51 protein-coding genes (1 of these 51 cut by a window edge) are annotated in these 57,445 nt (G+C 71.6%); 27 read left to right on the top strand and 24 right to left on the bottom strand.

What is annotated here, in order from left to right:
• On the bottom strand, positions 1-356 hold the 5' end (the start) of the coding sequence (sufB, locus tag ACWDAK_RS23200) for a Fe-S cluster assembly protein SufB (RefSeq protein ID WP_344635229.1). 1,060 nt of this gene lie to the left of the window's left edge; 356 of the gene's 1,416 nt are visible here — the first part of the coding sequence; the start codon lies at positions 354-356; its stop codon lies beyond the left edge, outside the window.
• A complete protein-coding gene (locus ACWDAK_RS23195; RefSeq protein ID WP_344635228.1) occupies positions 353-1,201 on the bottom strand; it encodes a helix-turn-helix transcriptional regulator in 849 nt (282 codons plus the stop codon). Before ACWDAK_RS23195 ends, sufB begins: the two co-directional genes overlap by 4 nt.
• Positions 1,202-1,365: 164 nt before the next feature.
• On the opposite strand from ACWDAK_RS23195, the gene ACWDAK_RS23190 reads away from it, so the two are divergent.
• The 4 genes from ACWDAK_RS23190 to ACWDAK_RS23175 all read left to right on the top strand — a co-directional run bounded on the left by ACWDAK_RS23190 (position 1,366) and on the right by ACWDAK_RS23175 (position 5,581).
• On the top strand, positions 1,366-2,292 hold the full coding sequence (locus ACWDAK_RS23190; RefSeq protein ID WP_344635227.1) for an ABC transporter ATP-binding protein: 927 nt from the start codon (positions 1,366-1,368) through the stop codon (positions 2,290-2,292).
• Positions 2,293-2,336: 44 nt separating this feature from the next.
• Entirely contained in the window at positions 2,337-3,071 is a 735-nt protein-coding gene (locus tag ACWDAK_RS23185) for an ABC transporter permease (protein WP_344635421.1), read from the top strand.
• Between the two features lie 61 nt (positions 3,072-3,132).
• Positions 3,133-3,774, top strand: coding sequence for a DUF2461 domain-containing protein (locus tag ACWDAK_RS23180; protein WP_344635226.1), 642 nt, complete (start codon positions 3,133-3,135; stop codon positions 3,772-3,774).
• Between the two features lie 832 nt (positions 3,775-4,606).
• Complete coding sequence (locus ACWDAK_RS23175) at positions 4,607-5,581, top strand: COX15/CtaA family protein (protein ID WP_427394589.1); 975 nt, start codon at positions 4,607-4,609, stop codon at positions 5,579-5,581.
• A gap of 63 nt (positions 5,582-5,644) precedes the next feature.
• Here ACWDAK_RS23175 and ACWDAK_RS23170 read toward each other — a convergent pair whose 3' ends face one another.
• On the bottom strand, positions 5,645-5,983 hold the full coding sequence (locus ACWDAK_RS23170) for a hypothetical protein (RefSeq protein ID WP_344635224.1): 339 nt from the start codon (positions 5,981-5,983) through the stop codon (positions 5,645-5,647).
• A gap of 125 nt (positions 5,984-6,108) precedes the next feature.
• Complete coding sequence (locus ACWDAK_RS23165) at positions 6,109-7,053, bottom strand: heme o synthase (RefSeq protein WP_344635223.1); 945 nt, start codon at positions 7,051-7,053, stop codon at positions 6,109-6,111.
• A 457-nt stretch (positions 7,054-7,510) separates the two neighbouring features.
• Between ACWDAK_RS23165 and tkt the strand changes: the two genes are divergently transcribed.
• The 5 genes from tkt (at position 7,511) to pgl (ending at position 14,407) form a co-directional block, all read left to right on the top strand.
• On the top strand, positions 7,511-9,610 hold the full coding sequence (tkt, locus tag ACWDAK_RS23160) for a transketolase (RefSeq protein WP_344635222.1): 2,100 nt from the start codon (positions 7,511-7,513) through the stop codon (positions 9,608-9,610).
• A 200-nt stretch (positions 9,611-9,810) separates the two neighbouring features.
• Positions 9,811-10,926: a transaldolase gene (gene tal, locus ACWDAK_RS23155; protein WP_344635221.1), complete on the top strand. Its 1,116-nt coding sequence runs from the start codon at positions 9,811-9,813 to the stop codon at positions 10,924-10,926.
• 39 nt (positions 10,927-10,965) lie between these two features.
• Positions 10,966-12,531 (top strand): glucose-6-phosphate dehydrogenase, encoded by a 1,566-nt coding sequence (zwf, locus tag ACWDAK_RS23150; protein ID WP_427394590.1) that lies wholly within the window; start codon positions 10,966-10,968, stop codon positions 12,529-12,531.
• Positions 12,528-13,625 carry a glucose-6-phosphate dehydrogenase assembly protein OpcA gene (gene opcA, locus ACWDAK_RS23145; RefSeq protein WP_427394591.1) on the top strand — a complete coding sequence of 366 codons (1,098 nt, stop codon included), beginning with the start codon at positions 12,528-12,530 and terminating at the stop codon, positions 13,623-13,625. The genes zwf and opcA overlap by 4 nt, the downstream gene beginning before the upstream one ends.
• Positions 13,622-14,407: a 6-phosphogluconolactonase gene (gene pgl, locus ACWDAK_RS23140; protein ID WP_344635218.1), complete on the top strand. Its 786-nt coding sequence runs from the start codon at positions 13,622-13,624 to the stop codon at positions 14,405-14,407. The genes opcA and pgl overlap by 4 nt, the downstream gene beginning before the upstream one ends.
• 232 nt (positions 14,408-14,639) lie before the next feature.
• Here the strand turns inward: pgl and ACWDAK_RS23135 are convergent, their stop codons facing one another.
• The 11 genes from ACWDAK_RS23135 to uvrA all read right to left on the bottom strand — a co-directional run bounded on the left by ACWDAK_RS23135 (position 14,640) and on the right by uvrA (position 27,814).
• Positions 14,640-14,975, bottom strand: coding sequence for an RNA polymerase-binding protein RbpA (locus ACWDAK_RS23135; protein WP_344635217.1), 336 nt, complete (start codon positions 14,973-14,975; stop codon positions 14,640-14,642).
• 171 nt (positions 14,976-15,146) lie between these two features.
• Entirely contained in the window at positions 15,147-15,383 is a 237-nt protein-coding gene (gene secG / locus ACWDAK_RS23130; protein ID WP_344635420.1) for a preprotein translocase subunit SecG, read from the bottom strand.
• Between the two features lie 89 nt (positions 15,384-15,472).
• Positions 15,473-16,258 (bottom strand): triose-phosphate isomerase, encoded by a 786-nt coding sequence (tpiA, locus tag ACWDAK_RS23125; RefSeq protein WP_344635216.1) that lies wholly within the window; start codon positions 16,256-16,258, stop codon positions 15,473-15,475.
• 4 nt (positions 16,259-16,262) lie between these two features.
• A complete protein-coding gene (locus ACWDAK_RS23120) occupies positions 16,263-17,465 on the bottom strand; it encodes a phosphoglycerate kinase (protein ID WP_344635215.1) in 1,203 nt (400 codons plus the stop codon).
• Positions 17,466-17,652: 187 nt separating this feature from the next.
• Entirely contained in the window at positions 17,653-18,657 is a 1,005-nt protein-coding gene (gene gap / locus ACWDAK_RS23115; RefSeq protein WP_344635214.1) for a type I glyceraldehyde-3-phosphate dehydrogenase, read from the bottom strand.
• A 282-nt stretch (positions 18,658-18,939) separates the two neighbouring features.
• Positions 18,940-19,920, bottom strand: a complete 981-nt coding sequence (whiA, locus tag ACWDAK_RS23110; RefSeq protein ID WP_344635213.1) for a DNA-binding protein WhiA — start codon at positions 19,918-19,920, stop codon at positions 18,940-18,942.
• Positions 19,911-20,975, bottom strand: a complete 1,065-nt coding sequence (locus ACWDAK_RS23105; RefSeq protein WP_449806493.1) for a gluconeogenesis factor YvcK family protein — start codon at positions 20,973-20,975, stop codon at positions 19,911-19,913. The genes whiA and ACWDAK_RS23105 overlap by 10 nt, the downstream gene beginning before the upstream one ends.
• A 70-nt stretch (positions 20,976-21,045) precedes the next feature.
• A complete protein-coding gene (gene rapZ / locus ACWDAK_RS23100; RefSeq protein WP_344635211.1) occupies positions 21,046-21,951 on the bottom strand; it encodes an RNase adapter RapZ in 906 nt (301 codons plus the stop codon).
• A gap of 124 nt (positions 21,952-22,075) precedes the next feature.
• Entirely contained in the window at positions 22,076-24,091 is a 2,016-nt protein-coding gene (gene uvrC / locus ACWDAK_RS23095; protein WP_344635210.1) for an excinuclease ABC subunit UvrC, read from the bottom strand.
• 85 nt (positions 24,092-24,176) lie between these two features.
• Complete coding sequence (locus ACWDAK_RS23090) at positions 24,177-24,671, bottom strand: Rieske (2Fe-2S) protein (RefSeq protein WP_344635209.1); 495 nt, start codon at positions 24,669-24,671, stop codon at positions 24,177-24,179.
• A 239-nt stretch (positions 24,672-24,910) separates the two neighbouring features.
• Positions 24,911-27,814 (bottom strand): excinuclease ABC subunit UvrA, encoded by a 2,904-nt coding sequence (gene uvrA, locus ACWDAK_RS23085; RefSeq protein WP_427394592.1) that lies wholly within the window; start codon positions 27,812-27,814, stop codon positions 24,911-24,913.
• A gap of 316 nt (positions 27,815-28,130) precedes the next feature.
• Here uvrA and ACWDAK_RS23080 point away from each other — a divergent pair, with 316 nt between their 5' ends.
• Both ACWDAK_RS23080 and ACWDAK_RS23075 read left to right on the top strand, forming a co-directional pair.
• Complete coding sequence (locus tag ACWDAK_RS23080; protein WP_344635207.1) at positions 28,131-28,883, top strand: maleylpyruvate isomerase family mycothiol-dependent enzyme; 753 nt, start codon at positions 28,131-28,133, stop codon at positions 28,881-28,883.
• Between the two features lie 81 nt (positions 28,884-28,964).
• Entirely contained in the window at positions 28,965-29,618 is a 654-nt protein-coding gene (locus tag ACWDAK_RS23075) for an MBL fold metallo-hydrolase (RefSeq protein WP_427394593.1), read from the top strand.
• 91 nt (positions 29,619-29,709) lie between these two features.
• Here the strand turns inward: ACWDAK_RS23075 and ACWDAK_RS23070 are convergent, their stop codons facing one another.
• From ACWDAK_RS23070 to zapE, 4 genes are all read right to left on the bottom strand, one after another.
• On the bottom strand, positions 29,710-30,705 hold the full coding sequence (locus ACWDAK_RS23070) for a TerC family protein (RefSeq protein WP_344635205.1): 996 nt from the start codon (positions 30,703-30,705) through the stop codon (positions 29,710-29,712).
• A 280-nt stretch (positions 30,706-30,985) separates the two neighbouring features.
• Complete coding sequence (locus ACWDAK_RS23065; RefSeq protein ID WP_344635204.1) at positions 30,986-31,564, bottom strand: TerD family protein; 579 nt, start codon at positions 31,562-31,564, stop codon at positions 30,986-30,988.
• A 243-nt stretch (positions 31,565-31,807) separates the two neighbouring features.
• Complete coding sequence (gene uvrB, locus ACWDAK_RS23060) at positions 31,808-33,901, bottom strand: excinuclease ABC subunit UvrB (RefSeq protein WP_344635203.1); 2,094 nt, start codon at positions 33,899-33,901, stop codon at positions 31,808-31,810.
• A gap of 159 nt (positions 33,902-34,060) precedes the next feature.
• On the bottom strand, positions 34,061-35,191 hold the full coding sequence (gene zapE, locus ACWDAK_RS23055) for a cell division protein ZapE (protein ID WP_425557548.1): 1,131 nt from the start codon (positions 35,189-35,191) through the stop codon (positions 34,061-34,063).
• On the opposite strand from zapE, the gene ACWDAK_RS23050 reads away from it, so the two are divergent.
• The 5 genes from ACWDAK_RS23050 to ACWDAK_RS23030 all read left to right on the top strand — a co-directional run bounded on the left by ACWDAK_RS23050 (position 35,190) and on the right by ACWDAK_RS23030 (position 40,867).
• Entirely contained in the window at positions 35,190-35,999 is an 810-nt protein-coding gene (locus ACWDAK_RS23050) for a pyrimidine reductase family protein (protein WP_344635202.1), read from the top strand. The genes zapE and ACWDAK_RS23050 overlap by 2 nt on opposite strands.
• 112 nt (positions 36,000-36,111) lie before the next feature.
• A complete protein-coding gene (locus ACWDAK_RS23045) occupies positions 36,112-36,570 on the top strand; it encodes an indole-3-glycerol phosphate synthase (RefSeq protein ID WP_344635201.1) in 459 nt (152 codons plus the stop codon).
• 123 nt (positions 36,571-36,693) lie between these two features.
• Positions 36,694-38,118 (top strand): UDP-N-acetylmuramate--L-alanine ligase, encoded by a 1,425-nt coding sequence (gene murC / locus ACWDAK_RS23040; RefSeq protein WP_427394594.1) that lies wholly within the window; start codon positions 36,694-36,696, stop codon positions 38,116-38,118.
• A 21-nt stretch (positions 38,119-38,139) separates the two neighbouring features.
• Positions 38,140-38,544 (top strand): peptide-methionine (R)-S-oxide reductase MsrB, encoded by a 405-nt coding sequence (gene msrB / locus ACWDAK_RS23035; RefSeq protein ID WP_344635200.1) that lies wholly within the window; start codon positions 38,140-38,142, stop codon positions 38,542-38,544.
• 178 nt (positions 38,545-38,722) lie between these two features.
• Entirely contained in the window at positions 38,723-40,867 is a 2,145-nt protein-coding gene (locus tag ACWDAK_RS23030) for a restriction endonuclease (protein WP_344635199.1), read from the top strand.
• A gap of 48 nt (positions 40,868-40,915) precedes the next feature.
• Here ACWDAK_RS23030 and ACWDAK_RS23025 read toward each other — a convergent pair whose 3' ends face one another.
• Complete coding sequence (locus tag ACWDAK_RS23025) at positions 40,916-41,830, bottom strand: GNAT family N-acetyltransferase (protein WP_344635198.1); 915 nt, start codon at positions 41,828-41,830, stop codon at positions 40,916-40,918.
• Positions 41,831-42,088: 258 nt separating this feature from the next.
• On the opposite strand from ACWDAK_RS23025, the gene ACWDAK_RS23020 reads away from it, so the two are divergent.
• From ACWDAK_RS23020 to ACWDAK_RS23005, 4 genes are all read left to right on the top strand, one after another.
• Positions 42,089-42,940 (top strand): DUF692 domain-containing protein, encoded by an 852-nt coding sequence (locus ACWDAK_RS23020; RefSeq protein ID WP_449806492.1) that lies wholly within the window; start codon positions 42,089-42,091, stop codon positions 42,938-42,940.
• Positions 42,933-43,364 carry a hypothetical protein gene (locus tag ACWDAK_RS23015; RefSeq protein ID WP_344635196.1) on the top strand — a complete coding sequence of 144 codons (432 nt, stop codon included), beginning with the start codon at positions 42,933-42,935 and terminating at the stop codon, positions 43,362-43,364. Before ACWDAK_RS23020 ends, ACWDAK_RS23015 begins: the two co-directional genes overlap by 8 nt.
• A 60-nt stretch (positions 43,365-43,424) precedes the next feature.
• On the top strand, positions 43,425-44,522 hold the full coding sequence (locus ACWDAK_RS23010; RefSeq protein ID WP_427394595.1) for a TIGR04222 domain-containing membrane protein: 1,098 nt from the start codon (positions 43,425-43,427) through the stop codon (positions 44,520-44,522).
• Between the two features lie 80 nt (positions 44,523-44,602).
• Positions 44,603-45,358, top strand: a complete 756-nt coding sequence (locus tag ACWDAK_RS23005) for a TIGR04222 domain-containing membrane protein (RefSeq protein ID WP_344635194.1) — start codon at positions 44,603-44,605, stop codon at positions 45,356-45,358.
• Positions 45,359-45,463: 105 nt separating this feature from the next.
• On the opposite strand, the gene hemQ is transcribed toward ACWDAK_RS23005, so the two are convergent.
• From hemQ to ACWDAK_RS22990, 3 genes are read right to left on the bottom strand one after another with little or no spacing between them, the layout of a single operon-like run.
• The gene (gene hemQ / locus ACWDAK_RS23000) at positions 45,464-46,177 is read right to left on the bottom strand and encodes a hydrogen peroxide-dependent heme synthase (RefSeq protein ID WP_344635193.1); all 714 of its coding nucleotides are present in this window, start codon (positions 46,175-46,177) and stop codon (positions 45,464-45,466) included.
• Positions 46,174-47,574, bottom strand: a complete 1,401-nt coding sequence (gene hemG, locus ACWDAK_RS22995) for a protoporphyrinogen oxidase (RefSeq protein WP_344635192.1) — start codon at positions 47,572-47,574, stop codon at positions 46,174-46,176. Before hemG ends, hemQ begins: the two co-directional genes overlap by 4 nt.
• Positions 47,575-47,607: 33 nt before the next feature.
• Positions 47,608-48,195 carry a Uma2 family endonuclease gene (locus ACWDAK_RS22990; protein ID WP_344635191.1) on the bottom strand — a complete coding sequence of 196 codons (588 nt, stop codon included), beginning with the start codon at positions 48,193-48,195 and terminating at the stop codon, positions 47,608-47,610.
• Between the two features lie 150 nt (positions 48,196-48,345).
• Here ACWDAK_RS22990 and ACWDAK_RS22985 point away from each other — a divergent pair, with 150 nt between their 5' ends.
• Positions 48,346-49,119 (top strand): SDR family oxidoreductase, encoded by a 774-nt coding sequence (locus ACWDAK_RS22985; RefSeq protein WP_427394596.1) that lies wholly within the window; start codon positions 48,346-48,348, stop codon positions 49,117-49,119.
• Positions 49,120-49,185: 66 nt separating this feature from the next.
• On the opposite strand, the gene hemE is transcribed toward ACWDAK_RS22985, so the two are convergent.
• Complete coding sequence (hemE, locus tag ACWDAK_RS22980; protein WP_425557546.1) at positions 49,186-50,286, bottom strand: uroporphyrinogen decarboxylase; 1,101 nt, start codon at positions 50,284-50,286, stop codon at positions 49,186-49,188.
• A gap of 145 nt (positions 50,287-50,431) precedes the next feature.
• On the opposite strand from hemE, the gene ACWDAK_RS22975 reads away from it, so the two are divergent.
• The 6 genes from ACWDAK_RS22975 to ACWDAK_RS22950 all read left to right on the top strand — a co-directional run.
• Entirely contained in the window at positions 50,432-51,076 is a 645-nt protein-coding gene (locus ACWDAK_RS22975) for a DUF3000 domain-containing protein (RefSeq protein ID WP_344635189.1), read from the top strand.
• Positions 51,077-51,398: 322 nt separating this feature from the next.
• Positions 51,399-52,115, top strand: a complete 717-nt coding sequence (locus tag ACWDAK_RS22970; protein WP_344635188.1) for a helix-turn-helix transcriptional regulator — start codon at positions 51,399-51,401, stop codon at positions 52,113-52,115.
• A 250-nt stretch (positions 52,116-52,365) separates the two neighbouring features.
• The gene (locus ACWDAK_RS22965) at positions 52,366-53,616 is read left to right on the top strand and encodes a ribonuclease D (protein ID WP_344635187.1); all 1,251 of its coding nucleotides are present in this window, start codon (positions 52,366-52,368) and stop codon (positions 53,614-53,616) included.
• A gap of 354 nt (positions 53,617-53,970) precedes the next feature.
• Positions 53,971-55,188, top strand: a complete 1,218-nt coding sequence (locus ACWDAK_RS22960; protein ID WP_344635186.1) for a thiolase family protein — start codon at positions 53,971-53,973, stop codon at positions 55,186-55,188.
• 2 nt (positions 55,189-55,190) lie between these two features.
• Complete coding sequence (locus ACWDAK_RS22955; RefSeq protein WP_427394597.1) at positions 55,191-57,323, top strand: 3-hydroxyacyl-CoA dehydrogenase NAD-binding domain-containing protein; 2,133 nt, start codon at positions 55,191-55,193, stop codon at positions 57,321-57,323.
• A partial coding sequence (locus tag ACWDAK_RS22950) for an alpha amylase C-terminal domain-containing protein (protein WP_449806491.1) occupies positions 57,250-57,445 on the top strand: 196 nt, incomplete at its 3' end. The genes ACWDAK_RS22955 and ACWDAK_RS22950, both read left to right, overlap by 74 nt.

Below are 57,445 nucleotides of genomic sequence, written 5' to 3'. Positions count from 1 at the left end.
TGCTTCTCCGCCTCCGGGATGCCGAGCTTGTCGTAGGTGGCCTTGATGTCCGCGGGCAGGTCCTCCCAGGACTCGGCCTGCTTCTCGGTGGAGCGGACGAAGTACTTGATGTTGTCGAAGTCGATGCCGGAGAGGTCCGAACCCCAGGTCGGCATCGGCTTCTTCTCGAACAGCTTCAGGCCCTTGAGACGCAGGTTGAGCATCCACTCGGACTCGCTCTTCTTCCCCGAGATGTCGCGGACGACCTCTTCGCTCAGGCCCCGCTTGGCGGCGGCACCGGCGACATCCGGGTCCGCCCAGCCGTACTCGTAGGTGCCCAGGCCCTCGAGCTCCGGGTGCGAAACGGTGTCAGTCATGCGAGGTTCCTCCGCGCGGACGCTGAATTCTGATCGGTAGACGTACCGGCAGTCGGCACGGCATCGGGAGCCCGGCGCGGGCCGGGCGACGATGCGGCACCGGGTGCCGGCACATAGGTGGTGCAGACCCCGTCACCGTGGGCGATGGTGGCCAGCCGTTGCACATGGGTGCCCAGGAGCTGGGAGAAGACCTCGGTCTCCGCCTCGCAGAGCTGCGGGAACTGCTCGGCGATGTGCGCGACCGGGCAGTGGTGCTGGCAGAGCTGGGCGCCCGCCGGGGCCTGCGCGGCGGTCGACGGCACCCGCCGCACCGTGGCAGCGTACCCGTCTGCACTCAGCGCCTGGGCGAGAGCCTCGGTGCGCTGCCCCGGTGCGGCCCGGCCGAGCATGGCGAGGTACTTCTGGCCCTGCTTGCCGAACCGGGCCCGGGCGAAGGCGGCGACCGCCTCCTCGCCCGCCTTGCCGCCGCCCACCGACTCGGAGATCCAGCGCAGGGCGTCGGCGGCGAGCTGGTCGTAGGCCTGGTAGAAGGCGTCCCGGCCGGACTCGGTGAGGGCGAAGACCTTGGCGGGACGGCCCCGGCCCCGGCTGCCGTAGACCCGCTGCTCGCGGGATTCGACCAGACCGGTGGCGAGCAGTCCGTCCAGGTGACGGCGGACGGCCGCGGCGGTCAGCCCGAGGCGGCTGGCCAGGTCGGCGGCGGAGGAAGGGCCGTGGTCGAGGATCGAGCGGGCCACCCGGTCCCGGGTGGCGCGGTGGCCCTCCAGCAGCACCTCGGCCGCCGTCGCGGGCACGGCACAGCCGGGGGCCGACTCGGCCTCCCGCTGGTCCACCTGCTCGCGCATGTTTTTCACAACACGATTGTTGCGTAATTCCTTCCCGTGAAACAAGCCGTGATCCACGCCTCACCCATGTCATCCATCACGCAGGCAAGCCTTACCTGGCCTGCGGAAACGATCACGGCACGCGGTGTCCGGGCCACGTGTCAGGTCCTCTTACACTCGCCGGTATGCAGACTTCACCCGCCGTCGAGGTGACCGGGCTGGTCAAGCGCTACGGCGAGAAGACGGCCGTGGACGGCCTCGACCTCACCGTCGAACGCGGCGCCGTCACCGCCGTACTCGGCCCCAACGGCGCCGGCAAGACCACCACCATCGAGACCTGCGAGGGCTATCGCCGCCCGGACGCCGGCACCGTCCGCGTCCTCGGCCTCGACCCGATCGCCGACGCCCGCGAGCTGCGCCCCAGGGTCGGCGTGATGCTCCAGTCCGGCGGCGTGTACGCGGGCGCCCGCGCGGTGGAGATGCTGCGCCACACCGCCAAGCTGCACGCCGACCCGCTGGACGTGGACGCCCTGGTCGAGCGCCTGGGGCTGGGATCCTGCGGCCGCACCGCCTACCGCCGCCTCTCCGGCGGCCAGCAGCAGCGCCTGGCCCTGGCCATGGCCGTGGTCGGCCGCCCCGAGCTGGTCTTCCTGGACGAGCCCACCGCCGGCCTCGACCCGCAGGCCCGCCGCGCCACCTGGGACCTCGTCCGCGACCTCAAGCGCGACGGCGTCACCGTGATCGTCACCACCCACTACATGGACGAGGCCGAGGAGCTGGCCGACCGGGTCGCCATCATCGACCACGGCAGGGTCATCGCCTCCGGCAGCCCGGCGGAACTCCGCGGCAGCGGCGGCGAGTCCAGCGTGCACTTCGAGGCGCCCGCCGGACTCGACCTCGCCACGCTGCGCAAGCTCCTGCCGGACGGCGTCGCCGCGGTCGAGACCGGCCCCGGCCACTACCGCGTCGAGGCCAGGCTCGAACCCGAGGTGCTCTCGGCGATCAACGAATGGTGCGCGCTGGCCGGCGCCGCCCCCGAGCGGCTCACCGCGAGGCTGCGCAGCCTCGAAGACGTCTTCCTCGATCTGACCGGACGGGACCTGCGATCGTGACCACCTCCTACTCCCCCGCACCCGGCGCGGCACCCGTCGGCCGGATGCTGCTGGCGCAGACCGCCTTCGAGACGAAGATGCTGCTGCGCAACGGCGAGCAGTTGCTGCTCACCGTGGTGATCCCGACCGTGCTGCTGGTGCTGTTCAGCGCCGTGGACGTGGTCTCGGTGGACGGCCCCGGCAAGCGGGTGGACTTCCTGGCCCCCGGCCTGCTGGCGCTCGCCGTGATGTCCACCGCCTTCACCGGCCAGGCCATCGGCACCGGCTTCGAACGCCGCTACGGCGTGCTCAAGCGGCTCGGCGCCTCTCCGCTGCCGCGCTGGGCGCTGCTGACCGCCAAGACCGGCTGCGTCCTGGTCACCGAAGCGCTGCAGGTCCTGCTGCTCTCGGTGATCGCCCTCGCCCTCGGCTGGTCCCCGCACGGGCTGGCGACTTCGTCGGGGGCGCTCGCCGCGGCCGGCCTGCTGGTGCTCGGCACCGCCGCCTTCTCCGGTCTCGGCCTGCTGATGGCCGGCACCCTGCGGGCGGAGGCCACCCTGGCCGCCGCCAACCTGGTGTTCATCCTGCTGCTGCTGGCCGGCGGCGTGGTGGTCCCGCTCGCCAAGTTCCCCGCCGCGATCCGCTCGGCCCTGGAACTGCTGCCGATCAGCGCGCTCTCCGACGGCCTGCGCTCGGTCCTCCAGTACGGCTCCGGCGTCCCCTGGTCCGACCTCGGCGTCCTCGCGGTCTGGGCCGCCCTGGGGCTGGCGGCGGCGGCCCGCTTCTTCCGCTGGGAGTAGACCGCCCGGGGCGCCGGGGGCGGGCGGGCAACTCCCGCACCCCGGCGCCTAGGCTGGTTCCGTGACCTTTCACGGCTGGCCGGCCGAGGCGCTCGAGTTCTACGAGCGCCTGGAGGCCGACAACTCCAAGACGTTCTGGGACGCCCACCGCGCCACCTACGAGGACTCCGTCCGGACCCCGATGGCCGACCTGCTGGACGAGTTGGAGGACGAGTTCGGTCCGGGCAAGATCTTCCGCCCCAACCGCGACGTCCGGTTCAGCGCCGACAAGTCCCCGTACAAGACCCACATCGGCGCCCACCTCAGCACCGGCGGCTACATCCAGCTCTCCGCCGACGGCCTTGCCTGCGGCAACGGCATGTACCGGCTCGCCACCGACCAGCTGGCCCGCTACCGCACCGCCGTCGCCGAGGACATCACCGGCGCCGAACTCGAACGCGTCATCGCCGAGGTCGAGCGGGCCGGCCCCACCGTGCACGGCCGTGACGAGCTCAAGAGCGCCCCGCGCGGCTACCCCAAGGACCACCCCAGGATCGGCCTGCTCCGCTGCAAGGGCCTGGTCGCCTGGCAGGACTGGGAGCCCGCCGCCTGGCTCGGCACCCGGACCGCCGCCAGGCGGATCACCGCCTTCCTGCGCGCCTCCCAGCCCCTGAAGGCCTGGCTCGACCACCACGTCGGCCCGAGCGAACTCCCGGAGCGTTAGCCGCCCGATCAGTGCCGGCGCGCGGAGCGACCGCGGGTGGCGAACAGCAGTCCGCCGCCGATCGCGATCACGGCCGCACCGTGCCGAGCGCGGCTGCTGCCGCCAGTGCGCCGATCCGAGTCCGCCGTTGTCCCGCCATGCCGAAGCCCCTTCCCGAACGACCTTGCCGTGGAAGGGCATTGACAGTTCCGATCGCCCGGAGCCTGGCCTGCGGTGCGGCACTCCACCGGTCCGGACCCGTTGTGCCACCCCGCCGGTTGGCCGGATGCATGTGGCCCAACAGCCCATCACAGCAAGGGACTCCGGCACATGCGATAACGGAAAATTCGCACTGCCTGACCGATTCCGATCGAACGGTGCGCACTTACGCCTGGCGCGACCTCAGGACTCCTGGCCGACCGACGGGCCAGCGGGCTCCTCGGCGCCCTGTGATTGCCCGGCAGCCACCGCGAAGCCGCTCGGCTTCGCGGTGCCACCGGTGAAGGCGGTTCGACTGCCGCCTCCGCTGCCTTCGGCCTTGGCCGTGGCACTGGCGGAGGGGCGGCCGACGCCTGCGCGATCGAGACGGCGCGCGCCCCGGCGGACCAGACCGCCGAGCCGATCGGGGACGGGCCCTGGGGACCGTCCCGGCGCGTCTCAGGACCACCAGAGCCTACCTGCTCCCCGGAGTGCCCTCCGCTGCCGTGCGCCGCCTCGGCGGCACCCGTGCGTACGCACCCGCCGCCGGACCGGAACACCGACCGGTCTGCGGAGATTTGTCCGATGTGCTCCGCCCGTTGCTCCGGGGCGGCCCCGCGCCAAGATCCGGTATAAGCCGACCTAGGATGAACGGGTGCGTACCCCCTCCTCCCTCCTCGCCGACCGCTGGCAGCCGTCCGTCGAGACCGTTCGCCGGGCCGCCTTCGCCGCACTGGTGATGAGCGTAGTGATCGTGCTCACCGGCGGCGCCGTCCGGCTGACCGCCTCCGGCCTGGGCTGCACCACCTGGCCCCGCTGCACCGGTGAGAGCCTGACGCCGACGCCCCAGATGGGCATCCACGGCGTCATCGAGTTCACCAACCGGATGCTCACCTACGTGCTGTGCGCGGCGATCGCCTGGGCCACCCTGGCGGCCCGCTGCCACCAGCGGTGGCGCCGCAGCCTCACCAGGCTCGGCTGGGCCCAGTTCTGGCTGGTGATGAGCAACGCCGTGATCGGCGGCATCACCGTGCTGACCGGCCTCAACCCGTATGTCGTCGCGGTCCACATGGTGGCCGCCATGGGCCTGGTCTGGGTCGCCCTGCTGATGTGGGAGCGCGCCAAGGAGGGCGACGGTGCCCCGGAGCAGCTGGTCTCCCAGCCACTGGTACGGCTCTCGCAGCTGATGGTGGCGGTGATCGGACTGCTGGTGCTGGTCGGCACGGTGGTGACCGGCGCCGGCCACCACCCGGGCTCCTCCAGTGACGGCGGCAAGCCGGTGTACCGGATCCCGATCGACTACGACCGGCTCGTCCAGGCCCACGCCGACCTGGTCTTCCTGTCGATCGGCCTGGTGGTCGCGCTGGTCTTCGCCTTCGCCGCCGTGAAGGCGCCGGCGGCCGCCCGGGCCCGGGTCCGCGAGCTCCTGGTCGTCCTGCTCGCCCAGGGCCTGCTCGGCCTCGTGCAGTACTTCACCGACGCCCCCGAGGTCATGGTCGGCCTGCACATGCTCGGCGCCGCCCTGGTCTGGGCCGCCGCCCTGCGCGTCCCGCTGGCCCTGCGCACCCGCGCCGACGAGCCCGTCCCGGCCGACGCCGAGACGGCCTCCAGGACCCTCCAGGCCGCCTGAGAACACGACGAGAGGCCCTGATCCCGCCGACTGCGGGATCAGGGCCTCTCGTCGTGCCGGCGGTCAGCCGCCGAGCTGGATGCCGGCCATCCGCTTCCACTCGTACGCACTGGTCTTCACCTTGAGCCCCAACTCGCCCTCGAAGCTGTCGTGCAGGGTCACCCCGGACAGCTCGGCGGCCCGGCGCCCGATGGCGTAGGTCGGGGCGACCTGGTCGCCCCACGTGCCGTCCGCGCCCACCAGAACGATCCGGGTGGCGGTACGGCCGACGTACTCGACCACGCCGTCGGCGCTGCCGCCGTGCTGCCGGGTGAAGCTCTCGATGTGCTTGGCGATGCGCTTCGCGCGGCGCTCGGCGCGGGCGTCCTGCGGGACGTTGGTGGCGGTCTCTGCGCTGGTCATGCCCGCATGCTACCCAGCAGTAGACACTCCTGCGACGCCGCTGCCGTGTGCGGCCCGACACACCTGCCGCCACATGCGGAAAGGCCCGACCTGGGACAGGTCGGGCCTCTCGTACAGCCGGTCGATCAGAGGAAGGGGTCCACCGCCACGACCACGAAGAGCAGCGACAGATAGGTGATCGACCAGTGGAACAGCCGCATCTCCTTCAGCTGCGCGCCCACGATCCCGGCCTTGGCGCGGTTGTACAGGCCGTGCGCCTCCTTGAGCCAGAACGCGCCGAGCACGGCCGCCGCCACCGGGTACAGCAGGGAGGTGTGCCCCAGCGGCCACAGGGCCAGCGAGACGGCCACCATCACCCAGGAGTAGATGACGATCTGCTTGGCCACCGCCAGATTGCCCTTGAGCACCGGGAGCATCGGCACCCCGGCCTTCTCGTAGTCCTCCCGGACCTTCATGGAGAGCGGCCAGTAGTGCGGCGGCGTCCAGAAGAAGATCACCAGGAAGAGCACCAGCGCCGACCAGGACAGCGAGTTGCGCACCGCCGCCCAGCCGACGAAGACCGGCATGCAGCCCGCGATCCCGCCCCAGACGATGTTCTGGGTGGTGCGCCGCTTCAGGCCGAGCGTGTAGACGAAGACGTAGAACAGCAGCGCGGACAACGCGAGGCCTGCGGACAGCCAGTTCACCAGCAGCCCGAGGAAGAGCGTGGAGCCGACCGCCAGCGCGATGCCGAACAGCAACGCCTCGCGCGGCGACACCATGCCGGTGACGATCGGGCGGCGCTCGGTACGGGACATCACCGCGTCGATGTCGCGGTCGATGTACATGTTCAGCGCGTTGGCGCCGCCGGCCGACAGGTAACCGCCGAGCACCACCTTCAGGACCAGCAGCAGGTTGGGCACCCCATGCTGCGCCAGGAACATCACCGGGACGGTGCTCATCAGCAGCAGCTCGATGATCCGAGGCTTGGTCAGTGCAACGAATGCCCCTACGCGGGCCCCGAACGGCCGGTGCGCAGGGCTCGCCCCGACCGTCCCGGCAGGGCGGCTCTCGACGGCGGTCACGAACACCCCAACTCAAGATGAATCTTCACAGGCGTCCCCGGGACCGCTTGGTTGCCGTCACGACCGCGCTGCGCGTACCACGCCACCTTAGACGCTCCATATCTCCGGCCCGGCCTCGGGGTCCCCCGGCGGGGCGCAACCGCACACCGCCGGGTGAACCCCTGAACAACGGCCTCCCGGTCCTCCCGGAGCGGCCCCAGGCCGTCTTGACCCGTGGACGCGCAAAGCCGATCGAGATGGGACAGGGTAGGACAAGGTGCGTCCCGCCCTGCCGGGAATCGGGGCCACGCGGCCCCGGTTGTCCCGTCACGCGGGTCGGGGCCCGCTCTGGCGGTAGGCTCGCACAGAGAAGCGGGATCAACCCTCCGTGACCGGCACCATTCAGACGTCAGGTCCACAATGACGTGGCCGACCGGTCCCTCACGGGGTCACTCTTCATTTATGGAAGGAGCCCTGACTCAGGGTGAGCACCACGCCGACGAACGCATTCGAGTGGACCGAGCTGGACCAGCGCACGGTCGACACCGCCCGTGTCCTGGCCATGGACGCTGTCCAAAAGGTGGGCAACGGCCACCCGGGGACGGCCATGTCGCTGGCCCCCGCGGCGTACCTGATCTTCCAGCGTTTCCTGCGCCACGACCCCACCGACCCGGCCTGGGTCGGCCGTGACCGCTTCGTGCTCTCGCCCGGGCACACCTCGCTGACGCTGTACACCCAGCTGTACCTGTCCGGCTACGGGCTGTCGCTCGACGACCTCAAGGCCTTCCGCGTCGCGGGCAGCCGCACCCCTGGCCACCCGGAGCACGGCCACACCGCCGGTGTGGAGACCACCACCGGCCCGCTCGGCCAGGGCATCGCCAACGCGGTGGGCATGGCGATGGCCGCCCGTTACGAGCGCGGTCTGTTCGACCCCGAGGCCCCGGCGGGCCAGTCCCCGTTCGACCACACCATCTGGGCGATCGTCTCCGACGGCGACCTGGAGGAGGGCATCTCCGCCGAGGCGTCCTCGCTGGCCGGCCACCAGAAGCTGGGCAACCTGGTCGCGCTGTACGACGACAACCACATCTCGATCGAGGGCGACACCGCGACCGCCTTCTCCGAGGACGTCCTGGCCCGGTACGAGGCGTACGGCTGGCACGTCCAGCGGGTGACGCCGAAGACCGACGGCGACATCGACGTGCACGCCCTGGCGACCGCCCTGGAGGCGGCCCGCGCCGAGACCTCCCGGCCGTCGATCATCGCGATGCGCACCATCATCGCCTGGCCGGCCCCGAACGCCCAGGACACCGCCAAGGCGCACGGCTCGGCGCTCGGCGAGGCCGAGATCGCCGCCACCAAGAAGGTGCTGGGCTTCGACCCGCAGAAGACCTTCGAGGTCACCGACGAGGTCGTCAACCACGCCCGCGAGGTCGTCCAGCGCGGCAAGGCCGCCCGGGCCGAGTGGGAGAAGGGCTTCCACGCCTGGCGCGAGGCCGCCCCGGAGCGCGCCGCCGAGTTCGACCGGATCACCTCCGGCGAGCTCCCCGACGGCTGGGAGAAGGCCGTCCCGGTCTTCCCGGCCGGCAAGGACGTCGCCACCCGCAAGGCCTCCGGCGACACCCTCAAGGCGCTCGGCGCGGTGATCCCGGAGCTGTGGGGCGGCTCGGCCGACCTCGCGGAGTCCAACCTCACCACCATCGACGAGGACAGCTCCTTCCTGCCCGAGGGGAACCCGCTGAAGTCGGCCAGCCCCTACGGCCGGACCATCCACTTCGGCATCCGCGAGCACGCCATGGGCTCGACCATGAACGGCATCGCGCTGCACGGCAACACCCGGGTCTTCGGCGGCACCTTCCTGGTGTTCTCCGACTACATGCGCCCGGCCGTCCGCCTCGCCGCGCTGATGAAGCTGCCGGTCACCTACGTCTGGACGCACGACTCGATCGGCCTCGGCGAGGACGGCCCGACCCACCAGCCGGTCGAGCACCTGGCCGCGCTGCGCACCATCCCGGGCCTGTCCATCGTCCGCCCGGCCGACGCCAACGAGACCGCCGTCGCCTGGCGCACCATCGCCGAGCGGCACTCCAGCCACCCCGGCCCGGTCGGCCTGGCGCTCACCCGCCAGGGCGTGCCGACGTTCGACCGCGAGGTCTTCCACTCGGCCGACGGCGTCGCCAAGGGCGGTTACGTGCTGGCCGAGGCGTCCAACTTCGCGCCCAAGGTGATCCTGATCGCCACCGGCTCCGAGGTGCAGCTCGCCGTCAAGGCCCGCGAGGAGCTGGAGGCCGACGGCATCCCGACCCGCGTGGTCTCCATGCCGTCCATCGAGTGGTTCAACGAGCAGGACCAGGCGTACCGCGACAGCGTGCTGCCGCCGAACGTCCGGGCCCGCGTCTCGGTCGAGGCCGGTATCGCCCAGGGCTGGCGCGAGCTGGTCGGCGACGCCGGCCGGATCATCAGCCTGGAGCACTACGGCGCCTCCGCCGACTACAAGGTGCTCTTCCGTGAGTTCGGCCTGACCGCGGACGCCGTGGCCAACGCCGCCCGCGCCTCGCTCCGCACGGTCGAGGCGATCTCCCGCTAGTACCGCCCGTTCCCCGGCCGAAGGGCGCTCCGATGCCGAAAGCGAAGACCGACGCACCAGCGACGATCGTCCGCACCGGCCCCGGACGCCCTTCGGCCGGCGGGCCGCAACGGGCCGGATCTCCGACCGCACATCGGATACCCGGCCCGGCAGACCACCCCACTGCAGACGTACGAAGACGAAGAAGAGGATGAAGCACCATGACTGACGCACTGAAGCGCCTCAGCGACGAAGGCGTGGCGATCTGGCTGGACGACCTCAGCCGTGACCGGCTGAACAGCGGGAACCTGGCCGAACTGGTGCAGAGCAAGCACGTGGTGGGTGTCACCACCAACCCGACCATCTTCCAGAAGGCCATCGGCGGCGGCAGCGCGGCCTACCAGGGCCAGCTGAAGGACCTGGCGGTCCGCAAGGTCACCACCGACGAGGCCGTCCGCATGATCACCACCTCGGACGTGCGCGACGCGGCCGACGTGCTGCGCCCGGTCTACGACGCCTCCAACGGCCGTGACGGCCGGGTCTCCATCGAGGTCGACCCGCGCCTGGCCCACCAGACCGAGGCCACCGTGGCCGAGGCCAAGCAGCTGTGGTGGCTGGTGGACCGCCCGAACGTGTTCATCAAGATCCCCGCCACCAAGGCCGGTCTGCCCGCCATCTCGGCCGTGCTCGCCAAGGGCATCAGCGTCAACGTCACGCTGATCTTCTCCCTGGAGCGCTACCGCGCGGTGATGGACGCCTACCTGACCGGTCTGGAGCGGGCCAAGGCCGCCGGTCTGGACCTCTCGCAGATCGAGTCGGTCGCCTCGTTCTTCGTCTCCCGCGTGGACACCGAGATCGACAAGCGCCTGGACAAGGTCGGTGGCGAGGCCAAGCAGCTCCGCTCCAAGGCCGCCCTGGCCAACGCCCGCCTCGCCTACCAGGCCTACGAGGAGGTCTTCTCGTCCGACCGCTGGAAGGCCCTGGAGGCCGCCGGTGCCAACGCGCAGCGTCCGCTGTGGGCCTCCACCGGTGTCAAGGACCCCTCCCTGCCGGACACCCTGTACGTCACCGAGCTGGTCGCCCCCGGCACCGTGAACACCATGCCCGAGGCCACCCTGGACGCCACCGACGACCACGGTGTGGTCACCGGTGACACCATCACCACCAACTACGACGACGCCAAGGCCGTGATGGAGGCCATCGCCGCCGCCGGTGTCGACTACGAGGATGTCGTCCAGGTGCTGGAGGACGAGGGCGTCGAGAAGTTCGAGCAGTCCTGGAACGAGCTGCTCGACACCGTCACCGCCTCCCTGGCCGGCCTCGCCACCGAGAAGTGATCTCACCCGCTCACATCCACCGAAAGCGGAGCCACTCCCGTGAGCACTGACTATCCCGAGGTCGAGCAGGGCGAACCCCCGCTCCCGTCCTCGAACCCCCTGCGGGACCCCGCAGACCGACGGCTCCCGCGCATCGCGGGGCCGTCGGGCCTGGTCATCTTCGGTGTCACCGGCGACCTGTCGCGCAAGAAGCTGATGCCGGCCATCTACGACCTCGCCAACCGCGGTCTGCTGCCGCCGGGCTTCTCGCTCGTCGGCTTCGCCCGCCGCGAGTGGGAGGACGAGGACTTCGCGAAGGAGGTCCACGACGCCGTCAAGCAGCACTCCCGGACCCCGTTCCGGGAGGAGGTCTGGCAGCAGCTCGCCAAGGGCATGCGCTTCATCCAGGGCTCCTTCGACGACGACGAGGCCTTCGAGCACCTGCGCAAGACGATCCAGGACCTGGACGCGGCCCAGGGCACCGGCGGCAACTTCGCCTTCTACCTGTCGGTCCCGCCGAGCGCCTTCCCGATCGTGGTCCAGCAGCTGAAGAAGCACGGGCTGGCCGACCCGCCGCACGGCTCCTGGCGCCGTGCGGTGATCGAGAAGCCGTTCGGCCACGACCTGGCGAGCGCCCAGGAGCTGAACCGGATCGTCCACGAGGTCTTCCCGCGGGACGAGGTCTTCCGGATCGACCACTACCTGGGCAAGGAGACCGTCCAGAACATCCTGGCGCTGCGCTTCGCCAACACGATGTTCGAGCCGATCTGGAACCGGTCCTACGTGGACCACGTACAGATCACCATGGCCGAGGACATCGGCATCGGCGGGCGCGCCGGCTACTACGACGGCATCGGCGCGGCCCGTGACGTCATCCAGAACCACCTGCTCCAGCTGATGGCGCTCACCGCCATCGAGGAGCCCGCGTCCTTCCACCCGAAGGCGCTGGTCGCCGAGAAGCTCAAGGTGCTGAGCGCGGTCAAGCTCCCGGCCGATCTGGGCGGCCACACCGTGCGCGGCCAGTACACGACCGGCTGGCAGGGCGGCGAGGAGGTGCCCGGCTACCTGGACGAGGACGGCATCAACCCCGAGTCCACCACCGACACCTACGCGGCGATCAAGCTGGAGATCAACAACCGGCGCTGGGCGGGCGTCCCGTTCTACCTGCGCACCGGCAAGCGGCTCGGCCGCCGGGTCACCGAGATCGCGGTGGTCTTCAAGCGCGCCCCGTACCTGCCCTTCGACGCCTACGCCACCGAGGAGCTGGGGCAGAACGCCCTGGTCATCAGGGTGCAGCCGGACGAGGGCGTGACCGTGCGGTTCGGCTCCAAGGTGCCGGGCACCTCGTTCGAGGTGCGGGACGTCACCATGGACTTCCAGTACGGCGAGTCCTTCACCGAGTCCAGCCCGGAGGCGTACGAGCGGCTCATCCTGGACGTCCTGCTCGGTGACGCCAACCTGTTCCCGCGTCACCAGGAGGTCGAGCTCTCCTGGCAGATCCTCGACCCGATCGAGAAGTACTGGGACAGCCACGGCAAGCCCGCCCAGTACCCGGCCGGGACCTGGGGACCGGCCGAGGCGGACGAGATGCTCGCACGAGACGGCAGGAGCTGGCGTCGGCCATGAAGATCGACCTGACCAACACCACTTCCAGCAAGATCAACGCGGCGCTGATGAACGCCCGCCGGGCGGGCGGGAACGCCGCCGGCGGGATGGTGCTCACCCTCGTCATCGTCACCGACGAGGGCAGCGCCTACGACGCGCTCAAGGCGGCCAACGACGCCTCGCGCGAGCACCCCAGCCGCACCCTCGCGGTGATCAAGCGCGCGGGGCGCTCGCCCCGGGCCCGCGCCGAGACCCGGCTGGACGCCGAGATCCTGGTCGGCTCGGACGCGGGTTCGGGTGAGACCGTCATCCTGCGGATGCACGGCGAACTCGCCTCGCACGCCCAGTCGGTGGTGCTGCCGCTGCTGCTCCCCGACGCCCCCGTGGTGGTCTGGTGGCCGGAAAACGCGCCGCTGCACCCCGCGCAGGACCCGCTGGGCGCGCTCGCCCAGCGCCGGATCACCGACGCGGTCACCGCCGAGTCGCCGGTCGGCCAGCTCGCCCAGCGGGCCGAGAGCTACACCCCCGGCGACACCGACCTGGCCTGGACCCGGATCACCGGCTGGCGCTCCATGCTGGCCGCCGCCCTGGACCAGCGTCCGGCGCAGATCACCTCCGCCGTGGTCGAGGGCGAGTCCTACAACCCGAGCGTCGAGCTGCTCGGGCTGTGGCTGATGAACCGGCTGCGCGTCCCGGTCGAGCGGGTGGTCACCGCGGGTCCCGGGATCACCTCGGTGACCCTGCGCACCAAGGACGGCGCGATCGTCCTTGACCGCCCGGACGGCCTGATGGGCACCCTCTCCATGCCCGGATCGCCGGACCGCCAGGTCGCCCTCAAGCGCCGGGAGACCTCGGAGCTGATCGCCGAGGAGCTGCGCCGCCTCGACCCGGACGACATCTACGCGAGCGCCGTCCGCACCCCGGTGGAGCGGCTGAACGAGCCCGCCACCGCCGAGTCCGCCACGGACGCCTCCGCGGACGCCCCCGCCACCACGGACGCCTCCGCGGACGCCGCTGCCGACCCGCAGCCGGCCGCGGACGGTGAGCCGGCCGGCGAGCAGGCCGAGAAGGCTGCCACGAAGAAGACCGCCTCCCGGAAGCGGACCTCGTCGTGACGGCTGCCAGCACCCCGCAGCTGGTCGTCCACCGCGACAAGGAGCTGATGGCCCAGGCGACCGCCGCCCGGCTGATCACCCGGATCGTGGACGCCCAGGCCGCCCGTGGCACCGCCTCGGTGGTGCTCACGGGCGGGCGCAACGGCAACGCCCTGCTCGCCGCGATCGCCGCCTCCCCGGCGCGCGACGCGGTGGACTGGGCCCGGCTGGACCTCTGGTGGGGCGACGAGCGCTACCTCGCGTCCGACGACCCGGAGCGCAACGCCGTCCAGGCGCGGGCGGAGCTGCTCGGCTCCGTCCCGCTCGACCCGGCGCGGGTGCACGAGATGCCCGCCTCGGACGGGGAGTTCGGCTCCGACGTGGAGGCCGCCGCCGCCCGCTACGCCCAGGAGCTGGCCCGGGCGGCCGGCCCCGGCGAGCACGCCGGCGTTCCGGCCTTCGACGTGCTGCTGCTCGGCGTCGGCCCGGACACCCATGTCGCCTCGCTCTTCCCCGAGCACCCGGGCGTCAGGGAGACCGAGCTGACCGTGGTCGCCGTGCACGGCTCCCCCAAGCCGCCGCCCATCCGGATCTCGCTCACCCTCCCGGCCATCCGGGCGGCCCGCGAGGTCTGGCTGCTCGCGGCGGGCGAGGACAAGGCCGATGCCGTCGCCATGGCCCTCACCGGCCCCGGTGAGATCCAGGCCCCGGCCTCGGGCGCCCGCGGCCTCAGCCGCACCCTGTGGCTCCTCGACCGCGCGGCGGCCTCGAAGATCCCCGCTGGGCTCTACCCGCCCTCCTAGCCCGCCATCGGGCGGGGGGTACCTCCCGGCCGAAGGCTGGGGGCGGGGCCCTGGCCTGACGGCGGGCCACATCAGGCAGGGTCACACTGCGGCCCGGCTCCGATCCGTTCGGGGCCGGGCCGCAGTGCTATGCCGCAACCCCCGCCGGGGAACCTGGATCTCCGCCAAGTCCCGGCAACGCCGAAGGGCGGCACCGGAGTTCTTCCGGTGCCGCCCTTTCAGGTGGCCCTGCTCAGATCTCGCCGCGCAGCTTGGCGAGGGCCTCGGCCAGGATGGCCTCGCCGTCCGCGTCGGTGCGGCGCTCACGGACGTACGCGAGGTGGGTCTTGTACGGCTCGTTGCGCGAGGGCGCCGGCGGGTTGTGCTCGTCCTGTCCGGCCGGGAAGCCGCAGCGCGGGCAGTCCCAGGTCTCCGGGATCGCGGCCTCGGCCGCGAAGCTGGGGCGCGTCTCGTGCTTGTTGGCGCACCAGAAGGAGATCCGGTTGCGGGGGGCGGACTCGCCGCGCTCCGCCTCGCCCATCGGGCCGGCGCCTACTCTGCTGCCACGGATGGCATTGCCACTTGCCACGGTCTGACTCCCTGGGTATCCACTGCCGCCCGCCGCCATCTGCGGACGGTGGCGAAGTCGTCCCAGTGTAAGCGGGAGTTAAGGATCTGCCACCACCGCCTCCGGGCGCACTTCAGGATAAGCGCCCAGGAGACGTGTCGTCAGATCCCCGGCGTACTCGGGGCGGCGGAATCAGCCCTTGTACTTGAGCAGCAGGCCGAGCACCACGATGCAGGCGAACCAGCCGAGGCCCACGATGATGGTGATGCGGTCGAGGTTGCGCTCGGCCACCGCGGAACCGCCGCCGGCCGACATCGCGCCACCACCGAACATGTCGGACAGACCGCCGCCCTTCCCCTTGTGCAGCAGCACCAGGAGGATCATCAGCACACTGAAGACGATCAGGGCAATCGAGAACCCGAGAACCACGGCGGGGACCAACTCTCTCGTATCTTCGGCGAAGGGGCCGGGCCGCCCGAAAGCGGTCCGACCCCAAAGCCTACGTTGCTGCGGCGGCGTTAGCCTACTGCCTGCTCCCGGTAGCGCACGATCTTGACGAACTCGCCGGCGTCCAGCGAGGCGCCGCCGATCAGACCGCCGTCGATGTCCGGCTTGGCCATCAGACCGGCAACGTTGCCCGCCTTCATCGAACCGCCGTACAGGATGCGGACCTTGCCGGCCAGCTCGGCGTCGTACAGCTCGGCCAGGCGGGCGCGGATCGCCGCGCAGACCTCCTGGGCGTCCTCGGGGGTCGCCACCTCGCCGGTGCCGATCGCCCAGACCGGCTCGTACGCGACGACGATCTGCTCGGCCTCGAACGCCGGGATGTCCTTCAGCGCGCCGTCCAGCTGCGCCAGGGTGTACTCGACGTGGGTGCCGGCCCTGCGGATCTCCAGCGGCTCGCCGATGCACAGGATCGGGGTGATCCCGGCCCGGTAGGCGGCCTTGACCTTGGCGTTGACGATCTCCTCGTTCTCGCCGTGGTACTCGCGGCGCTCCGAGTGTCCGATCACCGCGTAGGTGCACTTGAGCTTGGCCAGCATCGGGCCGGAGACCTCACCGGTGTAGGCACCGGAGTCGTACCGCGAGATGTCCTGCGAGCCGTACTTGATCTTCAGCTTGTCGCCGTCGACCAGGGTCTGCACCGAACGCAGGTCGGTGAACGGCACCAGGACGGCGACCTCGACGGCGTCGTAGTCCTTGTCGGCCAGCGCGAAGGCCAGCTTCTGGGTGTGCTGGATGGCCTCGAGGTGGTTGAGGTTCATCTTCCAGTTGCCCGCCATCAGCGGGAGACGCTCAGTCATGCTTTCAGCCTTCCAGGGCGGCGAGACCGGGAAGGGTCTTGCCCTCCAGGTACTCGAGGCTCGCGCCACCGCCGGTCGAAATGTGCCCGAACTTCGTCTCGTCGAAGCCCAGGATGCGGACGGCCGCGGCGGAGTCGCCGCCACCGACCACGGTGAACGCCTTGCTGTCGGTCAGAGCCTGCGCGACGGCCTTGGTGCCGTTCGCGAAGTCCGGGTGCTCGAAAACGCCCATCGGGCCGTTCCAGAACACCGTCCCGGCGTCGACCAGCTTCGCCGCGTACAGCTCACGGGTCTTCGGGCCGATGTCCAGGCCCTCCTTGTCGGCCGGGATCGCGTCCGAGGCGACGACCTCGTAGGTCGCCGGGGCCTTGGTCTTGAGGTCCGGGAAGTCCGCGGAGACCAGGACGTCGACCGGCAGGACGAACTCGACGCCCCGCTTCTCGGCCTCCGCCAGGTACTCCAGGCACTTGCCCTTCTGGTCCTCCTGCAGCAGGGAGATGCCGACCTCATGGCCCTTGGCCGCGAGGAAGGTGTACGCCATGCCGCCGCCGATCAGGATTCGGTCTGCCTTCTTCAGCAGGTTGTCGATCACTCCGAGCTTGTCGGACACCTTGGCGCCGCCGAGCACGACGACGTACGGGCGCGCAACGTCCTCGGTGAGCTTCTTGAGCACGCCGACCTCGGTGGCGATCAGGTCGCCGGCGGCGTGCGGCAGGAGCTTCGGCAGGTCGTAGACCGAGGCGTGCTTGCGGTGCACGGCGCCGAAACCGTCGCCGACGTACAGGTCGGCCAGGGCGGCCAGCTGCTCGGCGAAGGCAGCACGCTCGGCGTCGTCCTTGCTGGTCTCACCGGCGTTGAAGCGCAGGTTCTCCAGCAGCGCGACCTCGCCACCGGCCAGCGCGGCGACGACGGCCTCGGCGCTCTCGCCCACGGTGTCGGTGGCGAAGGCGACCGGCTTGCCGAGGATCTCGCCGAGGCGCTTCGCCGCCGGTGCGAGGGAGAACTGCGGGTCCGGGGCACCCTTGGGGCGGCCGAGGTGGGAGGCGACGACGACCTTCGCACCAGCTGCGGCCAGCTTGGCGATGGTCGGCGCGACGGCGCGGATCCGACCGTCGTCGGTGATCGTGCTGCCGTCCAGCGGGACGTTCAGGTCGGCGCGGACGAAGACGCGCTTGCCGGCGACGTCGAGGTCTTCGATGGTCTTCAACTTCGGTCTCCCGGGGAGAAGGTGGCGCCTGGCGGCGGCACGGCACCGTGCCGCCGCGAGGGAGTGAGGTGCCCGCGAGCGCGGGGCAGGAGCGCTCGCGACAGGCGTTCAACGAGGCAGGGGAAGGGCCCGGGAGGCGCAACCGCCTTCCGGGCCCTGCCCCTTACGTCACGTCAGCTCCCGCAGGTCAGAGCTGGCCGCCGACGAGGGTGGTCAGGTTGACGAGGCGGTTGGAGTAACCCCACTCGTTGTCGTACCAGCCGAGCACCTTGACCTGGTTGCCCTGGACCATGGTGAGCTGGGCGTCGAAGATGCAGGAGGCCGGGTTGTTGACGATGTCCGAGGAGACGATCGGGTCCTCGGTGTAGGCCAGGACACCCTTGAGGGCACCCTCGGCGGCCTTCTGGAAGGCGGCGTTGACCTCGTCCTTGGTGACGTCGCGCTCGAGGGTGACGACCAGGTCGGTGATCGAGCCGGTCGGGACCGGGACGCGCAGCGAGGTGCCGTCCAGCTTGCCCTTGAGCTCCGGCAGGACCAGGGCGGTGGCCTTGGCCGCACCGGTCGAGGTCGGGATGATGTTCTGCGAGGCGGCACGGGCGCGACGCAGGTCCTTGTGCGGGAAGTCCAGGGTGACCTGGTCGTTCGTGAACGCGTGGACCGTGGTCATCAGGCCCTTGACGATGCCGAAGCTCTCGTTCAGCACCTTCGCCATCGGCGCCACGCAGTTGGTGGTGCAGGAGGCGTTGGAGATGATCGTGTGGTTGGCGGCGTCGTACTTGTCGTCGTTGACGCCCATGACGATGGTGACGTCCTCGTCGGTGGCGGGCGCCGAGATGATGACCTTCTTGGCGCCGGCGGCGACGTGCTTCTTGGCCGCCTCGGCCTTGGTGAAGATACCGGTGGACTCGACGACGATGTCGGCACCCAGCTCGCCCCAGGGCAGATTGGCCGGGTCGCGCTCGGCGGTGACCTTGAAGGTCTTGCCGTCGACGGTGATGCTGTCCGCGGTGTGCGAGACCTCGCCCGGGAAGGTGCCGAGGGTGGTGTCGTACTTGAGGAGGTGCGCCAGGGTCTTCGTGTCGGTCAGGTCGTTGACACCGACGATCTCGATGTCCGCGCCCTGGGCCTTGACCGCACGGAAGAAGTTGCGGCCGATGCGGCCGAATCCGTTGATGCCTACCCGGATCGTCACGAACCGATCTCCTTATTAGGTACGCCGGCCCGATTGCCGACGGGGTACGCCGGCCCTATTGCCGACGGGGTGGAATTTTGGGATGTCCCCGACCACCCACGACCCTACCTCTCCGGGGGTCGCCTGGGCACATCGCCTCTCCGCCGCTGGGGCGGAGCACGGTCGCAGGGGCACGGGGAACAGCGCGAGATCCGCGGCCCCCACCGGGTGCCCCTGGTCTCGCACTATTCCCCGCGCCCCTGTCTGTCAACCCGTTCCGCGGTAATGACCCACGGGGCAGCCCTAGTTGAGCGCCATTTCGTCGGTGAGATTGGCCTCGGTGCTGGGCAGTCCCAGCTCGGCGGCGCGCTTGTCGGCCATCGCCAGCAGCCGGCGGATCCGGCCGGCCACCGCGTCCTTGGTCAGCGGCGGATCGGCCAGCGCGCCCAGTTCCTCCAGCGAAGCCTGCTTGTGCTGCATCCGCAGCTGGCCGGCGGCGGCCAGGTGCTCGGGCACCTCGTCGCCGAGGATCTCCAGCGCACGGGCCACCCGGGCGCCGGCCGCGACCGCCGCGCGGGCCGAGCGGCGCAGGTTGGCGTCGTCGAAGTTGGCCAGCCGGTTGGCGGTGGCCCGCACCTCGCGGCGCATCCGGCGCTCCTCCCAGGCCAGCACCGACTCGTGTGCGCCCAGCCTGGTCAGCAGCGCGCCGATCGCGTCGCCGTCCCGGATCACCACCCGGTCCACCCCGCGCACCTCGCGGGCCTTTGCCGGGATGCCGAGCCGCCGGGCCGCGCCGACCAACGCCAGCGCCGCCTCGGACCCCGGGCAGGTGATCTCCAACGAGGAGGACCTGCCCGGCTCGGTCAGCGAACCGTGGGCCAGGAAGGCCCCGCGCCAGGCCGCCTCCGCGTCGCAGGTCGCCCCGGAGACCACCGCCGGGGGCAGCCCCCGGATCGGCCGTCCGCGCCCGTCCACCAGCCCGGTCTGCCGGGCCAGCAGCTCACCGTCCTTCACCACCCGCACCACGAACCGGCTGCCGCGTCGCAGGCCACCGGGGGCCATCACCACCAGGTCCGAGGAGTGTCCGAAGATCTCCAGCAGGTCCTTGCGCAGCCGCCGCGCCGCCATGCCGGTGTCCAGCTCCGCCTCGATCACGATCCGGCCGCTCACAATGTGCAGACCGCCCGCGAATCGCAGGATCGCCGAGACCTCCGCCTTGCGGCAGCAGGCCCGGGTGACGGGGAGCCGGCTGATTTCGTCCTTCACCGCTGCCGTCATCGCCATGGGCCGATCCTTCCATGTGTCCGGAAAATCCGGTCGTACGCAGCCGCCAAGAGCTCCGGGTCGTGTCGCGGCGTCCCGTCGGTCCTGGCCACCCGGCCGAGCACCAGGGCGGCGCCCATCCGCTCGGCGGCCTTCTGCAGCCCGTCCAGGTCGGCCACGCCGAAGGCGCCACCGGTGACCGCCTGCTCGTCCACCAGGATCGCATCCACGGCGAGGTCCGGAGCGTGGTCCGCGATGACCTCCAGATGGCGCTGCGGGGTGAAGCCCTCGGTCTCACCGGGCTGCGGGGCCAGGTTGAGGGTCAGCAGGCGGCGGGCCCGGGTCTCGGCGAGCGCCTTGGCCAGCTCGGGGACCAGTAGGTGCGGCAGCACGCTGGTGAACCAGGACCCGGGGCCCAGCACCACCCAGTCCGCCTCCAGCACGGCCGTGACCGCCTCGGGTACCGCCGGAGGCTCCTCGGGCAGCAGTCGGATCGACTGGACCGTGCCCGGGGTGGCCGCCACGTCGGCCTGGCCGCGTACCGAGCTGACCTCGTCCGGGCGGGCCGGGTCGTGACCGCGCACTTCGGCCTCGATGTCCAGCGGGACGGCCGACATCGGCAGCACCCGGCCCTGCACGTTGAGCAGCCGGCCGACCCAGTTGAGCGCCTCCACCGGGTCGCCGAGCTTCTCCCAGAGCGCGACGATCAGCAGGTTGCCGACCGCGTGCCCGCCGAGCTCTCCGTCGCCGGTGAAGCGCTGCTGGATCACCTCGGACCAGGTGCGGCCCCAGTCGTCGTCGCCGCAGAGCGCCGCCAGCGCCTTGCGCAGGTCGCCGGGCGGCAGCACCCCCAGCTCGCTGCGCAGCCGTCCGCTGGAGCCGCCGTCGTCGGCGACCGTGACCACGGCGGTCAGCTCGGTGGTCAGCCGGCGCAGTGCCGAGAGCGAGGCGGACAGGCCCTGGCCGCCGCCCAGCGCGGTGATTCTGGGCGCTCCGGGCCGGGGCCTGGGTCCCGCCTGTTCTCGCCGGTCGGCAGATTTGTGCTGGAGCTGCCGTACTGGCGAGTATCCCGTCACACCGACCCCACGTTCCTGTTTCATACCCCGGTGAGCGGCCGGCGGGGCGGTGTCGTCACTCCCGCAGGCTCTACTCCCTGCCCATGTCGCGGTGGACCAGCACCGTTTCGACGCCGTCCGCGATCAGACGCTTTGTCAACCGCTCGGACATGGCGACACTGCGATGCTTGCCACCGGTGCAGCCTACGGCAAGGGTCATGTAGCGCTTGCCCTCCCTGCGGTACCCCTCGGTCACGATCTTGAGCAACTCGGCGTAACCGTTCAGGAACTCGTCGGCGCCGGGCTGCTGGAAGACGTAGTCCGCGACGTCGCTGTCGGTGCCGGTACGGGCTCTCAGCTCCGGCACCCAGTGCGGGTTGGGCAGGAAGCGGCAGTCCACCACCAGGTCCGCGTCGACCGGCAGGCCGTACTTGAAGCCGAACGACATCACGGTGGCCCGCAGCTCGGGCTCGTCGTGGTCGCTGAACTGCGCGTCCATCTTGGCGCGCAGCTGGTGGACGTTGAGGTTGGAGGTGTCGATCACCAGATCGGCCTCGCCGCGCAGGTCGCGCAGCAGCTCGCGCTCCTGGCTGATGCCGTCCACGATCCGGCCGTCGCCCTGCAGCGGGTGCGGACGGCGGACCGACTCGAAGCGGCGCACCAGGGCGTCGTCGGAGGACTCCAGGAAGACCACCCGGAGTCGGACGCCGCGCTTCTCCAGCTCGTCCAGGGAGGTCAGCAGGTCGTCGAAGAACTTCCGGCCCCGGACGTCCACCACGACGCCGATCCGGGGTACCGCGCCCTGGGACCGGGCGCCGAGGTCGACCATGGTCGGGATGAGCGCCGGAGGGAGGTTGTCCACGACGAACCAGCCCAAGTCTTCCAGGCACTTGGCGGCCGTGCTGCGGCCGGCTCCGGACATGCCGGAGATGATCACCAGTTCCGGGGCGCTGTCTCCCCCAGCCTCCGGCCGGGAGGTGCCCCCATGGTCGGACATTGTCACTTCGGTTCCCCGCTTTCGGTGGTTCTGCTGGGGAGAACGCCTCTGGCGTCGCCCGGGCATTCCCGTATCACCCTGAAAGGTGAACCGGAGCCTGGGGACTGACGGGCGGCGTCGGCCGTCAAGGCGTCTCCTGCGATGCGTCGTCTTCAATGATCTCGCCGGTCGCGGTATTCACCGCAGGTGCGGCCGGTGTACGGGAGGCCAACGCTGCGGCAACAGTTTCCGCCGTCCGCCTGCCGATGCCCGGGACCTCGCAGAGTTCGTCCACGGTGGCCGCGCGCAGTTTCCTCAACGAGCCGAAGTGCTTGAGCAACGCCTTGCGGCGAGTCTCGCCGAGACCGGCGACGGAGTCCAGTTCCCCCGCCGTGAACCGCTTGGCGCGCTTGCTGCGTTGGTAGGTGATGGCGAAGCGGTGTGCCTCGTCGCGGACCCGCTGCAGCAGGTACAGGCCCTCGCTGCTGCGCGGCAGCACCACCGGGTCGTCCTCGCCGGGCAGCCAGACCTCCTCAAGGCGCTTGGCCAGCCCGCAGAGTGCGACGTCGTCGATGCCCAGCTCGTCCAACGCCCGCTTGGCGGCGGCGACCTGGGGCTGCCCGCCGTCGACCACGACGAGCTGCGGCGGGTAGGCGAACCGCCTGGGGCGACCGGTCTCCGGGTCGATCGGGCCGGAGGCGGCCGGCTCGTCGTCCGCCTCCGGGACGGCCCACTCGCCGGTCTGCTCGCGCTCCTGGAGGTAGCGGCGGAAGCGGCGGCCGATCACCTCGTGCATCGAGCGGACGTCGTCCTGACCCGCGAACCCCCTGATCTGGAACCGCCGGTACTCGCTCTTGCGGGCCAGGCCGTCCTCGAAGACCACCATCGAGGCGACCACGTCGTCACCTTGCAGGTGCGAGATGTCGAAGCACTCGATGCGCAGCGGGACGGAGTCCAACTCCAGGGCGTCGGCGATCTCCTGGAGGGCCCGGCTGCGGGTGGTCAGGTCGGAGGCGCGCTTGGTCTTGTGCAGGACCAACGCCTGCTGGGCGTTGCGCTGGACCGTGGTCATCAGGTCCTTCTTGTCGCCGCGTTGCGGGACCCTGAGGTCCACCTGGCCCCCCTTGGCGGTCTGGGTGGCGCGCAGGCCGCTCAGCCACTCCTGGACCGGCTCCAGCGGCCGGGGCAGCTCGGGGACCAGCACCTCGCGCGGGACGGACTCGGTGCCGCCGCCGTACAGCTGCTGCAGCGCGTGCTCGACCAGGGCGGCGGTGTCGACGTCCTCGACCTTGTCGGTGACCCAGCCGCGCTGGCCGCGCACCCGGCCGCCGCGGACGTGGAAGATCTGCACCGCGGCCTCCAACTCGTCCTCGGCGAGGGCGAACAGGTCGGCGTCGGTGCCGTCGCCGAGGACCACCGCGTTCTTCTCCATCGCGCGCCTGAGGGCGGCGATGTCGTCGCGCAGCCGGGCCGCGCGCTCGTACTCCATCGCGACGGCGGCCTCCTGCATCTGCTGCTCCAGCCGGCGCAGGTGACCGCCGGTGCGGCCGGCCATGAAGTCGCAGAACTCCTCGGCGAGTTCGGCGTGGTCGGCCTGGGAGATCTTCCCCACGCAGGGGGCGGAGCACTTGCCGATGTACCCGAGCAGGCAGGGCCGGCCGACCTGCTGGGCGCGCTTGAACACACCGTTGGAACAGGTACGGACCGGGAAGACCCGCAGCATCAGGTCGACCGTTTCGCGGATCGCCCAGGCGTGCCCGTACGGACCGAAGTAGCGCACGCCCTTCTTGTGCGCGCCGCGCATCACCTGGACCCGGGGGAACTCCTCGCCCACGGTGACCGCGAGCTCCGGGTAGCTCTTGTCGTCGCGGTACTTGACGTTGAACCGGGGGTCGAACTCCTTGATCCAGGAGTACTCCAGCTGTAGGGCCTCGACCTCGGTGGCGACCACCGTCCACTCCACCGAGGCGGCGGTGGTGACCATGGTCGCCGTCCGCGGATGCAGACCGGCGAGATCCTGGAAGTACGAGGAGAGGCGCTGCCGCAGGCTCTTGGCCTTGCCGACGTAGATGACCCGCCCGTGCGCGTCGCGGAACCTGTAGACACCGGGCGAAGTCGGGATCGCGCCCGGCGCCGGGCGGTACGTGGAGGGGTCGGCCATGGCTCTACCGTACCGACCCCCACCGACACTCCGGGGCCGTCCCGAACACCGGCCGGTGTGACCGGTGTTGTACGGGACCTGCCGCTCAGGCCGGCGTGACCTCCAGATTGCCGCCCTGCACCGCCACCTTGTACTCGGGCAGCGGCCTCGGCGCCGGACCGTCCTGGACGGCACCGTCCGCGATGGCGAAGCGGCTGCCGTGGCACGGGCACTGGATCTGGCCGTCGGCGACCTTGTCCACGACGCAGCCCGCGTGGGTGCACACGGCACTGAACGCCTTGTACTGGCCGGCGGTCGGCTGGGTCACCACGATCTTCTTCTCGCGGTAGACCGTGCCGCCGCCGACCGGGACGCCCGAAGCCGGGCCGACGTCCACCGGCCCGGCCGGCTGGGAGGCACTCTTGGTCGAGGAGCCGCCCGCCTCGGAGGAGTTTCCCGCCCCGCCCGTGGAGGACGACGAGGCGCATCCGCTGACCGCGACGGCACCGCCGACGGCCAGGACGGCGCTCGCGCCGCACAGCAGCGTCCGGCGGGAGGTCTCGGGCAGGGCGGTGGTGGGGCTCTCGGAGGCCTCGGACATCGGTGACGTCTCCCTCGGGTGCGCGGGCTACAGGCAGGACCGGCCGCAGTCTATGCCCGCAGTCTTCGAACCCCGGACCGGCCGGGGCCGAGCCGGGTGGCCGGCCGCGCGCCCCCGCGCTGCTCCCGACTGCCCCGAGCGTGCACACCCGGGGGCGGCCGGGAGCACCCGACCGCGCGGAGGCCGCTGCGGGGGCGCATTGGCCTACGCACGCGCCCCCGGGTAACCGCCCCCGGCGCCTACTTCTTCGCGACGGCCCGCTTCCGGGCGGCCTTCCTGGCCGGCGCCGGGGCGTCGACCTGGCCGTTGTCGAGGATGTCGCGGAGGAACTTCCCGGTGTGGCTGGCGGTGACCGCGGCGATCTCCTCGGGCGTGCCCTCGGCGACCACGGTTCCGCCGCCGCTGCCGCCCTCGGGACCCATGTCCACGATCCAGTCGGCCGTCTTGATCACATCGAGGTTGTGCTCGATGACGATCACCGTGTTGCCCTTCGCCACCAGGCCGTCGAGAACCTTGATCAGCTTGCTGATGTCCTCGAAGTGCAGACCGGTGGTGGGCTCGTCCAGCACGTAGACCGTCCGCCCGGTGGAACGCTTCTGCAGCTCGGAGGCGAGCTTCACGCGCTGCGCCTCGCCGCCCGACAGCGTCGGCGCGGACTGCCCGAGCCGGACGTAGCCGAGGCCGACGTCGTTGAGCGTCCTCAGGTGGCGGGCGATCGCCGGGACGGCCTCGAAGAAGTGCAGCGCCTCCTCGATCGGCATGTCCAGCACCTCGGCGATGGACTTGCCCTTGTAGTGGACCTCCAGCGTCTCCCGGTTGTAGCGGGCGCCGTGGCAGACCTCGCAGGGGACGTAGACGTCCGGCAGGAAGTTCATCTCGATCTTGATGGTGCCGTCACCGGAGCAGTTCTCGCAGCGGCCGCCCTTGACGTTGAAGGAGAAGCGACCGGGCAGGTAGCCCCGGACCTTCGCCTCCTGGGTCTCCGCGAAGAGCTTGCGGACGTGGTCGAAGACACCCGTGTACGTCGCCGGGTTGGAGCGCGGGGTGCGGCCGATCGGCGACTGGTCGACGTGCACCACCTTGTCCACCAGGTCGGTGCCGGTGATCCGGGTGTGCCGGCCGGGGACGCTGCGCGCGCCGTTCAGCTCGCGGGCGAGGTGGGTGTAGAGGATGTCGTTGACCAGGGTGGACTTGCCCGAGCCGGAGACACCGGTGATCGCGGTGAAGGTGCCGAGCGGGAAGCCGACCGTGACGTCCCGCAGGTTGTGCTCGCGCGCGCCGTGCACGGTGAGCTGGCGCTTCTTGTCCCGGGCCCGGCGCGCGGCCGGGATCGGGATGGAGCGCTTGCCCGCCAGGTACTGGCCGGTCATCGAGTCGTCGTTGACCAGCAGTTCCTTCAGGGAGCCGGAGTGCACCACCTTGCCGCCGTGCTCACCGGCGCCGGGGCCGATGTCGACCACCCAGTCAGCGGTCTTGATGGTGTCCTCGTCGTGCTCGACCACGATCAGGGTGTTGCCGATGTCGCGCAGCCGGACCAGGGTCTCGATCAGCCGGTGGTTGTCCCGCTGGTGCAGACCGATGGACGGCTCGTCCAGCACGTACAGCACACCGACCAGGCCGGAGCCGATCTGGGTGGCGAGCCGGATGCGCTGGGCCTCACCGCCGGACAGGGTGCCCGCCGCACGGTTGAGCGAGAGGTAGTCCAGGCCGACGTCGACCAGGAAGCGCAGGCGCTCGTTGACCTCCTTGAGCACCCGCTCGGCGATCTGCTTGTCCCGCGCGGTGAGCTTCAGCGCGCCGAGGAACTCGGCGCAGTCGCTGATCGACATCGCGGAGACGTCGGCGATCGACTTGCCCTCGACGGTGACCGAGAGGATCACCGGCTTGAGCCGGGAGCCCCCGCAGGCCGGGCAGGGCACCTCGCGCATGTACCCCTCGAAGCGCTCACGGCTGCTGTCGCTCTCCGCCTCGGAGTGGCGGCGGGTCACGAACGGGATCGCACCCTCGAAGGAGGTGGTGTAGGAGCGGTCGCGCCCGTAGCGGTTGCGGTAGCGGACCTCGATCTGCGTCCTGTGCCCGTGCAGCAGCGCCTTGCGGGCGCGGGCGGGCAGCCCGGCCCAGGGGATGTCGGTGCGGAAGCCCAGCTCACCGGCGAGCGCGTCGACCAGGCGCTGGAAGTACTCCTTGGTGTGGCCCTGGGACCAGGGGTGGATCGCGCCGTCGTCCAGCGAGCGCTCCGGGTCGGGGATGACCAGCTCGGGGTCGACCTCCATCCGGTTGCCCAGGCCCGAGCACTCCGGGCAGGCGCCGAAGGGGGAGTTGAAGGAGAAGGAGCGCGGCTCCAGCTCCTCGAAGGAGACGTCGTCATAGGGGCAGTAGAGGTGCTCGGAGAACATCCGCTCGCGCTCCGGGTCGTCCTCTGGGAGGTCGACGAAGTCGAGCACCACCATGCCGCCGGCCAGCCCCAGCGCCGTCTCGATCGAGTCCGTCAGGCGGCGCTTGGCGCTCTCCTTGACGGTGAGGCGGTCGATGACCACCTCGATGGTGTGCTTCTCCTGCTTCTTCAGCGCCGGCGGCTCGGTCAGCTGCACCGTGGTGCCGTCCACCCGGGCGCGGGCGTAGCCCTTGGACTGGAGGTCGGCGAAGAGATCGACGAACTCGCCCTTGCGCTCGCGCACCACCGGGCTGAGCACCTGGAACCGGGTTCCCTCGGCGAGTTCGAGCACCCGGTCGACGATGGCCTGCGGGGACTGCTTGGCGATCGGGCGGGCGCAGTGCGGGCAGTGCGGCTTGCCGATCCGGGCGAACAGCAGGCGCAGGTAGTCGTAGACCTCGGTGATGGTGCCGACCGTCGAACGCGGGTTGCGGTTGGTGGACTTCTGGTCGATCGAGACCGCCGGGGAGAGGCCCTCGATGAAGTCCACGTCGGGCTTGTCCATCTGGCCGAGGAACTGGCGGGCGTACGAGGACAGCGACTCCACGTACCGCCGCTGGCCCTCGGCGAAGATCGTGTCGAAGGCCAGCGAAGACTTGCCGGACCCGGAGAGGCCGGTGAACACGATCAGGGAGTCCCGCGGCAGGTCCAGCGAGACGTTCTTGAGGTTGTGCTCGCGAGCACCGCGGACGATGAGGCGGTCTGCCACTGCTTCTGGCGCCTTTCCCAAGGGAGATGGCTTCGACGACTGCGCAGCCGGCCGGCGTGGGACCGGCTCCATAGTCAAGCGAGCAATCGAGTGATTTCTTCCAGCTTGCCGCATGTCAGCCTATAGCTCATGCGTTCGATTATCGAGCCTGTCCAGCCGAGATCACCCGAACGAGTGATGAGCCTCCGGCTCCACCCTTCCCCCGCCTGCGGAAACCCCCTGCCCAGCACCCAGGTGGGCCGGTAGCGTCACCCGCGTCAACGAGCAGACACCCGTCCGGGCAACGCTCGAAACCGGCACCGCACTGGAGGAACCCATGGCCGAAGCCGAGACCGTCGCCACCGCGCTGCAGACCGTCGCGGAGTCCACCGAGCGCCTACTGCGCACCGTCGCCGAGCTCGACCCCGCCCGCGTCGACGAGCCGTCCGCGCTGCCCGACTGGAGCCGCGGCCATGTGCTGGCCCACCTGGCCCGGAACGCGGACTCCCTGGTAAACCTGCTGGAGGGCGCCCGGACCGGCCGGGACATCCCCCAGTACGCCAGCGAGACGGCCCGCGAGGAGGGCATCCGCACCGGCGCACCCCGCCCGCTGGCCGAGCAGCTCGCCGACCTCCGGGCCAGCGGCGAGCGGTTCACCGCGGCCGCCGCCAGGATGTCCGAGGCCGACTGGAGCGCCCCGGTCCGGCACCGCAGCGGCGCGGTCTTCCCGGCCCGGCAGTTGCTCGCCAAGCGCCGCCAGGAGGTGGAGTACCACCATGTCGACCTCGCCGCCGGCTACACCCCCGAGCACTGGCCCGAGGACTTCGCCGTCGCCGAACTGCTCCGGCTGGCGGGGCAGTTCGGCGTGGAGTCGGTCCCGGCGGTGCTACTGGTGGCCGAAGACAGCGGTACCCGGGCGCAGCTCGGCCCCGTCGGCGCGGCGGCCGGCCTGACCATCGAGGGCCCGGTCCGGCGGATCACCGCCTGGGTCTCCGGCCGCTCGGCCGGAGACGACCTCCGGGTCCACCGGGGCGGCCAGCCGGTGCCGGGCGCCGCCCGCGCCCTGCCGGAGCTTCCGCCGCTGGGCTGAGCAGGCCATGATGCAGATGAGCGGCAGGACGGGTGCTCGGCGCGAGTGCCCGGGACCGAATCGACGAGGAGCAGCGACGCGATGACGTACCACGGAGCGGTGAAGGTCGGCGGCCCGCCGGACGTGCGGGAGCTCGCCCATCTGATGATCACCAAGATCGCGGTCGGCCCGTTCGAGAACAACGCGTACCTGCTGCGCTGCCGGGCCACCGACGAGCAGTTGCTGATCGACGCCGCGGCGCAGGCGCCGGTGCTGCTGGAGTCGGTCGGCGAGCAGCTGGCCACCGTGGTCACCACCCACCAGCACCACGACCACTGGGGCGCGCTCGCCGACGTGGTCTCCGCCACCGGCGCCCGGACGGCGGCCGGCCGGATCGACGCGCCGGGCATCCCGGTGCCCACCGACGTGCTGCTGGACGACGGGGACGTGCTGCGGGTCGGCCAGGTCGAGCTGCGGGTGCGCCACCTGGTGGGCCACACCCCCGGCGCGATCGTGCTGGTGTACGACGACCCGCAGGGCCACCCGCACGTGTTCACGGGGGACTGCCTCTTCCCGGGCGGGGTCGGCAACACCCAGAAGGACCCGGCCCGGTTCGCCAGCCTGTTCCGTGACGTCAAGGAGAAGATCTTCGACGTCCTCCCGGACGAGACCTGGGTCTACCCCGGCCACGGCAACGACACCACCCTCGGCGCCGAGCGCCCGCACCTCGACGAGTGGCGCGAGCGCGGCTGGTAGCCCGGCGGGCCGCAGCGGCGGAACGGGGCCGCCCCGACACTCCGGGTGGAAGTCGGGGCGGACCCGTTCGTTCGGGCCGGGCCGGGCCCGGTCAGACGCCTGTGCGCTCGTGCCGCCCGGCCCGCTCGGACCGCTCGGCCGACGCCGCCTTCCGGGAGGAGAGCAGGCTGGTGGCCGTGGTCACCGCGAGGACCAGCACGATGAAGCCCAGCGAGAGCGGGATGCCGATCTCCGGTACGTGGACACCGCTCTCGTGCAGCGCGTGCAGCACCAGCTTCACCCCGATGAACCCGAGGATCACCGACAGCCCGTACGAGAGGTGGACCAGCTTCTTCAGCAGGCCGCCGATCAGGAAGTACAGCTGCCGCAGGCCCATCAACGCGAAGGCGTTGGCGGTGAAGACGATGTACGGGTCCTGGGTCAGGCCGAAGATCGCCGGGATCGAGTCCAGCGCGAAGAGCAGGTCGGTGGTGCCGATGGCGAGCATCACGATCAGCATCGGCGTCATCAGCCGCCGACCGTTCTCCCGGACGAAGAGCGCGGTGCCGTGGTACCCGTCCGTCGACGGGAAGCGCCGCTCGATCGACTTGAGCAGGCGGTTCTCCTCGTACTCCTCGTCCTCCTGGTCGGCGCGGGCTTCCTTGACCAGCTTCCAGGCCGTCCAGACCAGGAAGGCGCCGAAGAGGTAGAAGACCCAGGAGAAGGTGGTGACCAGGGCGGCGCCGCCGGCGATGAAGACCGCCCGCAGGACGAGCGCGATGATCACGCCGACCATCAGTACGCGCTGCTGGTAGATCCGCGGCACCGCGAACTTGCTCATGATCAGAATGAACACGAACAGGTTGTCCACGCTGAGCGACTTCTCGGTGATGTATCCGGCGAAGAACTCACCGGCGGACTGCGCACCCGAGTGCCACCACAGAAAACCGCCGAACAGCAGCGCCAGGGCGACCCAGACCACCGTCCAGGTTCCGGCCTCCTTGACGGAGACCTCGTGCGGCTTCCGGCCGCCGATGAAGAAGTCGGCCACGATCAGGGCGATCAGCACACCGATGGTGCCGGCCCAGAGGCCCACGGAAACGTCCATTTCTGAGTCCTCCGGCGAGTAGGCGAGTCAAACACGTCACTGCCGGAGGTCTCTTCCGCCTGTGTGCTCCCCCACACGGAGCACACGGGCCAGTGCCCCGGGGCGCGCAACCCCAGGGGAAGGGGCCCCCCGTGCTGACGGGACATCTGCGAGGGAATACTCCCCTCCGCTGCCGTCAACACTAACAGAAATTCCAAGAGATGGTAAAGAAGGTAAAGAATCCTCCGAGGGGGACGGCGGCTGACGAAACGACCGGATGAGGGGGCCGACCGCGGATCGACTACAGGTACGGCTCGATCGCGGGCAGCAGGTCCTGGAAGGTGCGGGACTTGGCCGGGGCCCCGATGGCCTGCATGCCCCAGCCGCCCGGCTCGCGGAAGACCTTCGCCATGATCTGGCCGGTGTGCGGGCCGCCGCCGGTCAGCTCGTAGCGCGCCAGCTCCTGGCCGGTGGCCTCGTCCACCAGGCGGCAGTGCGCGTTCCGCACCTCGGCGAAGGTCTGGCCGGTGTAGGAGCTGACGGTGAAGACGATCTGGGTGATGTGCGCGGGGACCTGCATCAGGTCCACCAGGATCGACTCGTCGTCGTCACCGGCGCCCATGCCGCCGACCAGGTTGTCGCCGGTGTGCCGGACCGAGCCGTCGTTGCTGGTCAGGTGCTGGAAGAAGACTACGTCGGAGGGAGTCTTCTCGGCGTAGAGCAGGGCAGAGGCGTCCAGGTCGATCTCCCGCCTGCGCAGGCCGAACAGCCCGCGCTTGGGCGCGGCCGCCCAGCCGAGGCCCATCCGGACCAGGGTCAGCGTCTCCCCCTGGCCCTTCTGCAGACTGACTCGTTGGCCCTTCGCCAGATTCACCGACACGGCACTGTCCTCTCTCTCCTCAGCCCGGCGGGCGGGTCACCCGCTGCGGCTGCACGGCGGAACACCCCGTTGCCGTCCCCCGGCTGAGGCCCCCAAGGTGTGCGTCTCCCCCGCCGGCCGATGCCCGCACAGGCCCCGCGCCCGCGAGGGAGTACCCGCAGGCCACCCTATGGCCTGCGGGTACACGGCTGTCGATGGCCTACCCGCTCACGCCGGGCCCGAGACCCGGGCGGCAGCACCAACTCAGGCCATCCCGGCCTCGCGCATCTGACGCAGCTCCTTCTTCAGCTCGCCGATCTCGTCCCGCAGCCGGGCCGCGACCTCGAACTGCAGCTCCGCCGCGGCGGCGTGCATCCGGTCCGTCAACTGCTGGATCAGATCCGCCAGTTCGGCGGCCGGCAGGCTCTTGGCCGACGTGCGGTCGCCGCCCCGCGCGGGCACCGGCGCGCCCTTGCCCTTGCCGGCGCCCCGGTAGCCGGTGGCGAGCAGTTCCTCGGTGTCCAGGTCCTCGCGGGCCAGGGTGTCCAGGATGTCGCCGATCTTCTTGCGCAGCGGCTGCGGGTCGATGCCGTTCTTCTCGTTGTACGCCTGCTGGACGGCGCGGCGGCGGTTGGTCTCCTCGATCGCCAGCTCCATCGCCGGGGTGATCCGGTCCGCGTACATGTGCACTTGGCCCGAGACGTTGCGGGCGGCGCGGCCGATGGTCTGGATCAGCGAGGTGCCGGAGCGCAGGAAGCCCTCCTTGTCCGCGTCCAGGATCGCCACCAGGGAGACCTCGGGCAGGTCCAGGCCCTCGCGCAGCAGGTTGATGCCGACCAGCACGTCGTACTCGCCGGCCCGCAGCTCGCGCAGCAGCTCGACCCGGCGCAGGGTGTCGATGTCGCTGTGCAGGTACCGGACCCTGATGTCGAGGCCGACCATGTAGTCGGTGAGGTCCTCGGCCATCTTCTTGGTCAGCGTGGTGACCAGGACGCGCTCGTCCTTCTCGACCCGCTTGCGCACCTCGTGCACCAGGTCGTCGATCTGGCCCTCCGTCGGCTTGACGATCACCTCGGGGTCGATCAGACCGGTCGGGCGGATGATCTGGTCGACCACGCCGTCGCCGCGCGACAGCTCGTACTTGCCCGGGGTGGCGGAGAGGTAGACCGTCTGCCCGATCCGCCCCAGGAACTCCTCCCACTTCAGCGGGCGGTTGTCCATCGCCGAGGGCAGCCGGAAGCCGTGCTCGACCAGGGTGCGCTTGCGGGAGGCGTCGCCCTCGTACATCGCGCCGATCTGCGGGACCGTCACGTGCGACTCGTCGATCACCAGGAGGAAGTCCTCCGGGAAGTAGTCGAGCAGCGTGTTGGGGGCGGTACCGGGCTCGCGGCCGTCGAAGTGCATCGAGTAGTTCTCGACGCCGGAGCAGGTGCCGATCTGGCGGAGCATCTCGATGTCGTAGGTGGTGCGCATGCGCAGGCGCTGGGCCTCCAGCAGCTTGCCCTGCTTCTCCAGGGTGGCCAGGCGCTCCTCCAACTCCTTCTCGATGCCGTTGACCGCGCGCTCCATCCGCTCCGGGCCGGCCACGTAGTGCGAGGCGGGGAAGACGTAGACGGAGTCGTCCTGGCTGATGATCTCGCCGGTGAGCGGGTGCAGGGTGTAGAGCGCCTCGATCTCGTCGCCGAACATCTCGATCCGGACGGCGAGTTCCTCGTAGACCGGGAAGATCTCGATGGTGTCGCCGCGGACCCGGAAGGTGCCGCGGGTGAAGGCGACGTCGTTGCGGGTGTACTGGATGTCCACGAACCGGCGCAGCAGCGCGTCCCGGTCGATCTCCTCGCCGACCTTGAGCGGGACCATCCGGTCCACGTACTCCTGCGGGGTACCGAGGCCGTAGATGCAGGAGACCGAGGCGACCACCACCACGTCGCGGCGGGTGAGCAGCGAGTTGGTGGCCGAGTGGCGCAGGCGCTCGACCTCCTCGTTGATCGAGGAGTCCTTCTCGATGTAGGTGTCCGTCTGCGGGACGTACGCCTCGGGCTGGTAGTAGTCGTAGTACGAGACGAAGTACTCGACCGCGTTGTTGGGGAGCAGCTCGCGGAACTCGTTGGCCAGCTGGGCGGCCAGGGTCTTGTTCGGTGCCATCACCAGGGTGGGCCGCTGGAGCTTCTCGATCATCCAGGCGGTGGTCGCCGACTTGCCGGTGCCGGTGGCGCCGAGCAGGACGACGTCCTTCTCGCCCGCGCGGATCCGGCGCTCCAGCTCGGCGATGGCCGTCGGCTGGTCACCACTGGGCTGGTAGGGGCTGACGACCTCGAAGGGCGCCACTGTCCGTTCGATACTCGTGATGGGTCGCACGAGTCCACCGTACGACCCCCCACTGACAACGCGGGCCGTCTCCCGCTTTCCGGGCCCCAGACGCCCGGTTGCCGTGGCAACCGCCGAAGTCCTCCCCGTCCATCGCGCCCCCTCCTGGTCCCGAGCGTTGACGCTCCGGACCAGGAGGGGGCGCGGCGCTCAGGCCGGCTTGGAGCTGTCGCGGGCGAGCGCCACCAGCCGGGATATCGCCCGCAGGTACTTCTTGCGGTAGCCGCCGCGGAGCATGTCCTCGGTGAAGACCTGGTCGAACGGCAGGCCTGAGGCGGTGATGGGCAGCTCGCGGTCGTACATCCGGTCGGCGAGGACCACCAGGCGCAGCGCGGTGGACTGGTCCTCGACCTGGTGGACGCCGCGCAGGAAGACCGCGTGAACGTCGTCCAGCAGCGCGCCGTAGCGGCTGGGGTGGACGGCCTTGAGGTGCTCCAGCAGGTCGTCGAAGCCGTCCAGTGAGGCGCCCGGGGTGCGCCGGGCCCGCTCGGTGACCACCTCGTCGGTGTACGGCGGCGGGGCCTCGGGCAGGCCGCGGTGGCGGTAGTCCTGGCCGTCGATCCGCAGCGGGCGGAAGTGCGCCGACAGGCCCTGGATCTCGCGCAGGAAGTCGGCGGAGGCGAACCGGCCCTCGCCGAGCTTCTCGGGCAGGGTGTTGGACGTGGCGCAGAGCTTGACGCCGTTCTCGACCAGCCGGCTGAGCAGGGTGGAGACCAGCACGGTGTCGCCCGGGTCGTCCAGCTCGAACTCGTCGATGCACAGCAGCCGGTGCCCGGAGAGGGTCTCCACCGCGCCCTTGAAGGTGAGCGCGCCGACCAGGTTGGTCAGCTCCACGAAGGTGCCGAAGGCCTTCGGGCCCGGGGTGGCGTGCCACAGCGAGGCCAGCAGGTGGGTCTTGCCGACGCCGTAGCCGCCGTCGAGGTAGATCCCGGCGGGGCCGCTGGGCGCGGGGGCGGAGCGGCGGAACCAGCTGCGCTTGGGAGCGGTGCCGGCGCTGTTGAGCGACGCGGCGAACTGCTCCAGCACCTGGACGGCCTCGTACTGGCTGGGCTGGGAGGTGTCCGGCAGGTAGCTGCCGAAACTGACGTCGGCGAAGCGCGGCGGCGGCACCATCTCGGCGACCAGCCGCTCGGCGGGCACGACGGGCCGGCGGTCGGTGAGGGCGACCGGGCCGGTGGTGGCTATGGCACCGGCTGTTGCCGGAGTGGCCGTGGTGTCGGGATGTGAGGCAGCGGGCACGTCAGTAAAGGGTACGCGCCCCCGTGGAAGACTCTGTCCCATGCATCGACTGATCAGCCCGCTCGGCCCGCCCCAGCAGGACGTCCGGTCCCTGGAGGAGCTGGCCGCCGTCTACGCGTACCCCGAACAGGTCCGGCAGGGCCGCCCCTGGCTGCGGGCCAACATGGTCGCCTCGCTGGACGGCAGCGCCCGGCTGGAGGGGCTCTCCGAGGGCCTGTCCGGCGACGCCGACAAGCGGATCTTCGGGGTGCTGCGGGCGCTGGCGGACGTCGTGCTGGTCGGCGCCGAGACGGTCCGCGCCGAGGGCTACCGTCCGGCCCGGGCCCGGGACGCCTTCGCGGCGGCCCGCCGGGAGGCCGGGCAGGCACCGGCGCCGGCCATCGCGATCGTCTCCCGCAGTCTGCGGCTCGACCTGGCCGCGCCGCTGTTCACCGAGCCGGTGGTCCGCACGGTGGTGATCACCACCGAGGACTCCCCCGCCGACGCCCGCCGCGCGGTGGCCGAGGTCGCGGACGTGGTCGTCGCGGGCGAGCGGTCGGTCGACGTGCGCCGGGCCCTCTCCGCACTCACCGGGCGGGGCTGGACCCGGCAGCTGACCGAGGGCGGTCCGCGGCTGCTCGGCGAGCTGACGGCGGCGGGACTGCTGGACGAGCTCTGCCTGTCGCTGGCCCCGCTGCTCGCCGGCGGCGACGGCCCGCGGATCGGCTACGGCGGGGAAATGCCTGGCGTACAGCGGATGCGGCTGGTGTCATTGATGGAGCAGGAAGGTTTCCTCTTCACCCGGTATCTGCGCTCGGCCTCTCCGGCCTCCCCGTCCCTTCCCGACCCGGCTCCGGACTCGGCCGGGTGACCCGGCCCGTACGTGGCTCATGTGGCCCGTGTGCAGCGTGAGGAAAGCATCCGCCGGGCACTATGAGGTGGGGGAACCGGACCCGGGGGCCTGCAACTGCGAAGGGACTCACGTGTTCAAGACGGTACTGATGATCGAAAAAGCGCTCTCCGACGCCGACGTGGACCTGGTCACCACGCTCCACGGGGAGGAGCAGGTCTCCTTCGTCGTCCTGATGCAGCCCCGCGGCAAGCAGGACGAACTGCTCCGGGCCCTGGACGACGTCGCCCTCGGCCACCTCGACCGGGCGGTGCACGAGCGCGAGGAGTCCCAGGCCCCGACCGTCGCGAGCGAGTCCCTGGAGCACAGCCTGCGCCACCTGCGGGAGGCCGGAGCCGAGGCGACCGGCGAGGTGGTGGAGGAGAACCCGCTGAACCGGCTGCGCGAGGTGGTGGAGCAGAGCGACGCCGACGAGGTGCTGGTCCTGACCTCTCCGCACTTCGTCGAGGAGTTCTTCCACCGCGACTGGGCCTCCCAGGCCAGACACAAGGTCGGCGTCCCGGTACTGAAGCTGTTCGCGAGCGACTCCTGAGGGTCCCCGTCCCGGTAGTGCAGAATCGTCCTTGCGGACCGCCCGCAGGGGCGATTCGCGTTCTGCCATGCCGCCGGCCCCACTCGGCCACACCCGCCGGCCCGATTTTGTACGGAGCACGCCTTGAACGACGCCGCGCACGACCTGCACGCCCCGCACTTCATCGGCATCGGCGGCGCCGGGATGTCCGGGCTGGCGAAGATCCTCGCGGTCCGCGGCGCCAAGGTCTCGGGCAGCGACGCCAAGGAGTCCGAGACCGTCCTGGCGCTGCGCGCGCTCGGCGCGGAGGTCCACGTCGGCCACGCCGCCGAGAACCTGCCGGCCGGGGCCAGCAACGTGGTGGTCTCCAGCGCCATCCGGCACGACAACCCGGAGCTGGCCGCCGCCCGCGAGCGCGGCATCCCGATCGTGCACCGCTCCGACGCGCTGGCCGCGCTGATGGGCGGCCGCCGGGCGCTGGCCGTCGCCGGCACCCACGGCAAGACCACAACCACCAGCATGCTCGCCGTCAGCCTCGCCGAGCTGGGCCTCGAACCCTCGTATGCGATCGGCGGCGACCTGGACGCACCCGGCTCCAACGCCCACCACGGCGCCGGTGACATCTTCGTGGCCGAGGCCGACGAGAGCGACCGCAGCTTCCACAAGTACGCCCCCGAGGTCGCGATCATCCTCAACGTGGAGCTCGACCACCACGCCAACTACGCGTCGATGGACGAGATCTACGAGTCCTTCGAGACCTTCGTCGGCCGGATCGTGGCCGGCGGCACCCTGGTGATCTCCGCCGACCACCCCGGTGCCCGCGAGCTGACCGGCCGGGTGCGCGGCCGCGACGGGCTGAACGTGGTCACCGTCGGCGCGGCCGAGGACGCCGACGTCCGGGTGCTCTCGGTGGTCCCGCGCGGCATGACCAGCGAGGTCACCGTCCTGCTGGACCGTGCCGAGCTGACCTTCACCGTCTCCGTCCCCGGCCGCCACTACGCGCACAACGCAGTCGCCGCGCTGGCCGCCGGCGTCGCGCTGGGCATCCCCGCGGCGGACCTGGCCAAGGCGATCGGCAGCTACACCGGCGTCCGCCGCCGCCTCCAGCTCAAGGGCGAGGCCGCGGGCGTCCAGGTGATCGACTCCTACGCCCACCACCCGACCGAGATGACCGCCGATCTGGAGGCGATCCGCGAGGCGGCCGGCGGCAACCGGGTGCTGGTGGTCTTCCAGCCGCACCTGTTCAGCCGGACCCAGCAGCTGGCCGAGGAGATGGGCCGGGCCCTGGCGCTGGCCGACGCCTCGGTGGTGCTCGACATCTACCCCGCCCGGGAGGACCCGATCCCCGGCGTCACCAGCGAGCTGATCATCGACGCGGCCCGCCGGGCCGGCGCCGAGGTCGCCGCCGAGCACTCCTTCGCCGCCGCCCCGGCGCACCTGGCCTCCCTCACCAGGCCCGGCGACCTGCTGCTCACCATGGGTGCGGGCGACGTCACCAACCTTGGACCGGCCATTTTGGAGAGCCTGCGGGGCCCGGCCCACCTCGCCGGCGTTGCAACTGACGCCTGACCGACGGACGAGGAGCACACGATGAGCTACGAGATCGAGAAGTCCGACGCCGAGTGGCGTGCGCAGCTGACCCCCGAGGAGTACCACGTGCTCCGCGAGGCGGGCACCGAGCGGCCGTTCGCCGGTGAGTACACCGACACCAAGACGGTGGGCGTGTACAGCTGCCGGGCCTGCGGCGCCGAGCTGTTCAGCAGCGAGACCAAGTTCGACAGCCACTGCGGCTGGCCCTCGTACTACGCGCCGCTCGCCGGGGACCGGGTGGAGTACCTGGCCGACGAGTCGCACGGCATGCGGCGGGTCGAGGTCCGCTGTGCGCGCTGCGGCGGGCACCTCGGGCACGTCTTCGAGGGCGAGGGGTACGGCACCCCGACCGACCAGCGGTACTGCATCAACAGCATCTCGCTGAGGCTCAAGCCCGCCGAGTAGGAAGCCTTCGCACGGGAGCTCTCAGGGTGCGGGACGACGCCCTGAGAGCTCCTCCGCACGCTTGCGGGGGCACGCTCCGCACACCGGCGGCTCCGCTCGTCTGAGAGACTGATCATCTGTCAGGGACGGGCGAGAGAGGACCACGGTGGCACGGCGACGCAGCTCGGGAGTACTGGCCATGCTGGCTGAGGCACAGCGTCAGCAGGCCCGCCAGCAGGAGGCGCAGCGCCGGGCCGCGGTGGCCGCCCAGCGGCAGTACGAGCGCGAGCAGCGCGAGGTCCAACGAGCCGCCGCGCAGGGACAGAAGGAAGCGCTGCGGGCGTACCAGCAGGGCCGGGAGGCGGACGCCGCCCGGCGCACCGCCGAGCTGGACGAGCGGGTGGCCGCGCTGCGCGGGGTGCTCCAGACCGGGCTCGGCGGGCCGGTGTTCGCCCTGGCGAGCCTGCAACGCCCCGTCGTGGTACCGCCGTTCGACCCCGGGCCGCTCGGCGTCCCGGTCCCGCCGCCGGACCAGTCGCGCTATCTGGTACCGCCGTTGACGGGTGTGCAGGCGCTGAACCCGGCCGCCCGGCGCGAACACGACGAGCAGGTCGCGCACGCCCGGGCCCGGTTCGAGCAGGACTGGCACGCCGCCCAGGCCGCCGACGACCAGCGGCGGCACCAACTCGACCAGTACCGGGCGCAGTACGAGGCCTGGGCCGACGACCGCCGCCGGGCCGCGGCCGGCCACGCCGAGCAGGCCGTCCGGCTTGCCGCCGAGCTGCGCGACGGCTCGGCGAGCGCGGTGGCCGAGTTCTTCGAGACCGCGCTCCGCTGGCGCGAGGACTGGCCCGAGGGGTTCTGGCAGGACTGCGTGACCGCCTGGGACGAGGCCACGGGCCAGCTCGTCGTGGACTGGCGACTGCCGGGCTTCGAGGTGGTCCCGGAGACCGCCAGGTACCGCTACGTGAAGTCCACCGACCAGGAGACCGAGGTCGCCCGGTCCGCCGCCGAGCGGAAGGCGGTCTACCGCGAGGTGCTGGCCCAGTGCGCGCTGCGGGTGCTCGCCGAACTGTTCCTGGCGGACGGTGAGGGGCGGCTGGCCTCGGTGGTGTTCAACGGCTACGTGGAGGCGGTGGACCCGGCCACCGGGCGCGAGGAGCAGCGCTACCTGGTCTCGGTGGCGGTGGAGCGGGCGGTCTTCGGCGCGGTCGCGCTCGACCGGGTCGAACCGGTCGACTGCCTGGTCGACGGCCTGCAGGGGCGGCTCTCGGCCCGGCCGGAGAAGTCGGAGCCGGTACGCACCGAGCGGCTCGCAGAGGAGATCGGCAGCTTCCGGGCGGATGCGTCCGAGGAGGATCCCGACCTCTTCGAGATGGACCCGCTGGACTTCGAGAAGCTGCTCGCCGAGCTGTTCCGGCGGCTCGGCTACCAGACCCGCACCACCGAGCGCAGCGGGGACGACGGCGTGGACGTCATCGCCGAGAACCCCGACCCGATCACCGGCGGCCTGTACGTGATCCAGGCCAAGCGCTACCGCAAGACGGTCAGCCCGACCGCCGTCCGCGACCTGGACGCGACCATGGCCCACTTCGGCGCCAACAAGGGCATCCTGGTCACCACCTCGGGCTTCGGCCCGGGCTCCCGCCGCTGGGTCGAGGGCAAGCCGCTGACCCTGATCGACGGACCGATGCTGGTCCAGCTGCTCAAGGAGAACGGCCTGCCCGGGCGGCTCGGCCCGGCCACGGTGTCCGTTCCGGCGCAGCCCGGACCGGGCCGGGCCGCACCCGCCGCCGAGCCGGTGCTGCTGACGCCCGGTGCGAACGTGGTGCTGCCGGAGGCGGAACTCGCCGAGCTGTCGGTGCGGTTCGGCTCCGCCGGAGCCGAGGCCGACCTCACGCTGCTGCTGCTCACCGCCCGGGGCACGGTCCGCGGCGACGGGGATTTCGTCTTCTACCACCAGCGCAGCGCCGAGCACGGCGCCGTGACGCTGCACCCCAAGCAGACCGCGGACGGCGGACGGACCACCGAGAGCGCCGTCGTCCGGCTGCGGAAGCTGCCGGCGGCCGTCCACCGGGTGGCGGTCGCGGTGAACATGGACACCGACTCGGGTACCAGCTGCGCCGAACTGCGCGACGCGGCGCTGGAGGTGCGCGGGGCCGGCGGCTCGGCCTGGGCCTTCCGGCCGCCCGCCGACCCGGCGGTGAAGGCCATGCTCGTCGCCGAGCTGTACCGCCACCGGGCGGGCACCCCGGACGAGGTCTGGAAGCTGCGCGCGGTCGGCCAGGGCTGGTCCGACGGCCTGGCCGGCCTCGCCCGCGCCCATGGCGTCGAGGTCTCCTGACCGCGGCATCCGGCCCCGGCCGCGCGGTCCTTCGTGAAACGCGCGCCCTTACAGCTCCCGGATGTACTTCCACTCGCGGGCGCAGCGCTCGTACCCCAGCCAGGCATTGACCGCGAGCATCGGTGCGTTGGTGGTGTCGTTGCTGGTGTAGGCGTCGGTGCAGCCGGCGGCACGGGCCAGGTGCAGGGAGTGGGCCTTGGCCAGTTTGGCGAGGCCGCGGCCCCGGTAGCGGGCGCCGGTGGTGGTGAAGGCGGACCAGTAGCGGTGGGCGCCGTCGGTCTCGGCGGCCACCAGGGCGGCCTCCCGGCCGTCCAGGACGGCGACGGTGGTGAGGCCGCGGTCGAGGTCGGGGTGGTCCCAGGTGTCGGCGAGCCACTCCTGGTAGCCGCGGTCGGCCGCGTCCAGGTCGCCGGGCTCGTCGCGGCTGCCCTCGATGTCCAGCAGGTAGAGCGGGCGGGGATCGTCCAGGTAGTCGTCGGCGGTGCGCAGTTCGACGCCCGGCGGGAGCGCGGGGACGGGCGGCAGGCCCGAGGTGAGGTCGAGGCGGGCGAAGTACAAGCTACGGCCGGCCCGGTAGCCCCGATCGGCGGCGAAGCGGCGGGCGGCGGGCTCGTCGTCGACCCAGGAGTGGATCCGGTTCACCCCGTGTGCCGTCAGGTGCTGCTCGGCCGCCCTGACCAGGGCCCCGCCCGCGCCCCGGCCGCGGTACTCGGGCAGCACGCTGACGTTGATGCCGCCCTGGCCCTTCACACTGGCGTCCGCGTGCACCATGCAGCGGGCGGTGCCGACCACCCGGCCGTCCAACTCTGCGACCAGCAGCCGGTAGTGCTGGTCGGGGGCGGCCGCACCCACCCTCCAGCGGACGGCCTCGGGCGTCATCAGCAGGTGCGGGCGGCCCGCGCTGTACGCGGCGGCGGCCGCTTCGGCGTCTTCGGGGCGGAAGTCACGGATCGTCAGATTCATAGGCCGCCCACGGTAGCCCCGGAACCGCCCGGGTTCCGCTGAATTTCCGGGTGCGGCGGAAAGCTCAAGTTCAGCTCTGAGGTTGCCGGGTGCGGGTTGGCAACGACCCGGCGGGGAGAGACCCTCAGCAACGAGGCGTGAGAGCGCGACGAGGCCCTCTCCGCGGTCCGATGACACCTGTGCGGCACAGCTTCCGTTCCGTTGTCCCACCGTTCTGTCCGACGCTGTTCGGCGAGCCCTCCGAAGGGGGCGCATCCCATGACGTCTGCTGCTACTGCCCTGCCCCGCCTGGGAGTCGGCATCGGCTGGCGGGCCGAGATCGACACCGTGGTGGAGCGGCTGCCCGGCCTGGACTGGGTCGAGGTGGTCGCCGAGAACCTCTGCCTCGACCAACTGCGCGCCGGCCACTTGCCCGAGTCGCTGCGGGTGCTGCGGGAGCGCGGTGTGACGGTCGTCCCGCACGGGGTGGCGCTCGGTCTCGGCGGTGCCGAACTGCCCGACCCCGAGCGCCTGTCGCGGCTGGCCACGGCCGCTCAGGCGCTGGACGCGCCACTGGTCAGCGAGCACCTGGCGTTCGTCCGGGCGGGCGGGGTCGAGGCGGGCCACCTGCTGCCGGTGCCGCGTTCGCGGGACTCGCTGCGGGTGATCGCGGAGAACGTCCGGATCGCCCAGCAGGAACTGCCGGTTCCGCTGGCGCTGGAGAACATCGCCGCCCATCTCGCCTGGCCCGAGGACGAGTTCACCGAGGGCGAGTTCCTGGCCGAGCTCGTCGAGCGCACCGGCGTACGGCTGCTGGTCGACGTCGCCAACCTGCACACCAACCGGGTCAACCTGGGCCTGGACGTCGCCGCCGAACTCGACCGACTGCCGCTGGAGGCCGTCGCCTACGTCCATGTGGCGGGCGGGATCGAGGTCGACGGGGTCTGGCACGACACCCACGCCCACCCGGTGACCGAGCCCGTACTCGAGGCCCTGGCCCGGCTCTGCGAACGGGCGCTGCCGCCCGGCGTCCTGCTGGAACGTGACGACCACTACCCGCCGCCCGCCGAACTGGCGGGCGAGCTCGACGCGATCCGGGCCGTGCTGGAAGGAAGGCTGGAGCATGTCTGAGCACTTCGAGTACCTGGTCAGGGCGGGCGACCCGGAGCTGGTGGTGGCCCGCGCGCGACTGGCCCGGCGGCAGGCCGAGCTGCTGGCGGTGCTGGTCTCGGGCGGCCCGGCGCCGGAGGGCTTCGACCCGGAGCAGGTACGCGTCCAGACCCAGGGCCTGCTCGCCAAACGGCGGGACACCGTGGCCCGGGTGGCACCCGAGGTCGCGCGGATCCTCGGCGACGACTACCTGCCGCTGTTCCGCCGGTACGCGCAGCAGGGCCCGGCCGTCGGGGGCTACCGGGCGGACGCGCGGGCCTTCGCCGAGTGGGCGGTCGACTGGGCCGCCGTCGGCGCGCCGCACACTCCCTGGCGGCCCGCACTGGAGCGCTGGCTGCGGCCTGCCGAACCGCCCCGCCGCCGCTGGCGCCGCTTCCACGGCTAGGGCCCGTCCGGCGGGTCCGAGCACCGCCGGCTGCTTCAACTCGACTACGGGGGACATGAGATGTGGTACACCGAGTTCGCCGCCGCCACCACGCTGGTGGTGGGCACGGGCCTGTGGACGTCCGTCGCGCTGCGGCGGATGCGGCGGGTACCGAAGCCGCAGGGCCTGCCCGGCCGCGCACTGCCGCTGCCGGAAGGCGCCTTCCTCGCCGGCGGCCCGGCCCGGGCGGCGGAGGCGGTGATCGTCCGGATGCAGCGGGAGGGCCGGCTGATCGTCTCCCGGGACGGTCTGGCCACCGTGACCGACCCCGCGCCGAAGGACCCGGCCGAGGCCGTACTGATCAAGGCCGCGGGGCCGGGCCGGCAGAGTGAAGTGGACCTGCTGCGCCGGGCGGTGATGCGCAGCCCGGAGATCCAGCGGATCGGCGACCGGCTGGCGGAACGCGGGCTGATGCGGCGGCCCGAACTGCACCGCGCCGCCGTCCGGGCCCGGCGCTTCCTGCAGCTGTCCCTGCTGGTCGCCCTGATAGTCGGGTTGGCGACCGGGCTCGGCTGGCCCTTCCGGCCCGCCGGGGAGCGGGCCACGAGCGCGCCGCCGTTCTTCGCCTTCCTCGGACTGCTGTTGCTCGGGGCCGTCTGGCTGGCCACCACCAGGCCCGGGAAGAGCCGGGTCAGCCCGGCCGGGCTGCGGCAGCTGGGCCTGATGAAGACCGGTTCCTCACCGTGGAAGCCGGCCGTCCCCGGGGCCGACGCCGACACCACCGCCGCACTGGGCGCACTGGCGCTGGAGGGCGTCGAGTCCCTGAAGGACGAGGACCTGCGCACCGCCATGCGGAAGCGGGCCCGCGCAAGCGTCGGCGGCGGCTCGGGCGACTCCGGTTACGGTGGGGGCCTCGACGCGGGGGCGGCGGCGGTGGCCTGGTGCTCGTCCGCCACCCCGGACCCCGGTCCGGGCGGCTCACACCACGGTTCGCACCATGGCTCGTCCTGCGGCTCGTCCAGTGGCTGCGGCTCGTCCTCCGGCCACAGCAGTTCGTCCAGCCACAGCAGTTCGTCCAGCCACAGCTGCTCGTCGGGGCACAGCAGCTCCTCCGGCCACAGCTGCTCGTCGGGGCACAGCAGTTGCGGATCCAGCTGCGGCTCAAGCTGCGGTTCGTAACCCGTGCATCGGTCACAGTTCGGTATCGCGAACCGGAAATTCACTTCCCCGAACGGCTCGCCAGGTCTAGAAACAGCCCCATGTGGTTGCTCTTCCTGATACCCGCGTTCCTCGCCGCCGCACTCTCCTGCTTCCGGCTGGTCAAGGTCGCAGCAACCGCAGACGCGCTCTCCGGGGCCGAGACCGGCCGGCCCGGCGACGCCACCGGGATCGGCCTGTACGAGACCGCGCACCTGGCCGGGGGCCCGGCCCGGGTGGTCGATCTCGCCCTGGTACTGATGGCCGCTCAGGGCCGGCTGCACCTGGCGCACACCGGTTGGACCACCGTGGTGGACCCGCAGGGCCGCAACCTGCTGGAGCGGGCGCTGATCGATTGCATCGGCCCCGAAGGGCAGTGCAGGACCTCCGAGCTCCGCGAGCAACTCGCCGTCCACCCGGCCGTGCTGGAGATCGGCGGACGGCTGGTGCTGGCCGGACTCGCCACCCCGGCGGTCGTCAAGGAGGCCACCTCCATGGCGGTCCGGCAGGTGCGGCTGGCACTGCTGCTGAGCCTGCTCCTCCTCGGAGCGTCCATCGCGCTGGCGCCCGACGGCACGGACACGGGAGCCGCCATCGCCTGGTTCGCCCTGCCGTTGGTACTCACCAGCGGCACGCTGCTGATGGCCCGGGTCGACGTCCACCCCTACACTCGCTGGGCCACCCACGCCGGCCAGGAGGTACTCCACGCGGTCCGCCCCGACCCCGCCGGCGCCGAACAGGAACTGCTCACCGCCGTCGCCATGGTCGGCCCCGCCGCGCTCCAGGACGCCCGCCTGCGCGCCGCTCTGCGCAACTAGGGCCCGTCCGGCCGGGTACGGGGATCCGCGCGGTCCGCCCACCTCCGTGGTGGGCGGACCGCGCGGATCCCGGTACCCCGGTTCGGCGCGGTCAGGCGCGGAGGCTCAGACCAGGCCGGCCACCAGCTCGGCGACCGGCTTGCGGCGGCCGGTGAAGAACGGCACCTCCTCGCGGACGTGCAGCCGGGCCCGGGACGGCCGCAGGTCGCGCATCAGGTCCACGATCCGGTGCAGCTCGTCCGCCTCGAAGGCGAGCAGCCACTCGTAGTCGCCGAGCGCGAACGAGGCGACCGTGTTGGCCCGCACGTCCGGGTAGCCCCGGGCCATCTGCCCGTGCTCGGCGAGCATCGCGCGCCGCTCCTCGTCCGGCAGCAGGTACCACTCGTAGGAGCGCACGAACGGGTACACGCAGACGTACTCGCGGGCCCGCTCGTCGGCGAGGAACGCCGGGATGTGCGACTTGTTGAACTCGGCCGGGCGGTGCAGCGCCATGTTGGACCAGACCGGCTCCAGGGCGCGGCCGAAGCCGGTGCGGCGGAAGCGGTTGTACGCCTCCTGCAGGTTGTCCGAGTCACCGGAGTGCCACCAGATCATCACATCGGCGTCGGCGCGCAGGCCGGACACGTCGTAGGTGCCGCGCACCGTGACGTCCTTCGCCGCCAGCTGCTCGAACAGCTCCTCGACCTCGGCCGCCAGCGCGGCGCGGTCCTCGGGCAGCTCGCTCCTGAGCTTGAACACCGACCACATGGTGTAGCGGATGACCTTGTTCAGGTCCCGGGCCTTCTTCTTCTCGGGCTGCGTTTCAGTGGACTCAGTCATGTGCCCATTGTCCCTTCCGTTACGTGTGTGCCGATCGCCGGGGTCAGCACCTCGTCGACCGCCCGGCGGGCACCGGCGATGCAGGCCGGAATCCCCACCCCGTCGTACGCGGCCCCGCAGACCGCCAGGCCGAGGCGGGCCACCTGCCCGCGGATCCGCTCCACCCGCTCCAGGTGCCCCACGGGGTACTGCGGCAGACCACCGCGCCAGCGGGTGACCGCGGTGTCGTACGGGCGCGCGCGCAGGCCGACCGCCTCACCGAGGTCGGCCAGCGAGCGGGCCACCAGCTCCTCGTCCGGCAGGTCGAGCGCCTCCTCCTCGCGGTGGCGACCCAACGAGGTGCGCAGCACGAAGGCGTCCGGTGCGCCGCGGTCCAGCCAGCCCCACTTGTTGGAGGAGAAGGTGGACGCCTTGATCGAGCGGCCGTCGTCCGGCGGCACCAGGAAGCCGCTGCCGGTCAGCGGCTCGGTCAGGTCGGCGCGGCGGAAGGCCATCGTGACCAGGGCCATGCCCGCGTACTCGACGGTGTCCAGTTCGGCCGCCGCGCCCGGGGCGTCGGCGCGCAGCAGCCGGGCGGCCTGCGGCGCGGGGACGGCCAGCACCACCGCGTCTGCGTGCAGCACCTCGTCGCCGGTGACGACCCGCCAACCCTCGGGGGTGCGGCGCAGCTCGTCCACCGCACTGTCCGTGCGCAGCTCGGCTCCGGCCTTGCGGCAGGCGTCGGCGACCGCCTCCGGGAGGGTGCCGACACCGCCCTCGATGCCCTGGAAGACCGGCCCGACGCTGGTGGGCCGCGCGGTCAGCTCGCGCACCTCCTCCAGCAGCGAGCCGCCGCTGCGGGCCACGGGCAGCAGCGCGGGGACGGCCGCGCGCAGCGAGATCTCATCGGCGTGACCGGCGTAGACGCCGCCGAGCAGCGGTTCCACCAGTCGGTCCACCACCTCGCGGCCGAGCCGAGCCGCGACGTACTCGCCGATCGAGACGTCCGACCCGACCGGGGCCGTGGCCAGCTCGTGCCTGACCCGGTCCAGGCCACGCTCGGAGAGCACCCCGGAGGCGGCCAGCGCGTCCAGGTCACCGGGGACGCCCATCACCTGCCCGCCGGGCAGCGGCCGCAGGGCCCCCCTGGTCCAGATCGCGGCCTTCGCCGTGCTCGGCGGCTCCAGGGCCCCGGCGAGGCCGACCTGCCGGGCCAGCTCCACCGCCTCCGGCCGCCGGGCGAGCATCGACTCGGCGCCGAGGTCGACCCGCACTCCGCCGACCTCACCGGCCCGCAGCTTCCCGCCGAGCCGCCCGGACGCCTCCAGCAACGTGACCCGGGCCCGCGCACTCGCCGCGTACGCGGCCGTGAGCCCGGCGATCCCGCCGCCGATCACCACGACATGAGGTTCAACCATGCTCGCAGTCTCGCAGAGCTCACACCGGAGGCCTCAACCGGTGCGGCGCAGCGGCTTGTCGAGCCGGTCGAGATCGATCTTCACCGGAAACGGAACCGGCCGATCGAGGGTCCCGCGGAAAATACCGGCCGGTGCGTAGGCCGAAGTCGACTCTTCGAGCTCGAAGACGTGGGCGACCGGCAGGCCGGTCTCCTCCTCGATCCGCCAGTAGTGCGGAATCCCCGCCTCGGCGTACTTGCGCACCTTGACCGTCCGGTCGCGGTGAGCGGACTCCGGCGACACGACCTCCACCACCAGGACGACGTCGGACGGAGCGAACCACGTCCGGTCAGGCTCGTAGGCCGCCGTGGTCACGACCAGATCGGGCTCCGGGCGATTCCGCTTGTCCAGCCGGATGGTCATCTCCCGCTCGACTTCGACGCCGTCCGGCAGCTGGGGCTCCAGCGCGCGGGTCAGCCCGGAGATCACACGGCTGTGCCAGGACCGCTGCGGGGACATCATGAAGACCAGCGCTCCGTCCACGAGTTCGGTGTGCCGAGGCAGGTTGGGCAGACCATCGAGATCCTCGGCGAACCAGCCCTCCTCGCGGGGCGGATACATCCAGTCAGGCAGCTCGCTCATGGCTACAAGCTAGTCGCTGACGCGAAGCCGACGCCACGGAATCTCCCTGGGATCACCATCAGAAAAATCGTTCGAGGAGGACTGTCACATCCGACCGGCCTGCCCCGTCCTCTTCCTGCCGACGGCGGTACGACACGGAGAGGCGGAGCGATGGAGAACACGGTGCTGGTGACCGGGGCGACCGGGGTGCTGGGGCGCGAGGTGGTGCGGCGCCTGCGCGGGACGGGGGCGCCGGTGCGGGCGCTGACCCGGCGGACGGCGCTGCCCGAGGATCCCGGGGTGGCCTGGTTCACCGGCGACCTTGCGGCCGGCACGGGGCTGGACGCGGCGCTCGACGGCGTCCGTACGGTCGTCCACTGCGCCAGCGACGCCCGGCACTTCAAGCAGGACGTCCCCGCCATGGAGAACCTGCTCGCGGCGGCGGAGCGCGCCGGGGTCGGGCACGTCGTCAACATCTCGATCGTCGGCGTCGACCGGATCCCCTACCCCTACTACGCGGTCAAGCTGCAGGGCGAGCGGATGCTGGCGGCATCAGGGCTCGGTTGGACCAACCTGCGCGCCACCCAGTTCCCCGAACTGCTCAACGCGGCGTTCGGAGTGCTGTCCCGGCTCCCGGTCGTCCCGGTGCCGTCCGGGACCGTCTGCCAGCCGGTGAGCCAGGGTGAAGTGGCCGACCGGCTGGTCGAGTTGGCGCTCGGAGCACCAGCGGGCCGGGTGCCGGACCTGGCCGGCCCCCGGGTGTACCCGGTGGCCGAGCTGGCCAGGGGCTGGCTGTGGGCGGCGGGCAAGCGCCGCCCGGTGCTGGCGGTGCGAATCCCGGGGAGGATCGGCGCGGCCTTCCGCTCCGGCGCGCTCACCGCGCCGGACCGCGCGGTGGGCCGGCGCACCTGGGAGCAGTACCTGGCTGCCCGGTTCACCCGCTGATCCCCGAAGCAACCGGGCAACCGGGCAGCTCCGCGAAGGCGCCTGCCGGTTGCCCGGGAGGGGCCGCTACCGCGCGCTGGTCTCGTGGACGAACTCGACCAGCCTGGTCAGCGCGTCGGGGTCCATGTTCGGCATCACGCCGTGACCGAGGTTGAAGATGTGGCCGCTGTCGCCGAGCGCCTGGGCGGCGTGCAGCACCTCGCGGGCCTTGGTCTCGACCACGCGGGTGGGTGCGAAGAGGACGGCCGGGTCGAGGTTGCCCTGGAGGGCCTTGCCCGGGCCGACCCGCTCGGCGGCGACGTTCAGCGGCACCCGCCAGTCCACCCCGACCACGTCGGCACCGGCCCCGCCCATCAGGTGCAGTAGTTCGCCGGTGCCGACGCCGAAGTGGATCCGCGGCACGCCGTAGCGGGCGACGGCCTCGAAGACCTTGGTGCTCGCGGGCATCACCGAGCGGCGGTAGTCGTCCGGGGCGAGCGCGCCGACCCAGGAATCGAAGAGCTGGACCGCCGAAGCGCCCGCCTCGATCTGGATCTTCAGGAAGGCGGCGGTGATGTCGGCCAGCCGGTCGACCAGCGCGGCCCACAGCTCGGGCTGGCCGTACATCATGGCCTTGGTCTGCTCGTGGCTCTTCGACGGGCCGCCCTCGACCAGGTAGCTGGCCAGGGTGAACGGGGCGCCGGCGAAGCCGATCAGCGGGGTGGTGCCGAGTTCCTCGACCAGCATGCCGACGGCCTCGGTGACGTAGGGCATGTCGTCCGGCTCCAGCGGGCGCAGCCGCTGGAGGTCGTCGAAGGTGCGGATCGGGTCGGCGATCACCGGGCCGATCTTCGGCACGATGTCGACGCCGACGCCGATGGCCTTCAGCGGCACCACGATGTCGCTGAAGAAGATCGCCGCGTCCACCTTGTGCCGCCGCACCGGCTGGAGGGTGATCTCCTTCACCAGCTCAGGCCGGGTGCAGGACTCCAGCATCGGGATGCCCTCGCGCACCTTGAGGTACTCGGGCAGCGAGCGGCCGGCCTGGCGCATGAACCACACCGGGGTGTGCGGCACCGGCTCGCGGCGCGCGGCGCGCAGGAACGGGGAGTCGTACGCCGCGCCCCGGCGCGCGGGGGAATGCTGACCGGTCTGGGCTGGCGGGGTCGCCGCGGAAGTCTCACTCACGGTGCAAATCTTCGCATGTGTCCCGGACCGCGCCCCCGACGGCGAGTCGTGCGTTCCTCCAAGATCTTCGAGAGCACCCGCCCCGGCGCGCCGCAGGTGCGAAATGTGCTCGGATTGCGGCGTCGGCCCACCTAGGCTTCCGCTCATGGCAGCGGTCGGCGGGCACCCCGCACAAGGTGGCGGAACGGGCAAGGAGTCGGCGCCGATCGAGTTCCGCGCAGCGGTCGAGGTGCTCGGCACGGCGCGGCTGCGGCCCGAGGTGCAGCTCTCGCCCGCCCCGGCGCCCCGGCGGCTGGCCCCCTACACGTACGCGCTCACCGCCACCGTCGAGGTGGAGGGCGAGGAACTGGCGGACGGCCGGCTGGTACTGCTGCACGACCCGGCCGGCCAGGAGGCCTGGCACGGCGACTTCCGGGTGGTCACCCTGACCCGGGCCGAGCTGGAGCCCGAGATCGCCGACGACCCGATGCTCTCCGAGGTTGGCTGGTCCTGGCTGCTGGACGCGCTGCGTTCGCACGGTGCCGGCTACGCCGAGCCGGGCGGCACGGTCACCCACGCCTCCTCGCACTACTTCGGCGCGCTGTCCGACCGGGAGCCGTCCACCGAGATCGAGATCCGCGCCTCCTGGACCCCGGCGGACGGCCGGTTCGAGCGACACCTGGCGGCCTGGGGCGATCTGCTCTGCGCCTGCGCCGGCCTGCCGCCGAGCACGGTGGCACCGCTGCCGGACTCGCCGTCACTCGGCGGGGTGGTCCCGATGCCCGCGCGGCGGCGCCCGCGCTCCCACTGAGGAGCGACGGACGGCCCGTTCGAGGCCGGCCGCGGCCAACGCCACCCGCAGGACTGACGCCGCATGACTTCGACCCCGGTCTGCGTCAATTCGCCGTCCAGTCCTGATCGGTAAGCGTTGCTTTCGATCGAATCCGTGCGATTTCAGGGCATGTCGCATCAGTCATTTGCGCGATTTGTCCGTATTGTTACTCACTAGATCGTGATCTTTCGCTAAAGCCGGACACGGTTGATGCCGAAGGTGTCTGTGACCCTTTCCAAACGCGGAACGACCCGACCGCCCCCTCGGGGTTCCGTCCGCCACTCCCCGCAGGAGGCCCCTGGTGTCGGTCCTTCTTGAGCACCCCGCAAACGTGGTCGCATACCGCCCGACGAAGCCCACCGCGATGGTGGTCATCGCCGATCCCCGTGTCCGGAACACCGTCACCCGGCACCTGTGGGCGCTGGGTGTCCGCGATGTCATCGAGGTCTCCTCGATCGCCGAGGCCCGTCCTCGGGTCGCCACCCCGCGCGACATCTGCGTCGCCGACGTCCACCTCCCGGACGGCTCCGGCCTGACCATCCTGGCCGAGACCCGCGCGGCGGGCTGGCCCAACGGCCTGGCGCTCTCCGCCGCCGACGACATCGGCGCGGTCCGCAGCGCGCTCGCGGGCGGTGTCAAGGGCTACGTGGTCACCGGCACCCGCACCAACATCGCCATGCCCGGCCGTCCCGGGCTGCCGCTCGGTGCCGCCGGACTGGGCGGCCGGATGCGGCGGCCCGGGATGCCGGGCATGCCCGGTGCGGTCGGCGCCCCGGGGGCACCCGGCGCTCCCGGCGCTCCCGGTGTGCAGCCCGCCGCCTACCGCGAGCTGTCCGGCCGCGAGGTGGAGGTGCTGCGGCTGGTCGCCGAAGGGCAGTCCAACAAGGCGATCGGCGTCGCGATGGGCCTGTCCGCGCTGACGGTGAAGAGCCACCTGGCCCGGATCGCCCGCAAGCTGGGCACCGGAGACCGGGCCGGGATGGTCGCGGTCGCCCTGCGGACCGGCATCATCCACTGAGCTCCGCCGACGTCCGCGTGCCGCACCGCAGCCCCAGCAACGACAGACAGTTCGATTGGCAGCCCGGAGGAACGTTTCCTCCGGGCTGCCGGTTTTCCCCGAAGCCCAGGTCAGGTCCGTCCGGGCGGGGGGCCATCCGGGCGAACTTGGGCGCGTCGTTGAGCGTGTCGACTGGGCAGGAGGACGTCTGAGTACCTTCTGACCAGTCCGACAACCTTCCCGGTTCCGGCCGCCGTCGTACTCTTGGGGGGTGACCGACGCCGTAGCAGCCATCCCAGAAGAGACAGCCCCGGTCCCGCTCCTTGAGCCCAGGGAGGGACTGCCACCCGTGGTGGTGGACGAGCGGGTGCTCGCCGAGACGATCGCCGCCTTCGCCGCGGGCAGCGGCCCGGTCGCAGTCGACGCCGAGCGGGCCTCCGGGTACCGCTACGGACAGCGGGCGTACCTGATCCAGCTGCGACGGGCCGGCGCCGGCACCGCGCTGATCGACCCGATCGCCTGCCCCGACCTCAGCGCCCTCGGCGCCGCGCTGGCCGACACCGAGTGGGTGGTGCACGCGGCGACCCAGGACCTGCCCTGCCTCTCCGAGGTCGGAATGCGGCCGTCCCGGCTGTTCGACACCGAGCTGGCCGGCCGGATCGCGGGCTTCCCCCGGGTCGGACTCGGCCCGATGACCGAGAGCGTGCTCGGTCTGTCACTGGCCAAGGAGCACTCCGCGGTGGACTGGTCGACCCGTCCGCTGCCGGAGCCCTGGCTGCGGTACGCCGCCCTGGACGTCGAGGTGCTGGTCGAGCTGCGGGACGCACTCGAACAGGAGCTGGACGCCCAGGGCAAGCTCGGCTGGGCCCTGGAGGAGTTCGCCGCCATCGCCGACGCACCCAGGCCCGCCCCCCGGGTGGACCCGTGGCGCCGCACCTCGCAGTTGCACAAGGTGCGGCGCCGCCGTCAGCTGGCCGCCGTCCGGGAGCTGTGGCAGACCCGGGACAAGATCGCGCGGGAGCGGGACGTCTCGCCCGGGCGGGTACTGCCGGACGCCGCGATCGTCAACGCGGCGCTGGCGATGCCGCAGAACGTGGCCGCACTGCAGATGGTGCAGGGGTTCGGGCCGCGGATCAGCCGGCGGCAGCTGGAGCAGTGGCTGGCCGCGCTGGACCGGGCCCGGGAGATCCCGGAGACCGAGCTGCCGCCGGCCACCGCGCCGCATGACGGGCCGCCGCCGCCGCGGGCCTGGGCGGAGAAGGACCCGGTGGCCGCGGCGCGACTCTCGGGGGCCCGCGCGGCCGTCACCGAGCTGGCCGAGGTGAAGCGGCTGCCGGCCGAGAACCTGATCACCCCGGAGCTGGTGCGACGGGTCTGCTGGGAGCCGCCTGCCCTGCTCACGGTGGACGCGGTCGGGTCGGCACTGCTGGCGCTGGGCGCCCGGAATTGGCAGGTCGACCTGGTGGCTCCGGCCATCTCGGCGGTGTTCGTCAAGGCCGCCAACGGGACGGTCCGGGGCTGAGACTCCGGCCGCCCGGGGTGAGCTCCGGGCAGGCGGGTGAACGATCAGGGGCGCGGGGAGACGCGCGAAGCGGAAGCAGGGTGCCGCGCCGGCCCGCACCGGGCGGGGTACGGCATCCCGCCTGTGCGGGCTCGGGCCCGGCGGCGGTCGCCTTCCGGCTCGCGCTCCCCCGCGCCCCTGTCCGCGTACCTGGTCGTTTCCAGGCCGATTGACGTGGTGCGGGACACATGGGGTGATGGGGGTGCTGCCCCTGGGCAAGCTAGTTACCGGCGGGTAGCATGGCCGTGAAGCAGCGCCGCTCCATCTGTGACGTCGACTGCGCTAAACGTCATGTCCCCTGGGAGGAGAGCCCCCGTGCCTCGTACCGCGAGGGACGTCGTCTTCGTCGACGGCGTCCGCACCCCGTTCGGCAAGGCCGGCCCGAAGGGCATCTACCACGAGACCCGCGCCGACGACCTGGTCGTCAAGTGCATCCGCGAGCTCGTGCGCCGCAACCCGAACCTGCCCGTCGAACGCATCGACGAGGTCGCCATCGCCGCGACCACGCAGATCGGCGACCAGGGTCTGACCATCGGCCGTACCGCCGGACTGCTCGCCGGCCTGCCGAAGTCCGTTCCCGGCTACGCCATCGACCGCATGTGCGCCGGCGCGATGACCGCCGTCACCACCACCGCGGGCGGCATCGCCTTCGGCGCGTACGACATCGTCGTCGCCGGTGGCGTCGAGCACATGGGCCGCCACCCGATGGGCGAGGGCGTCGACCCGAACCCGCGGTTCGTCTCCGAGAAGCTGGTCGACGAGTCCGCCCTGTTCATGGGCATGACGGCGGAGAACCTGCACGACCGCTTCCCGCACATCACCAAGGAGCGCTGCGACGCCTACGCCGTGCGCTCCCAGGAGAAGGCCGCCAAGGCGTACGCCAACGGCGACATCCAGCCCGACCTGGTGCCGATCGCGATCCGCAACACCAACCCCGAGGTCGGCGAGACCGGCTGGGGCCTGGCGACGGTCGACGAGCCGATGCGCCCGGGCACCACGATGGAGTCGCTGGCGGGCCTCAAGACCCCGTTCCGCCCGCACGGCAACATCACCGCCGGCAACGCGGCCGGTCTGAACGACGGTGCCACCGCCTCGCTGCTGGCCGCCGAGGACGTCGCCGAGGAGCTCGGCCTTCCGGTCAAGATGCGCCTGGTCTCCTACGCCTTCGCGGGCGTCGAGCCCGAGGTCATGGGCATCGGCCCGGTCCCGGCGACCGAGAAGGCCCTGGCCAAGGCCGGCCTGACGATCGAGGACATCGGCGCGTTCGAGATCAACGAGGCCTTCGCCGTCCAGGTGCTGGCCATGCTCGACCACTTCGGCATCGCCGACGACGACGAGCGCGTCAACCCGTACGGTGGTGCGATCGCCTTCGGCCACCCGCTGGCCTCCTCCGGCGTCCGTCTGATGACCCAGCTGGCCCGGCGCTTCGAGCAGCGCCCGGACGTCCGCTACGGCCTGACCTCCATGTGCATCGGCTTCGGCATGGGTGGAACGGTCATCTGGGAGAACCCGCACTTCGAGGGTGGTAAGTGACGATGACGAGCACCACTGAGCTGCTGACCCGCGGCGCCGAGCTGTTCCCCGGCGAGGTCGTCACCACCGCGCACGTCCGCCACCTCGACCTGCCGCTGCAGGCGGGCAGGCTGGCGCTGATCACCCTGGACAACGGCTTCGACCACACCAAGCCGACCACCTTCGGCCCGGGCTCGCTGCTGAAGCTGTCCGAGGCGCTGGACCAGGTCGAGGCCGAGGCCGCCGAGCAGAAGATCGTCGCGGTCGCCGTCACCGGCAAGCCGTTCATCTTCGCGGTCGGCGCCGACCTCAAGGGCGTCGAGCTCCTCAAGGAGCGCGAGGACGCGCTGGCCATCGGCAAGGGCGGCCACGAGGTCTTCAAGCGGATCGCCGCGCTGCCCGTCCCCAGCTTCGCCTTCTACAACGGCGCGGCGATGGGCGGCGGTGTCGAGGTCGGCCTGCACTGCACCTACCGCACCGTCAGCGCGGGCGTCCCGGCGTTCTCGCTGCCCGAGGTCTTCCTCGGCCTGGTCCCCGGCTGGGGCGGCTGCACCATCCTGCCGAACCTGATCGGTCCGGCGAAGGCCGTCAAGGTCATCGTCGAGAACTCGATGAGCCAGAACAAGCAGCTCAAGGGCAAGGACGTCTTCGAGCTCGGCATCGCCGACGCGATGTTCGAGCCGGCCGACTTCCTGGAGCAGTCGCTGCTCTGGGCGGCCAAGGTCCTCAAGGGCGAGACGGTCGTCGAGCGCGAGGAGATCGACCGCGGCAAGGCCTGGGACGACGCCGTCGCCTGGGGCCGGATGGTCGCCGACGCCAAGGTGCACGGGGCCGCTCCCGCCGCCTACAAGGCGCTGGACATCATCCAGCAGGTCAAGGACCAGGACCTGCAGGCGGGCTTCGACGCCGAGGACGTGGCGCTGGCCGACCTCATCATGAGCGGCGAGCTGCGCAGCGGCATCTACGCGTTCAACCTGGTGCAGCGCCGGGCCAAGAGGCCCTTCGGAGCCCCGGACAAGTCGCTGGCCCGCCCGGTCTCCAAGGTCGGCGTCGTCGGCGCCGGCCTGATGGCCTCCCAGCTGGCGCTGCTGTTCGCCCGCCGGCTGGAGGTGCCGGTCGTGCTGACCGACATCGACCAGGAGCGCATCGACAAGGGCGTGGGCTACGTCCACGGCGAGATCGAGAAGCTGCTGGAGAAGGGCCGGATCGGCAAGGACAAGGCCAACAAGCTCAAGGGCCTGGTCTCCGGCCACCTGGACAAGGCCGTGGCCTTCGGCGACGCGGACTTCGTGATCGAGGCCGTGTTCGAGGAGATGGGCGTCAAGCAGAACGTCTTCGCCGAGCTGGAGGCCGTGGTCTCGCCGACCACGATCCTGGCCACCAACACCTCCTCGCTGTCGGTCACCGAGATGGCGTCCAAGCTCCAGCACCCGGAGCGCGTGGTCGGCTTCCACTTCTTCAACCCGGTCGCGATCCTGCCGCTGCTGGAGATCGTCCGTGCGGAGAAGACCGACGACGCCTCGCTGGCCACCGCCTTCGCGGTCGCCAAGAAGCTGAAGAAGACCGCCGTTCTGGTCAAGGACGCCCCGGCGTTCGTGGTGAACCGGATCCTGCTCCGCTTCATGGACGCGATCCAGGGCGCCATCGACGAGGGCACCCCGATCGAGACGGTGGAGAAGGCCGTGCTGCCGCTCGGCCTGCCGATGTCCCCGATCGTGCTGCTGGAGCTGGTCGGCCCGGCCATCGCCCTGCACGTGTCGGAGACCCTCGCCGCGGCCTTCCCGGACCGGTACACCGTCTCCGAGAACCTCACCAAGCTGGTCAAGGCCGGCAAGCGCGGCTTCTACATCTGGCAGGACGGCCAGCAGGTCATCGACCCCGAGGTCCTGGCGCTGCTCTCCTTCGGCGACACCGTGCTGACGGAGGAGCAGGTCCTCGCCAAGGTCCTGGAGGCCGTGGCGCAGGAGATCGGCCTGATGCTGGACGAGGGCGTCGTCGGCGAGGCGCAGGACATCGACCTGTGCATGATCACCGGCGCCGGCTGGCCCTTCCACCTGGGCGGGCTCACCCCGTACCTGGACCGTGAGGGCGTCTCGGAGCGCGTCAACGGCAAGCGCTTCCTGGCCCCGGGCGTGGCCTCCGTGCCGACCGCCTGAGCGGCTGCCGCAGCAACACCGTGGGGCCAACTTCTCTCCCGTGGTGCGCCGCGGCTACCGCACCGGGCTGCCGCTCCCGGGCGCCTGGCAGCCGGTGCTGGACACCGACGCCGCCCGCTACG

Source organism: Kitasatospora sp. NPDC001175, assembly GCF_053598215.1.
Note: the sequence above shows the minus strand (reverse complement) of the source record. Positions and strands in the feature narration are given on the sequence as shown.

Bases quoted from the DNA above. Each gene is read 5' to 3' on its own strand.
- ACWDAK_RS23195 (WP_344635228.1), bottom strand. From the start codon at position 1,201: ATGCGCGAGCAGGTGGACCAGCGGGAGGCCGAGTCGGCCCCCGGCTGT.
- ACWDAK_RS23190 (WP_344635227.1), top strand. From the start codon at position 1,366: ATGCAGACTTCACCCGCCGTCGAGGTGACCGGGCTGGTCAAGCGCTAC.
- ACWDAK_RS23185 (WP_344635421.1), top strand. From the start codon at position 2,337: ATGCTGCTGGCGCAGACCGCCTTCGAGACGAAGATGCTGCTGCGCAAC.
- ACWDAK_RS23170 (WP_344635224.1), bottom strand. From the start codon at position 5,983: ATGACCAGCGCAGAGACCGCCACCAACGTCCCGCAGGACGCCCGCGCC.
- tal (WP_344635221.1), top strand. From the start codon at position 9,811: ATGACTGACGCACTGAAGCGCCTCAGCGACGAAGGCGTGGCGATCTGG.
- opcA (WP_427394591.1), top strand. From the start codon at position 12,528: ATGAAGATCGACCTGACCAACACCACTTCCAGCAAGATCAACGCGGCG.
- tpiA (WP_344635216.1), bottom strand. From the start codon at position 16,258: ATGACTGAGCGTCTCCCGCTGATGGCGGGCAACTGGAAGATGAACCTC.
- whiA (WP_344635213.1), bottom strand. From the start codon at position 19,920: ATGGCGATGACGGCAGCGGTGAAGGACGAAATCAGCCGGCTCCCCGTC.
- rapZ (WP_344635211.1), bottom strand. From the start codon at position 21,951: ATGTCCGACCATGGGGGCACCTCCCGGCCGGAGGCTGGGGGAGACAGC.
- uvrC (WP_344635210.1), bottom strand. From the start codon at position 24,091: ATGGCCGACCCCTCCACGTACCGCCCGGCGCCGGGCGCGATCCCGACT.
- ACWDAK_RS23090 (WP_344635209.1), bottom strand. From the start codon at position 24,671: ATGTCCGAGGCCTCCGAGAGCCCCACCACCGCCCTGCCCGAGACCTCC.
- ACWDAK_RS23080 (WP_344635207.1), top strand. From the start codon at position 28,131: ATGGCCGAAGCCGAGACCGTCGCCACCGCGCTGCAGACCGTCGCGGAG.
- ACWDAK_RS23075 (WP_427394593.1), top strand. From the start codon at position 28,965: ATGACGTACCACGGAGCGGTGAAGGTCGGCGGCCCGCCGGACGTGCGG.
- ACWDAK_RS23070 (WP_344635205.1), bottom strand. From the start codon at position 30,705: ATGGACGTTTCCGTGGGCCTCTGGGCCGGCACCATCGGTGTGCTGATC.
- ACWDAK_RS23050 (WP_344635202.1), top strand. From the start codon at position 35,190: ATGCATCGACTGATCAGCCCGCTCGGCCCGCCCCAGCAGGACGTCCGG.
- zapE (WP_425557548.1), bottom strand. From the start codon at position 35,191: ATGGGACAGAGTCTTCCACGGGGGCGCGTACCCTTTACTGACGTGCCC.
- msrB (WP_344635200.1), top strand. From the start codon at position 38,140: ATGAGCTACGAGATCGAGAAGTCCGACGCCGAGTGGCGTGCGCAGCTG.
- ACWDAK_RS23030 (WP_344635199.1), top strand. From the start codon at position 38,723: ATGCTGGCTGAGGCACAGCGTCAGCAGGCCCGCCAGCAGGAGGCGCAG.
- ACWDAK_RS23025 (WP_344635198.1), bottom strand. From the start codon at position 41,830: ATGAATCTGACGATCCGTGACTTCCGCCCCGAAGACGCCGAAGCGGCC.
- ACWDAK_RS23020 (WP_449806492.1), top strand. From the start codon at position 42,089: ATGACGTCTGCTGCTACTGCCCTGCCCCGCCTGGGAGTCGGCATCGGC.
- ACWDAK_RS23015 (WP_344635196.1), top strand. From the start codon at position 42,933: ATGTCTGAGCACTTCGAGTACCTGGTCAGGGCGGGCGACCCGGAGCTG.
- ACWDAK_RS23010 (WP_427394595.1), top strand. From the start codon at position 43,425: ATGTGGTACACCGAGTTCGCCGCCGCCACCACGCTGGTGGTGGGCACG.
- ACWDAK_RS23005 (WP_344635194.1), top strand. From the start codon at position 44,603: ATGTGGTTGCTCTTCCTGATACCCGCGTTCCTCGCCGCCGCACTCTCC.
- hemQ (WP_344635193.1), bottom strand. From the start codon at position 46,177: ATGACTGAGTCCACTGAAACGCAGCCCGAGAAGAAGAAGGCCCGGGAC.
- hemG (WP_344635192.1), bottom strand. From the start codon at position 47,574: ATGGTTGAACCTCATGTCGTGGTGATCGGCGGCGGGATCGCCGGGCTC.
- ACWDAK_RS22990 (WP_344635191.1), bottom strand. From the start codon at position 48,195: ATGAGCGAGCTGCCTGACTGGATGTATCCGCCCCGCGAGGAGGGCTGG.
- ACWDAK_RS22985 (WP_427394596.1), top strand. From the start codon at position 48,346: ATGGAGAACACGGTGCTGGTGACCGGGGCGACCGGGGTGCTGGGGCGC.
- ACWDAK_RS22975 (WP_344635189.1), top strand. From the start codon at position 50,432: ATGGCAGCGGTCGGCGGGCACCCCGCACAAGGTGGCGGAACGGGCAAG.
- ACWDAK_RS22955 (WP_427394597.1), top strand. From the start codon at position 55,191: ATGACGAGCACCACTGAGCTGCTGACCCGCGGCGCCGAGCTGTTCCCC.